Source organism: Vibrio sp. 1CM24A (genome assembly GCF_023161725.1).
GTDB lineage: Bacteria > Pseudomonadota > Gammaproteobacteria > Enterobacterales > Vibrionaceae > Vibrio > Vibrio coralliirubri.
Genome location: NZ_JALNTS010000014.1, coordinates 1 through 57,532 on the forward strand (window position 1 = coordinate 1; position 57,532 = coordinate 57,532).

General features: G+C 42.8%; 57 protein-coding genes and 1 pseudogene (1 of these 58 cut by a window edge). 29 read left to right on the forward strand and 29 right to left on the reverse strand.

Features of this window, described 5'->3' with window-relative positions:
• Positions 1-76: 76 nt before the first annotated feature.
• Positions 77-643 (reverse strand): recombinase family protein, encoded by a 567-nt coding sequence (locus MSG38_RS22480; protein ID WP_248402648.1) that lies wholly within the window; start codon positions 641-643, stop codon positions 77-79.
• Between the two features lie 167 nt (positions 644-810).
• Entirely contained in the window at positions 811-1,041 is a 231-nt protein-coding gene (locus tag MSG38_RS22485) for a helix-turn-helix transcriptional regulator (RefSeq protein ID WP_248402649.1), read from the reverse strand.
• 130 nt (positions 1,042-1,171) lie between these two features.
• Between MSG38_RS22485 and MSG38_RS22490 the strand changes: the two genes are divergently transcribed.
• On the forward strand, positions 1,172-1,696 hold the full coding sequence (locus tag MSG38_RS22490) for a hypothetical protein (protein ID WP_248402650.1): 525 nt from the start codon (positions 1,172-1,174) through the stop codon (positions 1,694-1,696).
• Between the two features lie 446 nt (positions 1,697-2,142).
• Here MSG38_RS22490 and MSG38_RS22495 read toward each other — a convergent pair whose 3' ends face one another.
• Both MSG38_RS22495 and MSG38_RS22500 read right to left on the reverse strand, forming a co-directional pair.
• Entirely contained in the window at positions 2,143-2,955 is an 813-nt protein-coding gene (locus MSG38_RS22495) for a peroxiredoxin family protein (RefSeq protein WP_248402651.1), read from the reverse strand.
• 53 nt (positions 2,956-3,008) lie between these two features.
• On the reverse strand, positions 3,009-3,614 hold the full coding sequence (locus MSG38_RS22500) for a TetR/AcrR family transcriptional regulator (protein ID WP_248402652.1): 606 nt from the start codon (positions 3,612-3,614) through the stop codon (positions 3,009-3,011).
• Between the two features lie 146 nt (positions 3,615-3,760).
• Here MSG38_RS22500 and MSG38_RS22505 point away from each other — a divergent pair, with 146 nt between their 5' ends.
• From MSG38_RS22505 to MSG38_RS22530, 6 genes and pseudogenes are all read left to right on the forward strand, one after another.
• Positions 3,761-4,930 (forward strand): methyl-accepting chemotaxis protein, encoded by a 1,170-nt coding sequence (locus tag MSG38_RS22505; protein WP_248402653.1) that lies wholly within the window; start codon positions 3,761-3,763, stop codon positions 4,928-4,930.
• A 139-nt stretch (positions 4,931-5,069) separates the two neighbouring features.
• Positions 5,070-5,237 (forward strand): hypothetical protein, encoded by a 168-nt coding sequence (locus MSG38_RS22510; RefSeq protein WP_248402654.1) that lies wholly within the window; start codon positions 5,070-5,072, stop codon positions 5,235-5,237.
• A gap of 432 nt (positions 5,238-5,669) precedes the next feature.
• Positions 5,670-7,613: a dihydrolipoyl dehydrogenase gene (gene lpdA, locus MSG38_RS22515; protein WP_248402655.1), complete on the forward strand. Its 1,944-nt coding sequence runs from the start codon at positions 5,670-5,672 to the stop codon at positions 7,611-7,613.
• Between the two features lie 248 nt (positions 7,614-7,861).
• Positions 7,862-9,088 carry a beta-ketoacyl-ACP synthase I gene (fabB, locus tag MSG38_RS22520; protein ID WP_248402656.1) on the forward strand — a complete coding sequence of 409 codons (1,227 nt, stop codon included), beginning with the start codon at positions 7,862-7,864 and terminating at the stop codon, positions 9,086-9,088.
• Between the two features lie 216 nt (positions 9,089-9,304).
• A complete protein-coding gene (locus tag MSG38_RS22525) occupies positions 9,305-10,105 on the forward strand; it encodes an SDR family NAD(P)-dependent oxidoreductase (RefSeq protein WP_248402657.1) in 801 nt (266 codons plus the stop codon).
• A 161-nt stretch (positions 10,106-10,266) separates the two neighbouring features.
• A pseudogene (locus tag MSG38_RS22530) lies at positions 10,267-10,804 on the forward strand (DUF924 family protein).
• Positions 10,805-10,988: 184 nt separating this feature from the next.
• Here the strand turns inward: MSG38_RS22530 and MSG38_RS22535 are convergent.
• On the reverse strand, positions 10,989-11,876 hold the full coding sequence (locus MSG38_RS22535) for a sensor domain-containing diguanylate cyclase (RefSeq protein WP_248402658.1): 888 nt from the start codon (positions 11,874-11,876) through the stop codon (positions 10,989-10,991).
• A gap of 183 nt (positions 11,877-12,059) precedes the next feature.
• Between MSG38_RS22535 and MSG38_RS22540 the strand changes: the two genes are divergently transcribed.
• The 3 genes from MSG38_RS22540 (at position 12,060) to MSG38_RS22550 (ending at position 15,116) form a co-directional block, all read left to right on the forward strand.
• Positions 12,060-12,740 carry a glutathione S-transferase family protein gene (locus MSG38_RS22540; protein ID WP_248402659.1) on the forward strand — a complete coding sequence of 227 codons (681 nt, stop codon included), beginning with the start codon at positions 12,060-12,062 and terminating at the stop codon, positions 12,738-12,740.
• A 74-nt stretch (positions 12,741-12,814) separates the two neighbouring features.
• On the forward strand, positions 12,815-13,666 hold the full coding sequence (gene yghU, locus MSG38_RS22545) for a glutathione-dependent disulfide-bond oxidoreductase (RefSeq protein WP_248402660.1): 852 nt from the start codon (positions 12,815-12,817) through the stop codon (positions 13,664-13,666).
• Positions 13,667-14,048: 382 nt separating this feature from the next.
• A complete protein-coding gene (locus tag MSG38_RS22550) occupies positions 14,049-15,116 on the forward strand; it encodes a patatin-like phospholipase family protein (protein ID WP_348983509.1) in 1,068 nt (355 codons plus the stop codon).
• A 124-nt stretch (positions 15,117-15,240) separates the two neighbouring features.
• Here the strand turns inward: MSG38_RS22550 and MSG38_RS22555 are convergent, their stop codons facing one another.
• From MSG38_RS22555 to MSG38_RS22575, 5 genes are all read right to left on the reverse strand, one after another.
• Entirely contained in the window at positions 15,241-15,792 is a 552-nt protein-coding gene (locus MSG38_RS22555) for a carboxymuconolactone decarboxylase family protein (protein WP_248402661.1), read from the reverse strand.
• 464 nt (positions 15,793-16,256) lie between these two features.
• On the reverse strand, positions 16,257-16,808 hold the full coding sequence (locus tag MSG38_RS22560) for a carboxymuconolactone decarboxylase family protein (protein WP_248402662.1): 552 nt from the start codon (positions 16,806-16,808) through the stop codon (positions 16,257-16,259).
• A gap of 68 nt (positions 16,809-16,876) precedes the next feature.
• A complete protein-coding gene (locus MSG38_RS22565) occupies positions 16,877-17,428 on the reverse strand; it encodes a carboxymuconolactone decarboxylase family protein (protein WP_248402663.1) in 552 nt (183 codons plus the stop codon).
• Positions 17,429-17,728: 300 nt separating this feature from the next.
• On the reverse strand, positions 17,729-18,319 hold the full coding sequence (locus MSG38_RS22570) for a TetR/AcrR family transcriptional regulator (protein ID WP_248402664.1): 591 nt from the start codon (positions 18,317-18,319) through the stop codon (positions 17,729-17,731).
• Between the two features lie 66 nt (positions 18,320-18,385).
• Positions 18,386-19,036 carry a DsbA family oxidoreductase gene (locus tag MSG38_RS22575; RefSeq protein ID WP_248402665.1) on the reverse strand — a complete coding sequence of 217 codons (651 nt, stop codon included), beginning with the start codon at positions 19,034-19,036 and terminating at the stop codon, positions 18,386-18,388.
• Between the two features lie 282 nt (positions 19,037-19,318).
• Here MSG38_RS22575 and MSG38_RS22580 point away from each other — a divergent pair, with 282 nt between their 5' ends.
• From MSG38_RS22580 to nrtS, 5 genes are all read left to right on the forward strand, one after another.
• On the forward strand, positions 19,319-19,834 hold the full coding sequence (locus tag MSG38_RS22580) for a hypothetical protein (protein WP_248402666.1): 516 nt from the start codon (positions 19,319-19,321) through the stop codon (positions 19,832-19,834).
• A gap of 66 nt (positions 19,835-19,900) precedes the next feature.
• Positions 19,901-20,572 carry a haloacid dehalogenase type II gene (locus tag MSG38_RS22585; RefSeq protein WP_248402667.1) on the forward strand — a complete coding sequence of 224 codons (672 nt, stop codon included), beginning with the start codon at positions 19,901-19,903 and terminating at the stop codon, positions 20,570-20,572.
• Positions 20,573-20,966: 394 nt separating this feature from the next.
• Positions 20,967-22,049 (forward strand): HD domain-containing phosphohydrolase, encoded by a 1,083-nt coding sequence (locus MSG38_RS24045; protein ID WP_248402668.1) that lies wholly within the window; start codon positions 20,967-20,969, stop codon positions 22,047-22,049.
• Positions 22,050-22,144: 95 nt separating this feature from the next.
• Positions 22,145-22,741, forward strand: coding sequence for a TetR/AcrR family transcriptional regulator (locus MSG38_RS22595; protein WP_248402669.1), 597 nt, complete (start codon positions 22,145-22,147; stop codon positions 22,739-22,741).
• Between the two features lies 1 nt (position 22,742).
• On the forward strand, positions 22,743-22,973 hold the full coding sequence (gene nrtS / locus MSG38_RS24010) for a nitrate/nitrite transporter NrtS (RefSeq protein WP_282450579.1): 231 nt from the start codon (positions 22,743-22,745) through the stop codon (positions 22,971-22,973).
• A gap of 50 nt (positions 22,974-23,023) precedes the next feature.
• Here nrtS and MSG38_RS22605 read toward each other — a convergent pair whose 3' ends face one another.
• Positions 23,024-23,947, reverse strand: a complete 924-nt coding sequence (locus MSG38_RS22605; protein WP_248402670.1) for a LysR family transcriptional regulator — start codon at positions 23,945-23,947, stop codon at positions 23,024-23,026.
• 91 nt (positions 23,948-24,038) lie between these two features.
• On the opposite strand from MSG38_RS22605, the gene MSG38_RS22610 reads away from it, so the two are divergent.
• Positions 24,039-24,284 carry a DUF2798 domain-containing protein gene (locus MSG38_RS22610; RefSeq protein WP_248402671.1) on the forward strand — a complete coding sequence of 82 codons (246 nt, stop codon included), beginning with the start codon at positions 24,039-24,041 and terminating at the stop codon, positions 24,282-24,284.
• 103 nt (positions 24,285-24,387) lie between these two features.
• Here MSG38_RS22610 and MSG38_RS22615 read toward each other — a convergent pair whose 3' ends face one another.
• The 6 genes from MSG38_RS22615 to MSG38_RS22640 form a co-directional block, all read right to left on the reverse strand.
• Positions 24,388-25,278 carry a DMT family transporter gene (locus MSG38_RS22615; RefSeq protein WP_248402672.1) on the reverse strand — a complete coding sequence of 297 codons (891 nt, stop codon included), beginning with the start codon at positions 25,276-25,278 and terminating at the stop codon, positions 24,388-24,390.
• A 58-nt stretch (positions 25,279-25,336) separates the two neighbouring features.
• Entirely contained in the window at positions 25,337-25,726 is a 390-nt protein-coding gene (locus MSG38_RS22620; RefSeq protein ID WP_248402673.1) for a hypothetical protein, read from the reverse strand.
• A gap of 4 nt (positions 25,727-25,730) precedes the next feature.
• Positions 25,731-26,066, reverse strand: a complete 336-nt coding sequence (locus tag MSG38_RS22625) for a hypothetical protein (RefSeq protein WP_248402674.1) — start codon at positions 26,064-26,066, stop codon at positions 25,731-25,733.
• Between the two features lie 100 nt (positions 26,067-26,166).
• Entirely contained in the window at positions 26,167-27,027 is an 861-nt protein-coding gene (locus MSG38_RS22630) for a cation diffusion facilitator family transporter (protein ID WP_248402675.1), read from the reverse strand.
• Between the two features lie 1,002 nt (positions 27,028-28,029).
• Positions 28,030-28,392: a NirD/YgiW/YdeI family stress tolerance protein gene (locus MSG38_RS22635; protein ID WP_050650881.1), complete on the reverse strand. Its 363-nt coding sequence runs from the start codon at positions 28,390-28,392 to the stop codon at positions 28,030-28,032.
• 487 nt (positions 28,393-28,879) lie between these two features.
• On the reverse strand, positions 28,880-29,047 hold the full coding sequence (locus tag MSG38_RS22640) for a hypothetical protein (protein WP_017062447.1): 168 nt from the start codon (positions 29,045-29,047) through the stop codon (positions 28,880-28,882).
• A gap of 218 nt (positions 29,048-29,265) precedes the next feature.
• Between MSG38_RS22640 and MSG38_RS22645 the strand changes: the two genes are divergently transcribed.
• Positions 29,266-30,315 carry a cysteine synthase A gene (locus tag MSG38_RS22645; protein WP_248402676.1) on the forward strand — a complete coding sequence of 350 codons (1,050 nt, stop codon included), beginning with the start codon at positions 29,266-29,268 and terminating at the stop codon, positions 30,313-30,315.
• 113 nt (positions 30,316-30,428) lie between these two features.
• Here MSG38_RS22645 and MSG38_RS22650 read toward each other — a convergent pair whose 3' ends face one another.
• Positions 30,429-30,995, reverse strand: coding sequence for an XRE family transcriptional regulator (locus tag MSG38_RS22650; RefSeq protein WP_248402677.1), 567 nt, complete (start codon positions 30,993-30,995; stop codon positions 30,429-30,431).
• A gap of 98 nt (positions 30,996-31,093) precedes the next feature.
• Between MSG38_RS22650 and MSG38_RS22655 the strand changes: the two genes are divergently transcribed.
• Entirely contained in the window at positions 31,094-32,287 is a 1,194-nt protein-coding gene (locus MSG38_RS22655) for a benzoate/H(+) symporter BenE family transporter (protein WP_048610815.1), read from the forward strand.
• Positions 32,288-32,400: 113 nt separating this feature from the next.
• Here the strand turns inward: MSG38_RS22655 and MSG38_RS22660 are convergent, their stop codons facing one another.
• Positions 32,401-33,384 carry a hypothetical protein gene (locus MSG38_RS22660; RefSeq protein WP_248402678.1) on the reverse strand — a complete coding sequence of 328 codons (984 nt, stop codon included), beginning with the start codon at positions 33,382-33,384 and terminating at the stop codon, positions 32,401-32,403.
• 408 nt (positions 33,385-33,792) lie between these two features.
• Between MSG38_RS22660 and MSG38_RS22665 the strand changes: the two genes are divergently transcribed.
• Complete coding sequence (locus tag MSG38_RS22665) at positions 33,793-34,179, forward strand: hypothetical protein (protein WP_248402679.1); 387 nt, start codon at positions 33,793-33,795, stop codon at positions 34,177-34,179.
• A gap of 148 nt (positions 34,180-34,327) precedes the next feature.
• Here the strand turns inward: MSG38_RS22665 and MSG38_RS22670 are convergent, their stop codons facing one another.
• Complete coding sequence (locus MSG38_RS22670) at positions 34,328-35,260, reverse strand: LysR family transcriptional regulator (RefSeq protein WP_193841780.1); 933 nt, start codon at positions 35,258-35,260, stop codon at positions 34,328-34,330.
• A gap of 268 nt (positions 35,261-35,528) precedes the next feature.
• Between MSG38_RS22670 and MSG38_RS22675 the strand changes: the two genes are divergently transcribed.
• Both MSG38_RS22675 and MSG38_RS22680 read left to right on the forward strand, forming a co-directional pair.
• Positions 35,529-36,296 (forward strand): glycine betaine ABC transporter substrate-binding protein, encoded by a 768-nt coding sequence (locus MSG38_RS22675; RefSeq protein ID WP_248402702.1) that lies wholly within the window; start codon positions 35,529-35,531, stop codon positions 36,294-36,296.
• Positions 36,297-36,452: 156 nt separating this feature from the next.
• Positions 36,453-37,478, forward strand: coding sequence for a zinc-binding alcohol dehydrogenase family protein (locus tag MSG38_RS22680; protein ID WP_248402680.1), 1,026 nt, complete (start codon positions 36,453-36,455; stop codon positions 37,476-37,478).
• A 113-nt stretch (positions 37,479-37,591) separates the two neighbouring features.
• On the opposite strand, the gene MSG38_RS22685 is transcribed toward MSG38_RS22680, so the two are convergent.
• From MSG38_RS22685 to MSG38_RS22715, 7 genes are all read right to left on the reverse strand, one after another.
• The gene (locus MSG38_RS22685; RefSeq protein WP_248402681.1) at positions 37,592-38,230 is read right to left on the reverse strand and encodes a CIA30 family protein; all 639 of its coding nucleotides are present in this window, start codon (positions 38,228-38,230) and stop codon (positions 37,592-37,594) included.
• A 47-nt stretch (positions 38,231-38,277) separates the two neighbouring features.
• Positions 38,278-38,544 carry a DUF3081 domain-containing protein gene (locus tag MSG38_RS22690; RefSeq protein ID WP_248402682.1) on the reverse strand — a complete coding sequence of 89 codons (267 nt, stop codon included), beginning with the start codon at positions 38,542-38,544 and terminating at the stop codon, positions 38,278-38,280.
• 276 nt (positions 38,545-38,820) lie between these two features.
• Entirely contained in the window at positions 38,821-40,023 is a 1,203-nt protein-coding gene (locus MSG38_RS22695) for a type III PLP-dependent enzyme (protein ID WP_248402683.1), read from the reverse strand.
• Positions 40,016-41,881 carry an IucA/IucC family protein gene (locus MSG38_RS22700; RefSeq protein ID WP_248402684.1) on the reverse strand — a complete coding sequence of 622 codons (1,866 nt, stop codon included), beginning with the start codon at positions 41,879-41,881 and terminating at the stop codon, positions 40,016-40,018. Before MSG38_RS22700 ends, MSG38_RS22695 begins: the two co-directional genes overlap by 8 nt.
• Complete coding sequence (locus tag MSG38_RS22705; protein ID WP_248402685.1) at positions 41,853-43,070, reverse strand: MFS transporter; 1,218 nt, start codon at positions 43,068-43,070, stop codon at positions 41,853-41,855. The genes MSG38_RS22700 and MSG38_RS22705 overlap by 29 nt, the downstream gene beginning before the upstream one ends.
• 6 nt (positions 43,071-43,076) lie before the next feature.
• Entirely contained in the window at positions 43,077-44,888 is a 1,812-nt protein-coding gene (locus MSG38_RS22710) for an IucA/IucC family protein (RefSeq protein WP_248402686.1), read from the reverse strand.
• The gene (locus tag MSG38_RS22715; protein ID WP_248402687.1) at positions 44,885-46,096 is read right to left on the reverse strand and encodes a hypothetical protein; all 1,212 of its coding nucleotides are present in this window, start codon (positions 46,094-46,096) and stop codon (positions 44,885-44,887) included. Before MSG38_RS22715 ends, MSG38_RS22710 begins: the two co-directional genes overlap by 4 nt.
• Before the next feature lie 239 nt (positions 46,097-46,335).
• Here MSG38_RS22715 and MSG38_RS22720 point away from each other — a divergent pair, with 239 nt between their 5' ends.
• The 6 genes from MSG38_RS22720 to fecE all read left to right on the forward strand — a co-directional run bounded on the left by MSG38_RS22720 (position 46,336) and on the right by fecE (position 54,519).
• Positions 46,336-48,372, forward strand: coding sequence for a TonB-dependent siderophore receptor (locus MSG38_RS22720; RefSeq protein ID WP_248402688.1), 2,037 nt, complete (start codon positions 46,336-46,338; stop codon positions 48,370-48,372).
• A gap of 183 nt (positions 48,373-48,555) precedes the next feature.
• Positions 48,556-50,685, forward strand: a complete 2,130-nt coding sequence (locus MSG38_RS22725; protein ID WP_248402689.1) for a TonB-dependent siderophore receptor — start codon at positions 48,556-48,558, stop codon at positions 50,683-50,685.
• Between the two features lie 87 nt (positions 50,686-50,772).
• Positions 50,773-51,750, forward strand: coding sequence for a Fe(3+) dicitrate ABC transporter substrate-binding protein (locus tag MSG38_RS22730; protein WP_248402690.1), 978 nt, complete (start codon positions 50,773-50,775; stop codon positions 51,748-51,750).
• Entirely contained in the window at positions 51,747-52,781 is a 1,035-nt protein-coding gene (locus tag MSG38_RS22735; RefSeq protein WP_248402691.1) for an iron chelate uptake ABC transporter family permease subunit, read from the forward strand. The genes MSG38_RS22730 and MSG38_RS22735 overlap by 4 nt, the downstream gene beginning before the upstream one ends.
• Positions 52,781-53,752, forward strand: a complete 972-nt coding sequence (locus tag MSG38_RS22740) for an iron chelate uptake ABC transporter family permease subunit (protein WP_248402692.1) — start codon at positions 52,781-52,783, stop codon at positions 53,750-53,752. The genes MSG38_RS22735 and MSG38_RS22740 overlap by 1 nt, the downstream gene beginning before the upstream one ends.
• Positions 53,753-53,754: 2 nt before the next feature.
• Positions 53,755-54,519, forward strand: a complete 765-nt coding sequence (fecE, locus tag MSG38_RS22745) for a Fe(3+) dicitrate ABC transporter ATP-binding protein FecE (protein WP_248402693.1) — start codon at positions 53,755-53,757, stop codon at positions 54,517-54,519.
• A gap of 82 nt (positions 54,520-54,601) precedes the next feature.
• Here the strand turns inward: fecE and MSG38_RS22750 are convergent, their stop codons facing one another.
• Positions 54,602-55,222: a heme-binding beta-barrel domain-containing protein gene (locus MSG38_RS22750; RefSeq protein ID WP_248402694.1), complete on the reverse strand. Its 621-nt coding sequence runs from the start codon at positions 55,220-55,222 to the stop codon at positions 54,602-54,604.
• Positions 55,223-55,621: 399 nt separating this feature from the next.
• On the opposite strand from MSG38_RS22750, the gene MSG38_RS22755 reads away from it, so the two are divergent.
• On the forward strand, positions 55,622-56,041 hold the full coding sequence (locus MSG38_RS22755; protein ID WP_029224260.1) for a VOC family protein: 420 nt from the start codon (positions 55,622-55,624) through the stop codon (positions 56,039-56,041).
• Between the two features lie 156 nt (positions 56,042-56,197).
• Here MSG38_RS22755 and MSG38_RS22760 read toward each other — a convergent pair whose 3' ends face one another.
• Positions 56,198-57,097, reverse strand: coding sequence for a DMT family transporter (locus tag MSG38_RS22760; RefSeq protein WP_048610851.1), 900 nt, complete (start codon positions 57,095-57,097; stop codon positions 56,198-56,200).
• A gap of 269 nt (positions 57,098-57,366) precedes the next feature.
• Between MSG38_RS22760 and MSG38_RS22765 the strand changes: the two genes are divergently transcribed.
• Positions 57,367-57,532, forward strand: the start of a protein-coding gene (locus tag MSG38_RS22765) for an alpha-amylase family protein (RefSeq protein ID WP_248402695.1). Its footprint extends 1,235 nt past the window's final position; 166 of the gene's 1,401 nt are visible here — the first part of the coding sequence; it begins with the start codon at positions 57,367-57,369; its stop codon lies beyond the right edge, outside the window.

The window sequence follows — 57,532 nt, forward strand, 5'->3', positions numbered from 1 at the left end:
GCTTTCTTATCCATACTGTCCATCCTTAGCCTTTAAGGCTTAAGTTTAGACAGTTACACAGAATTCAGGACAATCTCTACTTTTCCGAAAGAACTTTTATATAGCGATACAGCGTAGCAACGCCAATTCCAACAGCTTTAGCCGCTTTTTCCTTACTCATTCCATTCTTGACGTAACCGAGCGCCTCTTCACATTTTTTTGCAGTAGCTGGTGATGCTTGCTTACCCTTATATTTTCCAGCGGCTTTAGCCTCAGCAATACCAAGAGCTTGTCGCTCAAGTAGCAATTCACGCTCCATTTGAGCAACAGATGACAAAATTCCCAAAATCATCTTCCCTGATACCGAGGAGGTATCAATTCCGATATTGAGAATCTCAAACTCAACCCCCTTTGCTTGATGCTCTTCAATCAATAACATCAACTCGCCCTGTGAACGACCTAATCGAGACATTTCACGGACTACAATTTTGTCACCGCTGATAGCTTGATTGAGAAGCTTTTGGAAATAAGGTCGCTCAATACTCTTACCCGATGCTTTTTCTCGGATGATGGTTGCATCTGGGTACTTCGTTAGGATTTCATTTTCCTGGGTTGTTGTAGATTGTTCTCTGGTGCTTACACGCACATATCCATATATCGTCATCGCAACCTCTATCATTTAGGATTTATAAGATAATCCTATCATATAAGTCATTTGGTTGCTATATGATAGGAATTCAGGGATCTATTTGATAGGTATACCCAAAAGATAGAAGTGGTATGTTTGGAGAATAAAAAAGACACGGCTCCCAGTGTCTCTTTTATTCGCAGTTAGTTGAGAAGGTCTTCGTGATCGGGGGGGATAAGGTCGGTGATAGTGCAATTTAATACCCTAGATATGAGAAGAAGTTTTTCGACAGTAATGCGCACGCCGTCTTCTTCTATTTTTCTAACGTAACTCCTACTTAAACCTGCCTGTAAACTCAACTGTGATTTTGATAACCCAAGCGCTAAACGGCGTTCTCTGATTCTCTCTGCGATCTCTAATGCTAGTCTATTCATTGTATATTTTTGTTTTTTTTCTATGCTACCGCATTTTACTTTTGTTCTCTATCGTTCTTGACTTAGTATGTTTTGGATAATATATTACCCAAGTGCAACGGGTATTATATTATCCACGTGAGAGGTTAAGATGAAACTAATGTCGTATGAGCTAATCAAAATAGCTCGCAGTGCTCTAAGTCATTTTGAAAAAGAGGAAATTTTCCGCTTGAATGAATTTCAGACGCAAATGGTTCCGCTTTTCGATGAACAATATGATGTAGATCGTTATCAAGAAAGATTTCGTAATCACTGCTATCGGGCAATTAGATTATTGGAACAAGAAAACTTGGTTTGTCGTCTAAGTGCAGCTAATTATCACAATGCACTGTATGTCGCGATCGAGGAGAGTGTTGGCGTAAAAGTACAAGTGACTGAAAAAAATACGTGTGCTTTGGAGGGTGAACTTACATATAAAGAAGGTCTCATCGCTTCAAAATATGAACTAGAAAAAGTAGCTGAAGCGCATCGAAGTGTATTGTCTAAGTTTCCTGCGCATAAGAGCTATTTGAATGCTGAACTAGACAAAGTTACGACACAAATTGAATCACTTGAATATCAACTGATAGTGCTAGATAAGCTCATAATACGAGATGAATTAAACGAAAATAACTAAGGTGCCGATTGATAGTGACTATTGTTTTATCTTTATTCCCTCAAAAAAATATGTTATAACTATTATAGCTGTTATAACTAATATAACGGCTATGGTTTATTATAAGGAGTAGAATGCAAAGTTCTGCTCCTGTCGTTCAATTTTAAATTTTTCGATAAAAATAGTGTTGTCGCGGGGCGCATTTGCTCTGACGCATGGCGCACTTCGAGTGCTTGATTTGGCTCGTGTATTGTCTTAATCGGCAAAGCAACTCTTCGTGCAGTTACTTTGCACGAGTTTACCTACTTAATCAAAACACTTTCCAGGCATACTCGTAGGTAGAGGCTTGGAGGCGTCACCCAAGTAAGTGGAAGTAGAGTCGCATACCATATTTAGCATTAAACAGTAGGAACTAGTGCCATAGTTGTCATCGAGAATAAACGCCCACAACGATGGGCGTTAACGTTCTAATTTTCAAAAGCATTCCTAAGAGCAGCAGTCACACGCTCTTCATTCGCTCGAATACGGACATCATCAGATTGATCGATCCACTGGACGATACCATGTTCGTCAACCAAGATGGACGTTGGAATTGCCATTGGTTTGAACTGCATCTTTTTCGGAAATGGCAGACCAAATACGGTCATTACACCTTCCGAATCGCCACCCAATGCCTTGTGGTGTTCAACACCAAATGCTCTGATCATTGAAAGATCCACATCGGATAGAAGAGTATGAGTCAGTTTATCTCTTTTTTTATGCATCATTGCATGTTGTGGTGAATCGTTTGAAACAGCAACAACCTTTACATCAAATTCGTCAAACATTGGTTTCATATCTTCAAACATTTTTAGTTCAGTACTACAGTAAGGACACCAAGAGCCTCTGTAGAACTTTAGAAACACTCGCTTACCATCTAACTCATTGTTATTAAACCGAGTACCAAAGTAGGTGGTTGTAGAAAAATTTGGTAATTGGTCACCAACTTCAATCTTGATATCACCTAGTGGAGCCTTGCTACCTTTGAGTGTGATATAAACCAAAACCGTCATAATGATTGGCAACATAGCGATAGGTAGGCTGACCAGTACTGAAACAGGAATGGATAAGCTAATGTGGAAAATCGCAGCGATCCCCATGATAGAACCTACGATCAAAGAAGTGACAAAAGCGACTGGCACTTCAGGTGTTTGGTTTTTTCTTACTTTAGAGAAGTAATGCATAGCACCAAGCACAGTTATTAATAAGCCCCCGATAGAGAGCTGTAGGTCGATATTCATTCTGATAACCTCACTAGAAAATTAGTAATATACTACCATTTGTGAACGATTGTTCAATTTGATTTAATCATACTTTTTAGGCAGTGATCTACTACTATTTCCAGTTCTTTTTTGTTTCGACCAGTACAAGCCATTGATGCAGTACCACGTAATGTTGTGGCGATGATTAGCGCATTGGTGGTTGCATTGCGGTCTAACTCAGCAAGTATCGATTCTTTGTCGGTGAGGAAAAACTCTTTTAAGTTGAGTTGAACTGCTTCACCCGCTTCCTTTAATGCTATTCTGGCAGCTTCGGGTATGTTTTTTCCAAGAGCTTCAGGTTGGCACATGACCACCATACATCCCTTAGGGCTACCCGAGCAGCATTGCCTATCAACGATTGACATCATGTAGTTCTTTAGGCGTTTCTCCAATGGTAAGTCATTGTCATTTAACAAAGGCATTCTGTTCTTAACCTGCGAATCTAGGTAGTGTTTGAGGGCTAGCACAAATAGTGACTCTTTGTTACCAAATGCGTTGTATAAGCTTGGTTTTGTAATACCAATGGTCGAGGTTAAATCTTGAACAGATGTTCCAGAGTAGCCATTTTCCCAAAAAACCTTCATCGCAAGTTCCAGTGCTATATGTGTGTCAAATTGTTTTTTTATATTAGCGATCATAACCTTACATATTCTGAATATTTATTCTAGTTTTCAGATTACCTAAAATACCCTGAACAAATGTTCAAATAATCCTTGAATCTCTCATTTATCTCTTTATTATACCGATCGGTATAACAAGTTTTAAGTCGATCATCGAGGAAAAAATGAGCGTAAAACGGAAATTATTAACACTCAACCTATTGACAGTTGCTATTGCATTAGCTATTGCAAAAGTAGTTACCTTATTTCTAATGGGAAATGAAAGTTTTTGGTATTTTTCATTTATTATTTCTGCAATTTCACTTTTGACTATTTGGTTCGTAATGAATAGGACTATCGATAAGTTAATATACTCCCCAATTGGTGATGAGCCTCAAATTATCCATAATCTAGTTGATCGCGTAACTAATGGTGATTTTACATTCAATGCGAAGGGTGATGAGAAAGGAATCAAATCGAAAGTGGCTACAATGGTCGGCTTTCTTAAAGTAATTACAACTGAAGTAAAAGATTCTGCTGAGACTTTAGGTCGATCGGCACAGTCAATGTCTTCTTCTGCTTTGGAGGTTAATAACCGTGCTCGTGAGCAAATGTTTCAGTTAGAACAAACATCTACAGCAATGAATGAAATGACTGTAAGCGCATCTGAAGTTTCAAGAAATGCTGCGCTTGCTACAGACGCAGCAGAAAAGGCACAAGAGTATTGCCGAACAGGTACATTAGTTGTTGGGGAAATGAATGAAGATATTAATGAACTACTTTCAGGAATTGAACAAGTAGTTGAAGTCAGTAAGAATCTTGAGAAAGAAACTCAAAACATTGGTAGTATTTTAGAAGTTATAGATGTTATTTCGGATCAAACAAATCTATTGGCGCTGAATGCTGCTATTGAAGCTGCACATGCAGGGGTTCACGGTAAAGGCTTTGCAGTTGTCGCAGATGAAGTTAGAAATCTAGCAGAAAGAACAATTCAAAGTACCAATGAAATACAAATAAATATAGAAAAGCTTCAGAAGGAAGCAAAACGTTCGATGGTATTAATGGAGAAGAATGTAACTAAGGCTCGGAGTACGGCTGAAAAGGTTTATAGCACAGATGATTCTTTAGAAAAAATACGACTTTCAGTGGATGTAACGTTGGATATGAATACACAGATTGCATCGGCCGCAAAAGAACAAACACACGTAGCAGAACAGATTAACTCAAGTTTAGTGGAGATTAGTCAGCATACTGCTACCACTCATGAAAAATCGAGTAATAATACTAAACTTGCATCTGAACTTTCTCTAGTCGCTGAATCTCTGCACACAGTAGTCAAAGACATCCGCACCTAGTTGAGACTATGTGTGTGATTATGTTTATGATGTTGCATCTTCGTATCTGATCGCCTCAACTAGATGACGTTATATTAAATTATGTCAGAGTTAAAAAGAGATTGCGCTAATTATCGGGATAGGGAAGAAGCTAATAACATTGCTTAGAACAAGCTTGTTCATGGTTCCTGCTGATGCTTCAAGTATCGCTGTCGTTGATGTGCTTTGGGCATGGTGGTTCTTGACTATCGTTGTGCGTCCTGTTGCGATTACGCTCGCAGTGCTAGGTCGCCGCTATCCATATTTTAGTGGCACTCCTACTCTGTAGAGTAAGCTATTGAAGAAAAGCTTTAAAAGGCGAAGAGATTAATCTTTATTAGTGCTATTCCCGTTGGTGTACTAGCGGTAGTTACGATTGCTGGTGGATTTGTTCAATAATTTTACCAGAATCTTTATGTAACCTATTGGTTGAATAGCTACTAATCGTTATTTGTCTATCGTTGTACATCTTACCTTTCGTAGAAATAGAGAAGAAAAGCCAACCTTGCTTTCAAGGTTGGCTTTTCTATATCTGCTACCAAACATTCGATAGTCTAAGCGAGCATTCAATTTTGCATCTATCAAATTCATTTCTGTCAGTTTTGTCCTAAGTCCTCACTAAATATAATGATTTTAATATTAATTGATTGAACTTAGTGCCTTAAGCGATGGTTGCGGCTCGGGGCTAAATCATGTCGATTTTAAACTTTAAGGCAAAACTATGACTATCGAAATTAAGCTAGGTGCAGCACTAGACGAGGGGCAGGAAGTCTCAATTATTGAGCTTGCATGTAACGCTGGGGATGCAGTAAATGCAGGTGATGTTCTAATTGCTTATGAAACAGATAAGGCAACGGTCGAACTGACTGCTGAGAGAGCAGGTACTGTCGTTGAGGTTATGGTTAATGTTGGTGAACTTGTATCAGCGAACACCATCCTTGCCTTGTTAGACGATAAACAAACGCAGAGTTTAGACAGCACTTTAGTAAATATCTCACTAGGTACCGCTCTTCAAGAGGGGCTAGTAGTGACGATTGGAGAAGTTACGACTCAACTTGGCGGTCTCGTCAAGCAGGGAGACACTCTTTTTGCGTATGAGACAGATAAGACAACAGTAGAATTTACATCACCAACAACAGGTACGGTCCAAAATATTTATAGCAATGTAGGCGACTCAATCTCATCTGAGACGATTGTACTTACAATTTCAGAAACTCTGAGTGAAAAGAATGGTATTGAATCCCCTCAATCACAAGAGAGAATGTCAGAAGAGTTGGAAGCTGATATCACCATTATCGGTGGTGGCCCAGGCGGATATGTCGCAGCAATTAAAGCCGTTCAACTAGGGCAAAAAGTCGTGGTTGTTGAAAAAGAAAGCCTTGGTGGTACATGCCTTAACTGGGGCTGTATTCCTACTAAAGCACTGGTTCGTTCAGCAGAGGTTCTTGATACCCTTAAGCATGCAGAAGATTTTGGTATTGTTGCTGATAATGTCGGTTTCAACTTTGACCAAGTGATGGGACGCAAGAATAAAGTGGTTAAACAGCTTGTTGATGGTGTTGGCTTCTTACTTTCAAAAAATAGCGTTACGACTGTAAAAGGAAGTGCAACTATTTCCTCTAGTGAGGTTGTGACAGTATCTTCAGAAAGTATAGAAACGACCATTCGTTCAAAGAATATTATTATTGCAACAGGCTCTGAGTCAGCAAATTTACCTATTCCTGGCTCTGATTTAGAGTGTGTCATTGATAGTAAGCAAGCCCTTGCACTTTCTGAATTACCAGAGAAAATTGTCATTGTTGGTGGTGGTGTTATTGGTATGGAGTTTGCGTTTATCTTTGCTAGTTTTGGTGTTGATGTCTCTGTCGTTGAGTACGCAGAATCGACACTGATCAACTGTGATATTGATGTCATTGACGAAGTTGAAAAAGCTGCCGAAGAGAAAGGTATTAAGCTCTACACAGGAGCAAAAGTCGAAGAGATCATCAACACTGAAGGTACAGGTAGTTTGGTTGCCTTTACTCAAGAGGGGAGTAAAAAGTACCTAGCGACAGATAAGGTCTTAATGGCAGTTGGTCGTGTACCAAACCTGACTGGTATTGACGCTGATGCATTAGGATTAGAGTTAAATGCGAATGGTAGAGGCATTGCTGTTAATGAGCGTATGGAGACTAATGTTCCGAATGTTTACGCTATCGGTGATGTTACAAATATCATTCAGCTGGCTCATGTTGCATCTCATCAAGGCATCGTAGCGGTGAACAATATCGCTGGAATTGACGCTGAAATGGATTATAAAGCCGTACCGTCTGCGATTTTCACTCATCCAGAAATTGGTATGGTTGGAATGACTGAGCAACAAGTGATCAAAAAAGGTCTTGAATATGTTGTCGGTAAATTCCCATTTGTAGCGAATGGTAAGGCATTAGCGTTAGGAGAGAGCAAAGGCTTTATTAAAATCATTGCAGATAAAGCAACGGATAAGATTCTTGGTGCAAGCATTGTAGGCCCTAATGCAACAGACATGATTGCAGAGCTGACATTGGCAATGCGTAATGAATTGACGACAGAGCAAATCATCGAAACCATTCATGCCCACCCTACGACCGCTGAAGTTGTTCATGAAGCGAGCTTGGCATTTCATGGTGGTTCAATCCATTTCTAAAATTCTAGACTTTAAAAGCTACTAGAATAAATAGACTTAAGCCGACATATTTGTCGGCTTTTCTATAACTATCAATAAGATAATTAAGATGACTTGAATATCTGGAACAGTAAGTTTTTCTGTCTCTAATATGAATTTGAACGCTCGTTAAAATAATCTTGAGCGATCGTTCATGTGAGCGTATAGTGAACCCATCAGAAAGCGAACAACGGTTGCTTAGCGTTGTTCAAATTGCGAAAGGTAACACTATGAAACGAGCAGTAATCACAGGTATTGGGATCATCTCTAGTATTGGTAATAACGCTGAAGAGGTGACCGATTCATTACGAAACGCAAGAAGCGGTATCAGCTATTCAAAAGAATTTGAAGAAATGGGCCTAAGAAGTAAGGTGTGGGGAGCACTGAAGATCGATCCGAAAGAACATATCGACCGCAAAACTCTTCGCTTTATGGGAGATGCGTCTGCCTATGCGTATTTATCGATGCAGCAAGCAATCGAAGACGCAAAATTAACACCTGAACAAATCAGTAACCCAAGAACAGGGCTAGTTGTCGGCTCAGGCGGGGCTTCAGGACAAAGCCAAGTCAAAGCGGCTGATACGCTACGTGAGAAAGGGGTACGCAGGATTGGTCCATATCTGATTACTCAAACAATGGCCTCGACCGCCTCTGCGACCTTAGCGACACCATTTAAGATTAAAGGGTTGAGCTACTCATTGTCATCGGCTTGTGCGACTGGTAGCCATGCGATAGGTCATGCATGGGAACAAATTCAACTCGGTAATCAAGATATCATCTTCGCTGGAGCAGGTGATGAGTTGAACTGGACTCAAGCGATGGGCTTTGATGCGATGGGGGCGTTATCAACTAAGTACAATGATAACCCAAGTGAAGCATCACGACCTTATGATAGCGAACGAGACGGTTTTGTTATTTCTGGTGGCGGTGGCATTGTCGTGGTTGAAGAGCTTGAACATGCTTTAGCTCGTGGAGCGCATATCTACGCAGAGATTGTTGGCTATGGTGCGACATCAGATGGCGATGATATGGTTGCGCCATCAGGTGAAGGTGCTACACGTTGTATGACCATGGCATTAGAAAAAGCCGAACGAAATGGCGTAACCAAGGTGGATTATTTAAATACTCATGGCACTTCGACACCTGTTGGTGATACCAAAGAGCTAGCGGCTGTTTCAGAGGTGTTTGGAGACCATCTGCCAATGATCAGTTCAACCAAGTCGATGACAGGTCATGGGCTAGGCGCAGCGGGTATTCATGAAGCCATTTACAGCTTATTAATGATGGAAAATGGCTTTGTTGCCCCAAGTATTAATGTGAAAAACTTAGATGAAAAGTTAGTTGATCTACCAATCGTGACTGAAACAAAAGATCATGATCTTAAGGCGGTCATGAGCAACAGTTTTGGCTTTGGTGGAACGAATGCGACCTTAGTTTTTAAACAATTCCAGCGCTAAGCTAACTATAAAACCCCAGTAAGAGCCGACAGATTCATTTGTCGGTTTTTTTGTCTCAAAGTTATTTTTGAACAAGTGTTCAAAATTTACTTGAACGATCGTTATTGTTGTTTTATAGTCTCTACATCGGTGAGGGAGACATAACCCTCGACATGAGGTTTCTTTTAGAAAAAGACCTTAAAAAATTTCAAAGCAATAACTGCTGGAGTACGAACAATGTCTTTTAATTTCAAACAAAAATACGGTGAATGGGCTTTAGTAACTGGTGCAACATCAGGTATTGGTGAGCAGATGGCAGAGCAACTGGCGGCTGACGGTATGAACGTTGTTTTAGTCGCAAGACGAGAAGCTGAGTTAAAAGAATATGCGAATACTCTTGCAGAAAAATATGGTGTTAAATCGGATATCATCGTTGCCGATTTAGCAACACAAGCTGGTGTTGATCAAGTAAAAGCGGTGAAGCAAGATATTGCGCTGATTGCTTTGTCGGCTGGTTTAGAAACCAATGGCGCTTTTGAGAAGTTAGACCTAGATGCTGAACGCCGTCTAATTCAAGTTAATGTGACTTCGACAATGGAATTAAGTCATCACTTTAGCAATACAATGGTAGAGCGTGGTAAAGGTGCAATCTTGTTGGTTGCAAGTATGTTTGGACAGATGGCTTCTCCATACTTCTCAACATACGCTGGCTCAAAAGCATTTGTAATTAACTTTGGTCAATCATTATACAGTGAATTAAAACCAAAAGGTGTTGATGTTAGCATCTTGTCACCAGGTCTAACTAAAACTCCGATGGCGAATGCAACAGGCGTGAACTGGTCTAAAGTACCAATGGCAGCTAAAACGCCAGAGAAAGTAGCAGAGCTAGCATTGAGTGGTTTAGGCAAACGCTTGGTGATGGTTCCTGGTGTTCGCAATAACATCATGGCTTTCATGGCGACATTAACACCACGTAAATTACTTTCAACAGCTATGAAACTAATACTCGATCGTGCAGTTGATCCAAAACGTCTTTAGTTAGCAAAAAAATTGGTTTTAAAATGGCTCTTATGGAGCCATTTTTTATACTTGTAGAACGGAATTTCATGTTTACTTCGATGCTAGAACCATATGAAGTAAGGAAATCCATCTACAATGGATAGCGAAACAGTAAATACAGAAATGGAGTAACGCTTGTTATGTATAAGGAAGTGATTGATTTTTGGTTTAATGAATTAGAACCAAAGCAGTGGTGGCAGAAAGACGAAGCGTTCGACCAAATGATCAAAGCTCGCTTCGGTAAGGTTCATCAACAAGCACTGGCAGGAGAGCTTTACTCATGGCGAACCAATGCAGAAGGGTGCTTAGCGGAAGTCATTGTGCTCGACCAGTTCTCTCGCAATATCTACCGTGATACTCCTGAATCATTTAGTAGTGATGCCATGGCATTGGTCTTAGCACAGTCAGCGATTGCTCAAGGGATGGATAAAGATCTATCAGATATTCAACGAGTCTTCTTATGTATGCTTTATATGTATAGTGAATCAGCGTTGATTCATACTGAAGCAGTGAAGTTATTTGAAGCGATAGGGATACAGAACAACCTTGAGTTTGAGTACAAGCAAAAAAGCTATTATTGAGCGTTTTGGGCGATATCCTCATCGTAATGAGACTTTAGGCCGCCAATCGACTGATGAAGAGCTAGAGTTTTTGCAACAACCAGGCTCAGGTTTTTAATCCCCATACCTGACTTTTTGGCTAGTGGGTTTTCTGGCTCATGTTTACCCTTAAATGCGCTATTCAACTGCTTTACGGAGATAGGTGAATGTTCATGCTATTACCTAGCAAGTCTTTGTTCAAACGTGAGTTTTAAGATCTATACGTTACAAGTAATCCACCATAAAAGTATGGTGGATTTCATTTAATTCAAATGCGCAGCATAAGACTTCACTTGATTTCGCCCATGATTCTTAGAGGTATAGAGCGCCACATCCGCACGATGGTATAGCTCTTTGATATCACGTTCATCCTGCTTAGCTTGGCTTAAACCAATCGAAATAGTGATTGGCAAATCCTCTCCTGAGAAGTTAAACGCATCACTCTCAATGGCTTTGCGAATATGCTCAGCAACATTTACAGCTTGCTCAAAATCAGCTTGTGTTAAAAGAACGGCAAACTCTTCACCTCCAACTAAATGACCATATTGATCATTGATGCTTTTAAAATGGTCGATATCTAGCAAGAGTAGGGTAGATGGTGTTTGGCGAGCCTGATTTAATCGTTGAACCGCTTTGTTTGTAAATGAACGTTTATTGAGAATATTCGTTAGGTAATCGACCTCAGACATTTTCTTTAGGTCGAGCTTGGCTCGTTCACTCTCAGTGACGTTTCTTACAATCCAAACAACTGCGGGTTCACCGTTAATATCTTCAGGTAGACGTTGGATTCTACCCTCATACCACTCATGGTTGTTTAACGTGACATGAGTTGGAACATTTGGCATTAACCCAGGCCCAAGTTCATACATGAAATTTTGTGTTTCGCCTGTTTCAATCGCTTTCTGTATGACACCGTGATAATGCTTTGCACGGGGTAGGTCATCTGAAAATAGGTCGTAAAAGCTCTTTCCAATAAGCTGTTCATTTACGTACTCAATGTTGATATCCGTACCACCATATACTTTCAGAAAAACACTGTCGGCAGAAATAACGAAGATATGATCAGGCAGCACGCCTAACATTGTCTCTAAGTTAAAGTTACCTATTGTATCTTTCTCCATTACATCGTCTCGTATTTCAATTTCGTTCATAATACCCAATCTTTAACGATCGTTCAGGTTTGGTTTGTTTGTTCATAGCTTTATCCAGTAACTTAACAATCTCCAAAATTGAAAATACAAAAGATAAAAAAACAATCGAAAAAAGTTGAACAGTCGTTCTGATAATGGTTTAATTGCTGAAGTTGAATGATTGTTCAAGTTGAGGAGAACATTATGCTTAAGTTTTATTTCCACCAAACGCCAAACCCAATGAAAATTGCACTGTTCCTAGAAGAGACAGGTCTTGATTTCCAATTGGTGCCAGTAGATACATTAAAAGGTGAGCAGCATACTCCAGAGTACCGTTTGATTAACCCTAACGGTAAAACCCCTGCAATCGAAGATGACGGTCAACGTGTATTTGATTCAAATGCTATCTTGCTTTACCTATCAGAGAAGACTGGCAAGCTAGGTGGTCAACCTGAAGATCGTGCAGAGCTTCTATCTTGGTTGATGTTTATTGCAACAGGTCTAGGTCCATACTCTGGTCAGTCTGTTCATTTCCGCCATGCTGCACCTGAAGGTCTAGATTACGCTGTTAACCGTTACCTACGTGAAGCTCAGCGTCACTACGAAGTATTAGATAAGCATATGGAAGGTCGTGAATTTATCGTTGGTAACGAGTTCACACTTGTAGATGTTGCTGCTTGGGGTTGGATCGACAAAGCAACGGTTGTACTTGGTGAAGAGGGTCTTAAACCATATCCGAACCTAAGCCGTTGGTTTGATGCTGTGAATAGCCGTCCTGCTGCTCTACGTGCTCGTGAGATTGACAAGGGCGTAGAATTTAAGAGCGAATTTGATGAAGAAGCTCGCCGTGCATTCTTCCCATCGAACTACCCAGAAGCAAAATAATTCTAAAAGCGTAATCGCATATAAATAGTGTAAAGCAAGCTCATTGGAGCTTGCTTTTATTGAAGGTATATAAAATGACTAACGAATATCAACCACCAAAAGTGTGGACTCATGACAGCGAAAATGGTGGTGAGTGGGCTAAAATCAACCGTCCAGTATCAGGTGCTACCCATGAGAAAGCGCTTCCAGTAGGTAAACACCCACTGCAACTTTATTCAATCGCAACACCAAATGGTCAAAAAGCGACAATCATGTTGGAAGAGTTGCTAGCGGCGGGTAAAGACGCTGAGTACGATGCACACCTAATTAAGATAGGTGAAGGTGATCAGTTCTCATCAGGTTTTGTTGATGTTAACCCTAACTCAAAGATTCCAGCATTGGTGGATAACTCGGCTGAAAAACCAACGAATGTGTTTGAATCGGCTTCTATTTTGCTTTACTTAGCTGAAAAATTTGATGCGTTCTTACCGTCAGATGCACAAGCAAAAGTGAAAGTGATGAATTGGTTATTCTGGCTTCACGGCTCTGCACCATACTTAGGTGGTGGCTTTGGTCATTTCTATGCATATGCTCCAGAAAAGTTTGAATACCCAATTAATCGTTTTACGATGGAAACTAAGCGCCAGTTAGACGTGTTGGATAAACAATTAGCGAATAATCGTTACTTAGGTGGTGACGAGTACTCGATTGCAGATATTGCAACTTGGCCATGGTACGGTAACCTAGTTTTAGGTGCATTATACAGTGCTAAAGAGTTCTTGGATGTGGAGAGCTACCCAAATGTCCTACGCTGGGCAAATGAGATTGCAGAGCGTCCTGCTGTGAAGCGAGGTAGAACGGTTAACCGCACTTGGGGTGAGGATTGGGAGAATGTTCCTGAGCGTCATGGTGCTGAAGATATTGATGCTGTTCTCAAATTGAAATAAATTCTGACATCACAATAAAAACCGCTAGGTCACTACCTGGCGGTTTTTTTTAACCTGTTGAAACATCGGCATTACTCTATAGTATTAGAGAGTGAATGAATGGATAGAGTCGGTCGATTGTGAAGTCAACAGTATTCGTAACACTTGGTATTACTGCCATACTACAAGGATGTGCTACCTACGGCACTCCGCAGAATAAACAACACACCAAGATAGCGATTTATCCCAATCGTATTCCTATCAAAACTCTGTGAAACGTTACAATTCAGGCGAAGTGATGGTACTTGTCGCTTTTTCTGGAGGTGGAACAAGAGCCGCTGCATTTGCTTATGGTGTTATGGAGGGAATGTGAGACCAGCCCTTAGAGTCACAATCGCATGATATTAGCTTTCTTGACGAAGTTGATAATATCTCTTCGGTATCGGGCGGAAGCTTTACTGCCGCTTATTATGGGCTTTATGGAGATAAGTTGTTTACTGACTTTGAGCAAGAGTTTCTCTATAACGATGTGACGACATCACTATTGCAGCGTTTCTTGACTCCGACACTCTGGTTCTCAAGGTCTGGTATTACAGATGAAGCCATCACATACTACCAAGAAGAGCTTTTCAAAGGTGCAACGTTTGCTGACTTCAACCAAACAGATAAGCCATTAGTCGTTATCAATGCGACTGATTTAGGCACGGGTGTTCGTTTTTCTTATGTACAAGAGTACTTTGATTTACTGTGCTCTGATATCTCTCAATACCCAGTAGCTGACGCTGTGGCGGCTTCAGCAGCAGTTCCTGTATTCTTTAACCCAGTTGTATTGGAAAACTATGGTGATTGTGGTGACAGCAATATTACTAACCTTGTTGAGCAGTCAGAATTAAATAGCGTTGCAAAATCGACACATTCATCGCTAAGTCACTATTTAGATAAAGAGCAGACGAAATACATTCATTTGGTTGACGGGGGCATTACTGACAATCTTGGTCTATTTTCCTTGTATGACATGATGTCAATGCATGGTGGGCAGGAAGGGTTCTTTACCGATTTAGGAGCGGATCTTAAGCCCTATGTCGTTGTGATTTCCGTGGATGCTTCAGCTAAACCCGAGAATACGATGGGGCAGAGTGTTGAAAAACCAGATGTTACCGATACGATTGCATTCATGACGGACATTCAACTGCATCGTTACAATGACCTAACTAAGAGTTTGATTAAAGAGACGTTAAAGCGCAACGGGCAAGCGGCAACTGAGCATGGACAACCAGTATCAACATACTTTGTCGATATTAATCTTAATGATGTTACAGATGAAAAGCGTAGGGTTTTGTTAAACAATATCCCAACAGCACTGAATCTAGAAAAAGAGCAAGTCGATCTACTTGTGCAAGAGGGAAGGGAACAACTTCTTAAAAATGAAGATTTTAGACGGTTCCTAAAAGATTTTAGCAACAAAAACTAAACACTGTCGCTGATATAAAAAACCGCAGACAAGGCTGCGGCTAACTAAAAAAACAAGGCAGTGTTTTAGTGTTTAAAAAGGGAAACAATAGAAAGGTTTCCCAAAAAATTTATGGGTAACTTACTTATTTCTTTTCCCAAGCAAATTGCTGGAACATCGCATCTACAGGTGTTTTAGCAACGTGGTTTGTGTAGTTGCTGATTACTTTCTGAGATAGACCAAGGATGATCTCAAGAACGTTTTGCTGAGTGTAACCTGCTGCAAAGAATGCTTCCATTTGCTCTTCAGTCACGTTGCCACGCTGACGAACGATTTGAAGGGTAAAATCTTTAAGTGCTTGAAGCTTTTCAGTTGGCATTGCTTCTTCGTTACGCAGTGCTTCAGTCAGTGCAGGGTCAACTTTCATTGAGTGTGCAATACCAGTGTGTGCAGGAACACAGTAGTGACATTCGTGCTCAACGTTGATTGCTTGCCATACCACAGTTTTTTCTTCCGCAGTGAATGACGTTTCTAGGAACAGTTGGTGAAGCTGAGTGTACGCTTTTAGTAGCTCAGGAGACTCACCCATTGTGCCGTAAAGGTTAGGAATCACACCCATCTGCTTTTTAGCGCCAGCGAAGATAGCTTTAGCTTTTGGTGAAACAGTTTCTTCAGTGTGGATTTTAAATGCAGTCATGATTACGTTCTCTTGTATTGATTCGTTGATGGGGTTTGTGTGTCCCCGTTAAGTTGGAATAACTATAACCCAACATGAACGAGTGTTCAAGTAATAAATTGAACAAATGTTCAAGCTAATGCGGGTTTAACTTTAACTAATTGAAAAGGTTGTAGAAATAAAGGCTTGGTTTTTTTGATGTTTGATGGCTGGTGGAGTAGAGGCATTATCTTCAAACTTGGCCTGGGAGCAGAAATAAGCGATCAATCTCATGCAAAAGAGGTTAGGCGATTCATTTTTAAGACCTCCTATACTGCTAAGGCATAGTATTGAAGGTAGTAAGTGTGTGCTTGTGCAGATGTAATCAGAGAAAAGAGGGTTTCTAAGATATTTTGTTCAACGGTATTATTCTGCTTTCCAATAAAAATACCCGCTATGTGTCGGAACTCATAGCGGGTATTGAATTGTAATACTGACTTAGAAAGTTATTTCTTTTGCCAAACAAATTGTTGGAATATTGGATCAACAGGTGTGTGCGCTACATGATTGGTGTAATTACTGATCACTTTCTGTGACAGACCAAGAATGATTTCAAGAACATTTTGCTGACTATAACCTGCATCAAAAAATGCAGTTAGCAGCTCAGTTGTCACATTGCCACGCTCACGAACCATTGAAAGAGTAAAATCCTTCAATACTTGAAGCTTTTCTGTAGGCATATCTGCATCATTACGTAGGGCTTCATTTAATGCAGGGTCTACCTTCATAAAGCTAGCTAGTGCTGTGTGAGCAGGTACACAGTAGGTACAGTTATGTTCTACATTAATCGTTTGCCAAACAACGGTTTTTTCTTCATTAGTAAGTGAAGACTCCAAAAACAGTTGATGTAACTCTAGATAAGCTTTTAGAGCTGGTGGGGCTTCAGCAAGTACACCATACAAACCTGGAACAGACTTGTACTGAGCAACCGTCTTCTCGATGATTGCTTTGCTTCCCGCTGGTACACTCTCTAGTGTATGAATCGTAAACTTCGTCATATTACTATTGTTCTTGTCAAAATTGCCCACCATAAATTGAACCTATAATGGGCTAAATGAATTACTTATTATTTCTTTTCCCAAGCAAATTGCTGGAACATTGCATCTACAGGTGTTTTCGCAACGTGGTTTGTGTAGTTGCTGATCACTTTCTGAGATAGACCAAGGATGATCTCAAGAACGTTTTGTTGCGTGTAACCTGCTGCAAAGAACGCTTCCATTTGCTCTTCAGTTACGTTGCCACGTTGACGAACGATTTGAAGAGTAAAGTCTTTAAGTGCTTGAAGCTTTTCAGTTGGCATCGCTTCTTCATTGCGCAGTGCTTCAGTCAGTGCTGGGTCAACTTTCATTGAGTGTGCAATGCCAGTGTGTGCAGGAACACAGTAGTGACATTCGTGCTCAACGTTGATTACTTGCCATACCACAGTTTTCTCTTCAGCAGTAAATGACGTTTCTAGGAACAGTTGGTGAAGCTGAGTGTACGCTTTTAGTAGCTCAGGAGATTCACCCATTGTACCGTAAAGGTTAGGAATCACGCCCATCTGATTTTTAGCGCCAGCGAAGATAGCTTTAGCTTTTGGTGAAACAGTTTCTTCAGTGTGGATTTTAAATGCAGTCATGATCACGTTCTCTTATATTGATTCGTTGATGGGGTTTGTGTGTCCCCGTTAAGTTGGAATAACTATAACCCCACATGAACGAGTGTTCAAGTGGTAAATTGAACAAATGTTCAGTTTGATGCTGTTTTTACACTAACCATTTGAAAGTAAAGAGAAAATATATTTTAGTTAATGAGTACTGAGTTAATGATATGAATAGAGATTTGATAGATAGGTCGATTTTAGGAAAGTTGGCAAACGAGCAGGCAAAAGAAAGCCCAACACTGGGTTGGGCTTTAAATCTATAGTTTGATTAGCTATTTACTTAAACGGACCGCTAACAAAGATGTCGTCAATAAACTTTTCTACAGCATCAAGTTCTTCCGTTGCGCGAGCAAAAGTGCGAAGTCCAATAATCTGAACCTGTACATAACGTGCTAGTTCAACTGGGTCTTTATCAGCACTGATTTCACCATCAGCAATTGCCGAAGTTAAAATAACAGTAAATGCCTTTTCAATGTCATTGAGCAGGCGTTTTGCTGTCGCTAATAGTTCTGGATTGTCTTCTTCTGTTAATTCAGAAACAGACTTAACTATCATACACATACCACTAGGTGCTGTGTCTCGTTTCTCTAAGATTATCTTTCGTATGAAGCTTTTCAAGCCGTCAACTTTAGTTGGAGCTTCAGCTAGGCTACTTTCTAGTAATTGGTCGCTTTCCTGTCTATAACGTTCGATTGCTAGAATAAACAAGTTGTCTTTACTACCAAATGTTGCATAGATACTACCAGGTCGCATATCAATTGCGTCCTGTAATGCTCGCATAGAAGTACCGTGATATCCCTTTGCCCAGTAGAGGTTCTTCGCTCTAATGATCACATCTTCACGATCAAATTGTGCTCTTTTACTCATAGTGTTACCTAGGTGGTTGGGGCCTAATGCGCAGATTATAACGAACTTATTAACACTCGTTCAAGTTCAGTCTTGTTTGTTAAGTAATTCAGTTAAAATCTGTTTGTAATTTTCTACAGGATGAGCACCTGTTACTGCCGATTCACGATTGAATACCATAGTCGGTACACCGCTAACACCGTGTTGTTGCCAAACAGCTTCCTGCATGCGAACGTCTTCTTTTAGTTCTGGCTTATCTAACCATGAGATACCTTCATCTGCATTTAAACCAACAGCGATAAGTTCGTTGCGCAAAACATTGCGGTCAGATACGTCTTTTTGTTCGCTAAAGAAGGCATTAAATAAGCGAAGTTTAAGCTCTGTTTGTTTACCAAACTGCTTGGCAAAATCTAGCAGCACGTGTGCTTCAAGGGTGTTAACCATACGCATGTCTTCGAAATAGTTGAACTCAAAGCCGTGTTCTGCGCCTTTTTGAGCAATGCTGGCACGTGCTCGGTCACTATCTTCTCGACTAGAGCCATATTTTCTCTTTACATGGTCACGAAGGTTTTCACCTTCTGCTGGCATATCTGGGTTTAATTCAAATGGAAGCCACTCGATCTCAATCTTGTCCGCAACATCAAGTTCTTTGATGGCTGCCTGAAGGTTGTTATAACCAATGATGCACCAAGGACAAACCACATCAGAGATAATTTCTAGTTTTAACTTATTTGTCATATCACGTTACCTATATTATTTTTCACAATAGCTTGAACGACTGTTCATGTTTTGTATATAGTGGCACCGTTTAGAAGAAAAGGGAAGTGTAAATGTGATCTAAATCTCATTTAATTTCGATTTGATTAATCTTTCAATTATGCATGAATGAATTTCATTCTTGGCTCTTTTTGAAATTGAACGATTGGTCTACTATCAATCCATCGAAGCGAATTGATGAATCTTTCAAGATTTGCAAACGACTAACAAGCAATAAGCCAGATAGTAAAAGAGGGCATTAAAATGAGTACGCAACAACTAATCCTAGAGTTATCTTTAATCGGTTCTATGATCCTTATTACGGGCTTCTTTTTAGTTCGTTCATACAATGCGAGTGACTCTATTTCACTTAAAGCACAGAAAATTCTGACAGGTTTAATTGGTGCATTCTTATTGATGGCAGGTACGGTGAAATTCTTTGACCCGTTCACCACAATGTTTACTAAGCAGATTGCACTGAGTGAACTTCCTTTCCCTTTCCTTTCTCGCTGGGCTGGTCAACTGGGTGAAATGGGTGCAGGTGCGCTGCTACTTGTTGTGATGATTGGTGAAAAATCACTGCCACAAGAACTGCTGACAAAGGCAATGTATGCATCAACGGCGCTGACTACGATTATCATGTTTGTTGCAGTCTATGTTCACTTACTTCCAAACGTACCAGCAGAAGTGTTACCACTTCAGTCAAAACCACCCGTAATGACATTGGTTATTTTGGCGCTAGCATGGCTTAACGCTTACCTATACAAAAAGAACTATTAATAGATTTAAACGCCAACGGAATGTTGGCGTTTTTCGTTTTTATTTATTGGGGTAAAGAGGTACAACATGAAAACAACACTGGCATTTGATGTTTACGGCACTCTAATTGACACGCAGGGTGTCTTGCAAACGCTTGAAAAATGGTTGGATACTGGAGATGCCTTGTCAGTTTCCAAGCTTTGGCGAGAAAAACAATTGGAATACTCGTTTCGCCGTGGCTTGATGCGTGATTATGTTGATTTTTCAGTATGTACTAAAGATGCTTTGGAATATGCACTGCTTGTACAAAAGGTTGAGCTAAACGATGAGCAAAAAGTACAACTCATGAACGTTTATAAGACTTTGCCTGCATTTGATGACGTGGTCCTAGCGTTAGAGGCATTAAAAGAGAAAGATGTGGCTCTTTATGCTTTCTCGAATGGCAGTTTAGAAGCCGTATCTGGTTTATTAAAGCATGCAGGGATCTATCACTATTTTGACGGTGTAGTGAGTTGTGCGGATGTTCAGAGCTTTAAGCCCGACCCTGAAGTTTACGAGCATTTTTTAAGAGAAGCGGATACCACGATGGATAGAGCATGGTTAATTTCAAGCAATCCTTTTGATGTGACAGGCTCTATTTCCGCAGGGTTTAGATCTGCATGGGTTAAGAGACACTCAACCGTGGTGTTTGACCCATGGAATATCCAGCCAAGCGAGATCGTTTCATCACTTACAGATGTTGTTCAAGTTATTGGTTAACGGAGTATGCAGCTACCAATTGTTGAATCGCATGAGTACAGGATAAAACCAGGTAAAAAAGCGTAATGGATTAAGTGGTACATGGAACAATAACTTCCATTAAAAGAACATCAAGGAGCGTGAGTTACCATTGTTAACGTTCATCAAGATGTACAAGGGGGGGGAGTTAGGTGAGCGAGGTTGATCATGAAGTTTTGCTTAAACGGATCTATCAACAAACTTAAAAATGAGTGGTAGATTCATCCAATTTGTCCCTAGGTTTTACCCTAATTTACAGAACTCTATCAAGGCAATGCGCCTAGTTAAGTCAATGTGAACAAGTGTTCAGATTGTCTTGAACGATCGTTATTGTTGTGGTTAAATTATGTAGAATTCTATTAGGAAGGTATATTTGGTGCGAGTGAACCTGAGTGAATCAAATGGTCAGATTCGAATTCTGCTTGGTGCAATTATAGCCGTTGTAGGCTCTCATTATTTTGGATTAATGGTGTTGCTCGGTTTTGGTGTTATGTTTACAGGGATGTATTTTCGATTTCCCGTAACCGATGTTCATGAAACAACCCAACACTCCTTGACTGAGAACCGTTATTTAGGCCTATTACCAAAATTAAACCCTCAGCCGTTGTTCATCTTTAATGCTGAAGGTGAAATTGTTTTTACTAATGACACAGCTCAGACTACTTTCCCAGCCATTAGATGTTTTTCAGAGTTGGTAGATTCCGATGCTAAAGCGTTTATCCAAGAAAATAAGATAGAGCATCATCAATATCGGTCGGATGACGGCAAGCTCTATTCTCTTTTTTGTCGAAACGTTAGCAGCCTGAGTGAAATTTTGGTGTATGCAACCGATGTAACCGAAGTGCTATCGCTGCACGATGAAATCATTGAGACACAAAAAGAGATCGTCTACACCATGGGAGAAATCGGTGAAACCCGCTCGAAAGAAACAGGTGATCACGTTAAACGTGTTGCAGAATATTCAGAAGCACTGGCACTGCTAATTGGTCTTGATAAGAATGAAGCTCAAATGATCAAGTTCGCTTCACCATTGCATGATATTGGTAAAGTGGGCATTCCTGATAACATTTTGAATAAACCAGACCGACTTACCTTTGATGAATTTGAGATCATGAAAGGACATGCCAAACTTGGTTACGAGTTGTTAAACCATTCAGAACGTCCCATTTTAAAGGCGGCTGCTATTATAGCTGGTGAGCACCATGAAAAGTGGGATGGCTCAGGTTATCCCCATGGGTTAATTGGTGAAGACATTCATATCTACGGTCGAATTACGGCTATTGCTGATGTTTTTGATGCTCTTGGTACTGAACGAGTTTATAAACCAGCATGGCCTATTGAGAAGATTATTACGTTATTCAAAGAAGAGAGGGGCAAGCACTTTGATCCTGTACTGGTTGATCTCTTACTGAATAATCTTGAAACCTTTTTGGCAATCAGAGCAAAGTACTCCCGATAGTTTTCACTGTTTATTGAATTAATTTACCATTTTGGCTGGTAATCATGAATTGTTGCACTTACAATGTGAACGATTGTTCAAGTAAGGGCTTTATCATGGCTAATTATCCTAAATTCGATCGAGAAGAAGTTTTACAAAAAGCGATGAATCTCTATTGGGAAAAAGGATTTAATGCAACATCAATGCGTAATCTGCAAGACGTTGTGAATTTAAAAGCAGGAAGCATATACGCAACGTTTGGTAGTAAAGAGGAGCTGTATAAAGAAGCCCTAAACTATTATGCAGATACGTTTGTCGAAATGATGAATGACATTGCTTTAAGTAGCGAAAGTGCGCATCAGGCATTAATAGCCATCACAAAAAAATCGGTATTGGAAAGTGCGGAAACGGCACCGAGTGGTATTTGTATGCTCACTAAAACAATCAGTGAGTTAACCGATGAAAACAGTGATTTATTAGAAGAGGCTCAACGGTTGTTAGAGAAATTTGAACAGGCGATGGCACTCATATTTAGACAGGCACTAGAACGAAATGAACTTGTGTCTCAACTGTCTGCAAATGAATTGGCAAAACACTTACAGATTCAGATTATTGGTATGCGCTCTTATCTTAAGGGAAGTGGGGATAAGCAGGGAATGGAAAGGAACATTGATAAGATGTTCAGCCAGTATCCATTTAACTTTGAGGTGTAATATGAAGTCACAATCACAGACTGCTCTTTCTTTGATAACTGTCCACCTAATTGGAAAGTCGTTAAAAATTGCCTTGTTGGTTGGGACTATTTTGATGCTCATCAACCATGGTGAAGCGCTATTGAATAATCAAATGGATATACAAAGGGGAATCAAGATTGCTCTGTCTTATTGTGTGCCATTTTGCGTTTCTCTTTACTCAGCAGTATCGTCTGCCAGAGAATACCAATAGTTGAATGAGCCAAGCGACTGCTTGGCTCTTTTCTATGCGAGAGAGTCCTATCAATCGGTTTTCTTTGTGCCAATCGCAGAAAGGAAACCAGAGGGTTGTTGGAATCGTTCAAAGATCATATCTCGAAATGCTACGACTCTCGCTGAGATAAGCTTTCGATCTGCCCATATCATATAAGCTGTGCCTGTTGGCCCCTCTACTTCTGGCAGTACTGGAAGCAATTTTCCTTGTGCTGCAAATTGCTCAAAAGGGGCTTGAGGCATCAAACAAATGCCAACACCCGATAAGGCTGCCTCAATCGTCAACCTTAGACTGTTTACTGAATAACTTGGTTTAAACGGAATACGAATTGGTGTTCCATTCTCTTTAAACTCCCAGTAAGGCATTTCGTTACCTGCTAGTAGCTTATGATTGATTAACTCTTCAACTTTACTAGGCATACCATGCCTGTCGATGTAGTTCGGTGACGCAGCTAAAACTAGTGGTGATTGAAATAGGCGGCGCTGAATTAAGTGAGAAGCATGGGGTGGGCTAGTCACCAAAGCTAGGTCAATTTGCTCGTCAAAAAAGCGTTCTGTGCCAGAGCTAAATTGAATCGAGATGGATACCTCGGGGTGCATTTCCATAAAATCAATCGCCATCTGCTGTAGGAAGTAATCTGCGAATGGCTCTGGACAAGAAATACGTATTTCACCAGTTAATACAGGCTGACTATTTGAAAGCTGTATCCATTGATCATCAAGCTGAGAAAAGATGGAGGCAAAACGTTGGTAGTATTCATTGCCTGCCGTTGTCAGTTGGAATTGTTTAGCGTTGCGATGTACCAGCTTTTCACTCAATTGCTCTTCAAGGTAAGCAACAGCACGAGATAATGTTGGTGCAGATACATTAGTCTTCAAACTTGCCGCAGCAAAGCCTCCGCACTCAACAGATTGACAGAATAGATATAAATTTGAGATGTCTTTTGCTTTCATATATGCACGCTTTAAATTCAGAATTGTCTGTTTTTGATTCGCAAAGGCTAGCCTAGAATACAGCCATCAGTTAGTCAATCGGAGTCAAACAATGAAAAAGTTTCCACGTAAATTTCAATACCCACTAATGGTTTCAATGGTTCTTCCAACAATGCTACTTAGCATGCCTGCGATTATGGTTTATAAAAATCTACCAAATGGAATGTCATTTTTTGACGCTTGGGTTGCAGCACTTGGTCAAATGCTTCCGTCAGCACTTATGCTATTAGCTGTAGTTGCACCAACGGTTCGCCTTTTTGTTACTAAGGTTCTCCTTGAGCCAGCACCAAAGGCATAACAAGTAAGTTAGCCAAATCAATTCAAACCTTTAGATGTTTGACTCCATATAAGCCGCACATTGATGCGGTTTTTTGTTGTTTCTATTGTTTTAGACAGAGTCGCTATTGCTTTTTGAGAGAGAACATCACAAGCCCAATCATTGTTAAGATCATTCCCAAAAATGCCTGTAGAGTGATGCTTTCTTGAAAAAGAAGCCATGACTCAACGGCTATGAATGAAGGCACTAAATAGAAATAACTGGATACTTTAGTTGCCTCACCATGTTTGATCATATACATCAACAGCATCGTTGCAGATAGCGACAGTCCAACTACAAGCCAACCTAAACCTAATACAAAGGATAGGCTCCATTGAACACTCTGATCTTCGTATACAAGTGACAAAGCACCCATGACAAGAGTCAATGACAAATATTGGAATAGAATTTGAGTAATCAATGAGCCATCGCTAGTGAAACTCTTCTGATACAGCGTACCAAGAGTAATCCCGAGCAAAGCAGTGATTGAAAGTAAGAAGGCATCAAGGGAAACATTAGTAGTATCTGCACTAAATGGAGAAAGAACAAGGAATACGCCTGCAAACCCTACGATAATTCCTCCCCACTGAAGTCGAGATAAGTTTGTTCCTTTCCTAGAGATAATGAGTGCAGTCAAGATTGGCTGAAGCCCTGTCACTAAAGAAACAAAAGTCGCAGGCATACTCAGACTGATGGCTTTAAATGCACCACCCAAGAACATCGCTTGCAGCATAAAACCTGCCATCATTTGCTTCTTGACTGTTGACCAACTTGGCCATTTAGATTTCAGTATTAACGCTATGATGGAGAAGGTGATACAGGAAAAGAAGCCTCGTAAAAATAGCAACCAAAAAGGGTCACTGTACGCCACCGTAAATTTTGCGCCAATGAATCCTGTGCTCCATAAAAATACAAATTGGAGTGGTATGAGTGCTATAAACCATGATTTAGCGGTTGCTGATTTTGATATTGTCATTAGTAGTTCCAGGTTATAAAGCAGGGTGCTTATATCCTTGATATTGGAGGAAAAATAGTTAGGAGTTGTATTTCAATAGCAGCGACCTGCTAGAAGCTAAGTCCTGACGCACATGGGTAATGTTTTGTCCGATGATAAAAGCGATATCTTCAGGACTTTTGTTCAAAACCGTTTGAAGACCAAGCGCAACCCTTGAATCTATGGGAAGTGCAGCTATCTGACTCACTATTGACGCTTTTGGTCTGTCATGGGGAAGGTTCGAATGGAATGCAAAAGGTTTTTCAGTATGAAAACGATAGATTTTTCTTAGTTTTTCAATGCAACTTAAGTGAGGCAAGTTTTCTATATTGGTGTTGTGTAGTGCTTTAGCTAAGAACTTTTCAGCGTTTTTCTCCGAGCCTGTTAGCCAAGTAGCAAACATAAATAAGTGGGATAGTTCAGTGTTCATATGGCTAAATCATTGTAATAGCTAATGTGCCACCGATAGAAATGAGCACACCGCAAACTATCCAATTTGTTAGGTTTGATGGTTCTTTGACAATTTTAGTCATGAAGTAAAAGGCAATAGTCGCTGCAACGCTTTTGATAAGAAGTGGGAGACTAAATGGAACCAATGTCCAAATGTAGACACCAGAGAAAAACACGGGGATGAAAAGGATATGCATCAGTCTTAATCCAATCTTACGTTTTGAACCCGTAAGCTTGAAAACCGTAATCAAAAAAGTAATGACCATGATAACCCCAAAAATAAAATGAATAGGGGTGTTGTTCATAAGGCTAATGTGCATAGTCCCTCCAAGGGGGTTGAGTATAAATTAGTTAACAGTTTGGTATAACGATTACGGTATCGATCCTAACTCAAATTGAACGATTGTTCAATCATGCTGTTTACTTATACTCAATTGCAATATAAGCAATATCTGAGTGAATGGTTTGTAAATGGTTACGTAGTTGTTTGGTATAAGAGAGAAGCTCTTGTATGTTAGAAAAATCATGACTGTCGATATAGATGATCAGCTTATTTTGAGTTCCATTCTTGAATACTAATAAATCATCTAGCGGGACGTTTATGTCATAAGAGGTGATTGTCTCACGGTATCGGTGTGTGACATTGTCACTTGCATGGGTATTTGCTGCGTTGATGAGTGCATTGCGGTAGATCTCGAATGAAACCCCTAGCAGTATATAAATGATATATACCGTTGCGACCTTATCAGCATATTGGAGCGCAGGAATGTTATGTTCTATACCAAGTGAGGTTATCAAGATCCCCACAACCATTACGAGCGATGTGATGGCATCACCTCGTCCTTCCATCCCGCTATTACGAAGTGTCTCTGATGAAAGCTCTTCGCCTTTCTTTAACGTAAATTGGCTTACAATCAACTTAACAGCAAAAGTAATGATAGCTGTGGCGACAACTAATGAAGAGACGGACTCAGAGGGTATGGTCAGCTCTTGAATAAATTCTATGATGATTAGTCCAGTGAAAATGAAGATGATCATCGCCACCGTTGCATTGAAAATGTATTCCGCGCCACCATGACCAAATGGATGATCATCATCAGGTGCTCTGTTTGATACTTTTAAACCAATGGCGGCAAAGATATCAGTGACAAGGTCAGAGAAAGAATGCACACCATCTGCTACTAACACAGGGGATAGGAATAGGGTACCAATAACGACCTTGGCAAAGGCTAGTAGTGTATTGACCACCGCATTTAAGATAACAACAGAAAACTCTTTCACTTAAACCTCATGTCTAACTAATTTTGCATTCAATTTTGTAAGTTCAAAATTCAAGAATAATTATATCATTAATTGAACGGTCGTTCTGTATTGTGATTGTTGAATGTTAGGAGAGCACTATGAAAGACAGAATGAGTTCGAGCACAGAAAAGATGGATTTACAGTTAAAAGCTGAAAACAGTTCTGACGAAAAACTGCCATTAAAAATCGTACAACAACATGAAACTACATAAGATTTAAAGAACCCCAAAACTTGCGAAGGGTATCTCAGGTTTGATTTCAATTGCATTGTGTTTTAGGTGTTGTCTAGTCGTATCAACCCAAACATGATCTGACAGGTATGACTTTTAATAGAGTCGTCTTGATTACATGTAACAGTCAACGAACTAGAAGGTAAGTCATAGTGATACCAATGACTGCATCATTAATTATTAAGTTTTTAATCATTAATGTGAATCCTATCACATATGTAGGGTGTCATGGCAAAAAAGCTTTGGTTGTTAATTATCTGGAATAGCTATGCATGTCGTACGAATGCCAACCCAACAAATGAAGAATTCGTGATTGCACAGCAGTCAGTAGCACTTCTGTAATAGATTTAAAGAAAATCAGATAATGAAAAGCGAGCCCAAGTGGCTCGTTTTTTGTTTTTTATGTTGGTTAAATCATCCCGAACGATACTTTCTTCATCTAGTAGACCTTCGAGTCAACGAGGCTAGAATTGACTTAATTATGCCCCCAAGTGAGTCACTTCTACATTTGTTTCCAAGCTCAAAAAAGGGCTCGGTAGAACCAAAATTCAGTCTGTAACCTAAGAATCTGGTTTTGTTAGAGAAAGTGAACGTTTTCTGAATTAGCGTTAGACGAGCATAGCAATTTAACTATGAGCGAGAACACAAAGTAAATACAGTGTTCTATTTATTACAGGTCTAAACGTTAAAGGAGCCACATGAGCTCCTTTGAGGGACAGTTGTCCTTTAGAAACCACTGTATTCAATCGATTTAGCTACCAATTGTAATTCTATCAACTTCAATTGTTGCCTCTTCCCAATTATCTTTTTCTACGTTGCCAATAATCGTTATCTGATCATTCGGAGCAATCGTCAAACCAGCCCAAGCTTCATCATCCACATCGATCACAATTGCGTTTTTACCATCAGTAAACTTGTACTCGTCGTCTCCCAGAGAGTGCACAATGTTACCCGTCACCTGAACCTGGGTATCATCTCTTGCTTCTAGAACTTGAGCAACCGTAACAGGAGCACTAGCCGTCGGGCCATTAAATCCGCCCGTTGTTGGTAAAGTGTTTGCTGTTGCGAAGCCTGAAGTCAGAACTAGTGTAGTAGCAATAAGTATGTTTTTCATAAGAACCTCTAAATAGTCATAGTTTGTTTTGATGGGTGTACTATGCAGGGGGGAGTATTAATCGCGGATGAAAGTAGCGTTCATAATCTATTCATATTGAAAATACGTGGGACCATGATACATGTAATGTTTTTAAGTATTTGATATTAAAAATCATTTTAATAAAAATATTAATCGAAGAATTTTACTTATTACGAAAATTATTCATCTTCTAGGGTGTTTGATCTTTGTTATCCAACCCTAGTTCAGCAATGAACTATGAGCGGAATCGCTTTCCAAGCTACAAGCACCAACTGAATAATCTGTAATAGAGTCTAAGAAAACCAGATAACGAAAAGCGAGCCCAAGTTGCAAGTGGCTCGCTTTTTGTGTCTAGTAAAGATGCGTCTGAACGTTTTAACAGGGGGATAGCCTATAAGGTGTTCGTCAAACAGTTTTAGAACAGAGCTTCGATAGCGACTCATCGGGTGCTCTAGAAAAGCTAAGGTTATTTAGTCCCTGAGCGGTAGTTTGGATCTGTCCAGCATCGAGGTAACTCTTCCCCTGACATAAACATCAGTTCGGATTTTTTAAACATCTCAGGGTCTTGCTGTTCTTCACCTGCTTGAAACCGACCTTCGATACTGTCTTGAAATAAGTTGGTTAATTTAGTCATTTCAGTTACGTCTACGAGGTCACCGCTCTTTTTCTCTTTTAGAAACATTTTTTTGCCCTCAATCTAATCGATCACCCTTAATTATAATTGTTATTTGGAAAATGAGAGTGTTTTCAATTCCGGCACTTCTTGACTAAGCAGACCCCAGAGCTACGCTTATGGTCATCGACAAACCAATCGAAGAACAAACCTATCCTCAACAAATAAATGGAGTCGCGATGTCATCTGCCCATATTGCAAACAATCTCAGTGAACTGATTGGCGATACCGATCTTGTTAGAATCAACAGTCTTTCAGAGATATCAGGTTGTGAGATTCTTATTAAGTGCGAACACCAGAACCCGGGTGGTTCGATTAAAGATAGAGCGGCACTTCAGTTGGTTATGGATGCAATAGAAGCCGGTAAGCTTAAGCCGGGAATGACAATCGTCGAAGGTACTGCAGGAAATACGGGAATCGGCCTTGCTCTAGTCGCTAAATCCCTCGGTTACAAAATGTTGGTGGTGATGCCAAAAGGGCAGGCACAAGAGAAAGAGCGTATGATCTCGCTTTATAACGCTGAACTGTTATTGGTCGACCCTTGTCCTTTTGCAAACCCTGAACACTTTTACCACACGGCCAAGCGGATCGGTGTCGAAAATGAAGATTATTGGTGGGCAGATCAGTTCGAAAATCTCAGTAATTATCGAGCGCACTATTTAAATACTGGACCGGAAATATGGCAGCAAACCCAAGGGAATATTGATGCTCTAGTTTCTGTGGTGGGGACGGGCGGAACCATTGCCGGAAACTCACATTATCTATCTGAGCAGAAACCTAATCTCGAAACTTGGTTAGTTGACCCAAATGGGTCCGGCATTTATTCGTTTCTACGTCATGGACACTATCAATCAACGGGAAGTTCGTTCACGGAAGGCATAGGGATCATGCGGACGGTTGAAAATTTCAGGCAGGCAAAAATCAATCGTGCAATCACGCTTCCCGATCAGGATTTGGTGACGATATCCCGACTTGTTGCGGAGCATGACGGTATTCTTCTAGGAAGCAGTTCGTCATTGAACGTAGCCGGTGCGCTATACGCTGCAGCTAGAATGGGGAAAGGGAAAACCATCGTTACATTTAGCTGTGACCTTGCTGAACGCTCGTATTCGAAGCTGCACAACGAAGCGTTTCTGAAAGAAAAAGAGATACAGCTTAATAAAGAAAACCTTTCTCAACTATGGGCGCGTTATCAAGCCGAAGATGGCAGCATGGTTGTCAACGTATAGTCGCTTTAAGTTAGTAACAGCCAGTGCTCTGCCAGCTCTTTCGTTAGCGCTGAATATCCGTTAGCGCTAAGCATCCGGTTAGAGCTAAACATACATTAGCGCCAAATCCGGCACTATTGCTTGTTATTAGGGTAGTGAATCACATTATGAAATACGGCGTTTCCTTCACCGATATTTTTGTAGCCATGGCTCTGGTTAGCATTGAAGCGAACGGCTTGCCCTGCGCGTAACGTATGCCACTCATCATCAAACATTACGGCCATCTCTCCGGAAATACATAAGATGTGCTCAGTGACGCCAGCGTTATGTGGGGCGGATTCATGCTGATAATCGGGTGCTAGGGTGAGTTCGAATATTTCAAACCCTAGTGCTTCCTCAAAAGGAAACAACAAACTGACGAAAAAGCCAATGTTGTATTCCTCGTGTCTTAGTTCGTTTGTGTCTCTGAATAAACTCGTCAGTTCACTGTTTGGACTAGCTGCGATAAAGCTCGAAAGTGACACCTCGAATCCAGAAGCTATCTGCCAAAGCTTAGCGACTGTCGGGCTGGATTCTCCACGTTCAATTTGTCCTAGCATTGCTTTGCTCACGCCAGTTTCTTTCGCTGTTTTGTCTAAGCTCCAGCCTTTTTCTTGGCGAAGGCGTTTCAAGTTAACACCAACTTTAATTTCTGTTTGCATATTTTCTCTACAAGTTTTTTACAAATAAGTTGTGCGTTATAGCGCACAGTGCTAGGTTTGGTCTATGGACGTTATAACGCACGCAGGAATAAATTAACATGACTAAGCTAAAATTTTCTCACGTCAGTACCGGCTTTATCGCTGTTTTCATTGGTTATGCGAGCGCCGCGGCGATTATTTTCCAAGCGGCAATGAGTGCTGGAGCAACCGAAGAACAAGTGGCGTCATGGTTTTGGGCGTTGGGGATTGGCATGGGCGTAACCACAATACTGCTCTCGTTTTACTATAAGAAGCCTGTGGTTACAGCGTGGTCGACGCCTGGAGCAGCGTTGTTAATCACATCTCTTGAAGGGCTGACAATGAATCAGGCTGTAGCCGTGTTTTTGTTCAGTTCGATGTTGATCACGTTAGTTGGATTAGCGGGGATATTTGAGAAAGTCCTAAAACAGATCCCAACATCGATTGCCTCTGCGATGCTCGCGGGGATTTTATTGCAATTCGGTTTGGGTTTGTTCACGTCGCTAATGGAAGAAGCTCAAGTCGTAGCGGTCATGCTCGCTGTATTTATTCTGGCGAAAGCGCGGTTAGGAAATTTACTGATCCCAAGCATTTTCATTATCGCACTGGTTATGTGTGTGGGTTTTGGCAAACTCGATGTCAGTCAGGTGACTATGGGATTAACGACCCCAGTGTTCATCACGCCCGATTTTGAGTTCTTTTCATTGTTCAGTGTCGGTATCCCACTGTTTATAGTGACGATGGCTTCACAGAACTTACCGGGATTTGCGGTTCTAAAAGCGAATGGATACCAAGTCGATTCATCGAAGATCATTACCACCACCGGGGTGACAGGTTTGATCTTCGCGCCGTTTGGTGGCTTTGCGTATAACCTTGCAGCGATTACGGGCGCTATTTGCATGGGCCCGAATGCGGATAGTAATCCAAAGACACGTTACATGGCGGGGATCTGTATGGGCGGGTTTTACTTGTTAGCTGGCGTGATGGGGATGTCATTTGTGTCGCTGTTTAGCGCCGTGCCCTCCGAGATTGTCATTGCGGTTGCTGGCTTAGCGGTGATGCCGACCTTGATGAATTGTTTAGCTGTTTCGATGGCAGACAACCACTATCGAGAGCCTGCACTGCTTACTTTCTTATTCACTGCTTCTGGCACCAATTTACTGGGGATCGGCAGTGCATTTTGGGGTTTGTGCATCGGGTTGTTTTGTTGCTGGTTACACAATTACAAAGCTAAGTCGCGTGGAGCAAGCAAGACTTCGCAAACTTCGTCGTAATGAAACGACCCAAGATTAGGATCAGGTTCGCTGTGAATTAGAAACACCAGCAAGTTGTTTGAGTAGCAAGCCCAGTCATACTCGTGACTGGGCTTGCTTACAAAGGAATAAAGCTACTTAACTTCGTATCTCAGTAGCACTTCATTATCGAGAACGACATTTGTCGACCAGATAAAGCTTGCGCCAGCCCCACTGAATTTTTCGATAAAGTTCATGTACGCTTTTTTATTGTTTACGCCAATATCGTCTTCTGAGTATACCGATGCTTGAGGCCAAGATGTTGCATCGAACTCTTGGTTCATCCAGTTGTTTGGTGTTTCCCAATGAGCGGCGTAGGCATCTTGACCTTGGTCAGTTCCTTCCGTGGTGCAGCTTTCAGAAAGACGCTTCCCGTCCACTTCACTCAAACAAGCCAGGTCATAAATCGGTGAGGTATAAAAGGTTTGTGCTTGCCACTCTGGTCCTGTCACGGTTCCGTCACTAAAGCTCGCGATAAAGCCACCATCACCAGCGTGGTATGCCTTTCCGCGGTTATCTTCGCTGCCAAGACCTAGGTTTTCTTCCCAATCAATCACTTTCACGGCAATCGTGTAAGGCTTCTTCACCTTAAATTTGACGATGTTTGAGTTAAACGGTGTGAAAGGAACGGTATCTACCGCGATTAACTGGCCGTTGATATAAAGTTCGAAATAGTTATCGGCAAAAATATAACCTGTTATTTCCTCACCGTCTTGATCCACTATCGCTACAGGTACAGAGCTTTGATCGACTTCGGCTAGGCTGCTTGGTGTGGTATTTGAGCACTCTTCATAAAGATCAAAGGCTTTTGGCCCTGTCGCAAAGTTGTTCTTGGCTGGAACCGTCCAAACCTTTCCTTCTGAGTCCGTAATTTCCCCAACGCCCGCCACTCGGCTACGTCCGTTTGCACACTCAAAGAGGTTCGATTCAACGGTGGTCGCCACACCCTGAGTAATACTCGCTGAGCCTTGGTAATCACTGATGTTGCTGACCGAAGGCGTATCTGATGATGGTGAGCAGCCTGTAGCGAGCAAAGCAACCGATGAAAGGGCAAGGGCTTGATATTTTGTGATGATCATTGATTGGGTATCCGAGACGGGGTTATTTAAATAAGCGTGGTTCAAAATAAGCCAAGTGCAAGTAAGTTAATTGAAAACAAAGCTATTTCAAACAAATCCGAGCTAAGTAGCTAAGTAAGCCGTGAACTCATAGCGAATAGCTAGAGCGACGAAGCTAAGCAAGGACCAAAGTCTTTGTGAGGTGCCACGCTTGTTATCTGATAAGGCATATATTACCCGTACAAATGTAAACAAGCGTAAAGCTGAGTAAGCATGGGTAAAACAGCGCTTTTATAGGATGATCACATCAGCTTGCACGGAGCTTGCAAAAATACTCAGCCTGAAGTGGTTTCAGGTTGTGATTGAGATAGTATTTTGCTACAAAACGCGCATAATCTCGCTATACAACATTTAAAGAAGAAATTACCTATGACTACCTTTCAATACTACTTTCACCAACTGCCTTGCTTCGACTGTAAAAAAACGACAGTAAGTACTGATCTTGGTTGGTTAACGCCTGCGATGAAAGACGATGCTATCGCACAAGTGACAGCGACACTTGCACAAGGCGAGGTTACTCCAGATCTTTCAGCAGACGTTGTTTGCACGAAAGAAGAAGCTCGCGAGTACTTACTGCTTAACTTCTTTGGTTATTCAGAAGAAGAATTAGAAAGCGGGATTGAAGCGGATGATGAAAAAGAAGTGGCAGACGAAATCGCAGAGCTAGTAGAAGAAGGTATAGACACTATCACCTTCGAACATGAGATTGCTCTTCAGTGCTGCGCAGACTGCGATGTTGAAGACGAGTCAAACTAAGCTTTTGTATTAAGAGTATTAAACTAAGTACTCTTATTAAGGTTCATCATGAAGCTATGATGTTCTAATGATGAAAGGCGTTAGCGGATTGAAGTTCGCTAACGCCTTTTTTGTCTCTCTGTTTCTTATCTTTAAGCGGCATTCAATCTTAAGATGTTGTGCTTTGTATAATGCCTTGTTTGCTCAGTTGCGAAAGGATCTCTGCGGTCTTCTCTCTGAATAAATCTCTCAGTAGACGCACAGTAGGGGTGATGGATTGACGACTTGGACACACTAACCACAGCTCGGTAGGGGTCGGCTTAAACTCAGGCATAACTTTAACCACTTCGCCTGAAAGCAGATGAGGTGACATGTCTAAACAAGATTTTATTGCCACTCCTTTACCCGCGATACACCAACGTCTTACAAGGTCTGCGTCGTTCGAAGCGCGATTTCCTTTTAGTTTCACTTTATGATCTTGAGTACCATCGTTAAACACCCACTCGTCTTGCAACATGTCATGGAGTTGGTAAAGCAACCCATTGTGCTGCGCTAAGTCACTCGGGTGTTTTGGTGTGCCCATTTCAGCCAAGTAGTCAGGAGCCGCACACAATATCCTCGGCACATCGCATATCTTGAAACCATACATGTTGGCATCGGTCGGGGAACCGTAACGCAGCGCCATATCGACAGAATCTCGGTAGAAGTCGATATTGCTATCGCTGATACTAGTGCGAAGCGTCGCCTTTGGGTATTCAAGCAAGAACTCATCTAACCAAGGTGTGATTAGATTGCGTCCTAGATCCGATGAAAGCGCAATGCGAATTTCACCGTCAAGAATACCGAGCTCTTCGCGCATGTTGAGCTTCGCTTGCTCCAACATCTTTAAGGCTTGTTCGCATTCCGGTAAATAACGCTCGCCTGCTGAAGAGAGTCTCAGATGGCGCGTGGTTCTTACAAATAACTCCGCACCGAGTGCCGCTTCAACACGTTTTACCGCTGCACTTGCTGTGGCTGTACGCATATCAAGGTTGGTGGCTGCTGCGGTGATACTGCGAAACTCCGCCACTTTCAAAATGACCTGTAAGTCTTCAAGAAGCATATTATCTACCTGTATTGAATTATGTTCTAAATATGGCGTTGGGATATTTCCCCATCACAATCTGCAGATGGGTTATCTCTGCTTATCGCTTCTAAGTTAGCTTCAAATACTTAATTGTCAAAAATAATTTGATAATAATTCAAATGTGAGGCTGTTTTTCATTAGTAATTTTCTCACTATCATTTTCCCATATCGACAACGTAGCGCAGTACACATCGTATGGACGAAGCTGACGATCTAGGGGGATAAGATGACTAAGAAAATCACAATGGGTGTAACGGATTTGTCGTTCCACCGTACGACCGCATCATTGGTTTCCAATGTATTGAAAGCCATGGGTTTTGAGGTAGAGCGCATTTTCTCTCCACATCAGGAGAACTTTGAAAAGCTGAAAGCAGGCCAAGTGGATATGCTTTCTTCTGCGTGGCTGCCATCAAGTCACGGTATCTATAAAGCGGGCGTTGAAGAAGTTGAGCCACTTATCGAGCTTGGGCTTCATTATGAACCTTATGCTTTGTGGGGCGTACCAGACTATGTGCCTGAAGCGGCGGTTTCTGATGTCTCTGATTTACTAAAAGCTGAAGTGATCGAGAAAATGAACTCGACCATCCAAGGCATCAACCCCGGCGCTGGTATCACACGCTTCTCTATCCAGATGATGAAAGACTATGGCCTGAGCGATGCCGGCTACCAGTTCTTTCCTGGCAGTGAAGACGATTGTTTCAGTGCCTTTGAAAGTGCGGTCGCAAACAAAGAGTGGGTGGTAGTGCCACTGTGGAAACCTCAGTTTTTGCACTATCGTTACGATATTCGTGAACTCAAAGAACCAAAAGGCCTACTCGGAATTGTGGACAGAGCAGTGCTTCTTTTAAGAGACGACAAGAAGAATCTGTTCAGCGAGCAACAGATTCAGAAGTTGGATTCCTTACGATTCTCAAATGACATCATCGCAGAGCTGGATTACAAAGTTTGCCGTGAAGGTAAACCACAAGATCAAGTGACACATGATTGGTTGATTGAGAATGGCCTGATTTAGCCTCCAAGCCGTTGGTAATGCAGTGAGATGTCTGCATTACCCAGATAACGGCAATACCATTATCAAAAATTATTTGAAAATCATTCAAATATTAGGCGGTTTATCTAGTGTGAGAATTGACTAAGATTGACTCGTCTAATTCAAGGAGAAAGCACCATGTCAGTACCATCAAAAATGAAAGCTATCGGATTTACTCAATCACTTGCGATTACAGAGCAAGACAGTTTATTTGAGTTTGAAACGAGTCTGCCAGAACTAAATAATAATGACTTGCTGATAAAAGTGAGCGCGACTTCTATCAATCCTGCTGACGCAAAAATTCGTATTCGTAATGCTAAAGATAAAACTCTTGAGCAGCCAAAAGTGCTGGGCTATGACGCAGTCGGTGAAATTGTTGGTAAAGGTGCTGACGTTGAAGGCTTCGAAGTCGGTGACCGTGTGTACTATGCGGGTGACGTAACACGCATGGGGGCTAACGCAGAATACCAAGCTGTGGACTATCGTATTACCGCTAAAGCGCCGAAGAGCCTTTCTGATGAAGCTGCAGCCGTTATGCCACTAGCAACACTTACCGCTTGGGAAGCGTTGTTTGACCGCCTGCGAGTTCGTCCTGAAGAGAAAAAGTCTATCCTGATCATTGGTGGAGCGGGCGGCGTTGGTTCAATTACGATTCAACTGGCTAAACAACTGACCAACCTCAATGTTATCGCGACAGCTTCAAGACCTGAAACGGAAAAGTGGGTAAGAGATATGGGGGCGGATCATGTGGTGAACCACCGTAACCTTGTCGAGTCAGTGCGAGAGCAAGGCATTCAACATGTCGACTACATCTTCAATGTTGCTGATACAAAAGGGCACTGGGATGCGATGGTTGAGTTGATCGCACCGCAAGGTATGATCAGTTCGATTGTTGAATTTGACGGTGGCATTGACTTATCAGCACTGCAAGGCAAATCAGCAGGCTTTGTTTGGGAGCTGATGTTCACACGTTCACTGTTCAATACAGAGGATATCCAGAAGCAGCAAGACATCCTATTCCAAGCCGCGAATCTGATTGATGCGGGCCGTATTAAAACGACGCTAACCACGACCTTAAATGGCTTTAGTGTGGATACAATTAAAGATGCACACCAACGTATTGAAAGCAGTGCCTCGATTGGTAAAACAGCCATCAAATACTAATTGCTGATGCTTTAATCCGCCGTTGTTTTGAATCGTTGACGGTTTAAATAGAAGAAGCCCCTGATATCTTATCGCTAGTCAAAAGGTATCAGGGGCTTTTGTTTGTTTTCAGTTTAGTCAGCTTCTGGTGATGGGATACGTTGCGATGTTTTGAAGTGAAGCTGTATTAGGTCTAGCTCAAAAGGTGAGGGCTGTTTGTCCGCAATTAAAAAGCCGATTTGTTTGATGTCTTGCGCCTTAAGTTCCGGCGCATCGCTCAGTAGCCGACCTCTGAACACCGCTTGAAAATCATCGAAGTGGAACACTTTGCTAAACTGCTCTCCCTTAATTGTATCGAAATCGTGTTTGTATTGAACTCGATGACCGTCCTTCGATGTTGTGAGCCTCAGTTGGTAGGTGCGACCATCACCAACAAAAACTAGCTCTGCGCTATCTATTTCATGGGCTGGTGATTCAATGGAGCGCTTTACAGAACTGAAACCACCATTATTTTCTAACGATAGCCCGCCCCTAAATCGACTCATATTATCAAGATAGATGAGCTCGCCTGTTGAGATGCCACCCATTACATCGTCGTTGGTCACTGTCCAGTTTTGATGCTCACTCACTTGTGTAAAGTCGATCATGTTTGTTGTCCCTATTGCGCCAGCCTTAAGACTTAACGAATGTAGGCTGAGTAGAAGGAGTAAAGGTGTGATTAACCTAAGGGGTAACCGCGTTTTACACTGGGTTCCGTTCATCATTTTCTCCACTGCTTCCCCATAGGCTTTGCGTTGTTTACTCAATAGCGATGGATAGTTTATGGAGAGGGTTCAGTTTCAAGCATAGCTAAACGTCGCTTGATGAAGTCTTCATAGTTCGAGGTTTTGTCGTATTCGATCTTCAATGAGCCGTGGAACATCAGGGTCACGGTAACGTCTCGGTAGCTCAACCAACAGGTGTAACCATCGTAATCATGCCACGCTACCATCTCGCCCAATTGATATTTGCTGTCCAATTGCTTGCCCGAGGAGCGAATGCAATCGAACACTCTGAGAAACTCTAAAATGGTGATTCTGTTGTCCATGTACCACTCCCGCTGCGCAGTCGATGAAAAATGCTAAGTGCTTGTATTCGAATTAACTACGGTTTGGTTCTGCATTGCGATCACTGTGGGGAGTCGAGTACTCAATCGCTGTAGCTGTTTGGTCAAAGGGCTAAGATAAACATAAGAAAGGCGTTAGTAGACCTGAGTTTACTAACGCCTTTTTATTTAGTGTTTTTTATATTAAGTGTCTTTAGCTGGCTCTATAGATTTTTGACTCAAACCGTCAGTTAGAAATCATAGATCACAGCGGGATGCCTAGAAATAATGAAACACCGGAGGTTCATGCATTAAGAAGTTTTGATGCGAGATATTCCAAGCATAAGCGCCTGCTAGGGTGAACACCACATAGTCACCGATATCGACCTGCTCGATATGTTGATTTCGTGCCATAACATCTTTTGGCGTGCAAAGTTGTCCAACTAGTGTGGCGGTAGCATGGCTTATCGGATGTGAAATGGTGGGTTGTTTGCTACTTTTCAAGATAACAAACGGGTGGTCATGGTTTTGTGCTGCCGGTGTACGGAAATGATGTGTTCCACCACGAGCAATCACGAAGTTCTCACCAAGGTTTTGCTTAATATCCAGTACCTCCATCACGTAATAGCCGCACGGTGCCGAGATATAGCGGCCACATTCAAAACGTAGCTTCCAGTCTTGCATATGTTCTTTAGCAATCAAGAACTCCAACTTGTCGCAGAACTCCATCCAAGGAAAGTGTTGCTGCGGGTTTTGGTAATTGATTCCCATCCCTCCACCAAGGTTGATGATCAGCTCATCGAGTGAGAACGTCTTTTGCCACTCTTTGACGACTTGGAAATAACGTTGCATCAAGGCGAGGTGGCGATCGACTTCAAGTTGATGCGACATCAGGTGGAAGTGGAAGCCTTTTAGCTTGATCAAGGGAAAGTCGCGCAGATACATCAAGGCGTTATTGAGTTCACCCTCATCGAGTCCAAATGGAGTGGGTTTTCCACCCATGGCTAACTTGCTAAGTGTGATGTCACCAATGTCTATGTTCATACGCAAGAAGATCGAAGCAGGTCGATTCAACCTCTGAGTTAAAGCACCAATGCGTTGTAACTCAGTGAGGCTTTCGACATGAATCGCATCGACATCGAGTTCAATTGCTTGCTCCAGTTCACTTGGCATTTTCCCCGGCCCACCAAAGATCAGTGGTTTATTGAGTTGTTGCTGGTGGAGGTGTGTAAGCTCTCCGCCTGATGCCGCTTCGAAACCATCAACATAAGGAGCTAAAGTACGTAGTATCGGCGCTGAAGGGTTCGCTTTGGCGGCGTAAAATAGATCTACGTTTTTTGGTAATACATGGCGCATCTGCTTGATGTGCTGCTCCAATGCATCGAGGTCATAAAGATAAGCACATAATGGTTGCGTTTGTTGCTTGGCCAATTGCTGTATTTCTTGGTGGATGCTCGCAGGAAGTTGAGGTGAATTAAGCATGGTGAACTCCTTTTGAATGAGTAGGCCAAGGCGCGACTACTTGGGTGTACCCAGACTCTTTATCAGCATTTTTCATCAAACGGGTTGTGAAGTTATTTTTGCTAGGGAAATGACCATCGTTGAGCAACGACATAAGTTCGGGTTGCTGACCATTGATCGACTGCCAGCGGACGATAGCGTCTTTTAAAGTTCCCCATAACGTATTTTCAAGTGCTGAGTTCCCCTCAGCGATAAAGAAAATCGCCTCACTGATATTGTTAATGAAGGTGCAATAGCCGATACGGTTCCAACCTTGCTCACGGCTGTAGTAAACCGATTGACGAGCACGTTCTGAAAGTTGCTGAAGTGTTTCTGACGGCCAAAACTCGCGTAGTAGCTTGGTACCTTCTAAGTCTCGAATCCATACACAGCACGGCATGCCTTTTTCAAACCCAATCAACGTATTTTGTAAGTGCGGTTCAAACGCAACCCCATGTTTGAAGTAGTAGTTAAAGACGCCCGGAACCAAACAATGCAGATAGCGCTCAAACCACAGCGTGGCGACACTTTGATATTGGGATTGTGTTGTTTGCGCTTTTTGTTTGAGTTGAGTGGCGATGCAACTGTTCCCGTCTGTGTCGTAAGCAAAGAGCGCACCCGCTAACGTTGGCTGCAAAATATCGGTTTCGCTTAAAGTGAAATTCTCTCGATATAAAATACCAAATGACTCTCGAGCCTTTATAACATCCGCATGCTCTTGTTCAGCCACAGATTCTAGATTCAATGTGGTGGCGTAAGGTTCTGTCATTACCTTGAATACAGGATTACGTAACTGTTCGCTTTCTTTGATTGGGTGCAAAATCGAGGTTAATTGAACGGCACTATCGAGCTCATACCATGCGTTCTTACGTACACAGTTGGTTAAACGTACATTGATAGAGAACTTAGCAAACCAATCCATATCTGGGTGGTACAGAGTGCGCACGGATGAGGTGGGTAAGAGTTTTTCACCACCTAATCCAAGCGGGATGATTTTGCCTTGTTCAATGGCCGTATTGACCACTGGGTTTTGCAAAAGTGTGTAACTTTCCCAAGGGTGGCAAGGGTAAAGCATGGTAGTTGCTGAATTGTCCTCGTCAGGTGCAAGTTGTTCAAGCATGGTCGTTGGTGAGGTTCGGTCATCGGAACTCAAGACGTCGAGCAACGCAGTATCCACCTTAAACCAATAGAGGGGAACTTTAGCGCCAACCTCAGGGGAACAAGCGAGCAGATCATCGATACTGACACCTGACCGACTCTTTGGCGTTGGGTGAAAAGTATGTCCCCAAAGTAACGATTGCTCTGATGCGATAAACGCATTGTGATGCTGAGGAGAGCTGTCTGAGTTTAGGAACTGCTCGGTGATCAACAAACTGTTTTCCATTTGCTCGATCAATTCGTGATTGAATGGAATCGTCAGCACTTGTTTTAGATAACTGAGTAGAAGCGTCAGGGTTTGCGTTGCGTCCAGTTTACACCAAGCTGTGCAGGGCATTTTGACCCAAGGTGTATCGTAGAGCTTCACTTTTCCCAGTTTGCTGGTGTATTCAACAGGTAAAACCATCAAGCCATTTTTCTGAGGCTGACTTTGGTGAGGTAGGTGAATGGCCACGCGCTGGTGAGCGTTGTAGTTTCTTTTCAAAGTTTGAGGCAGAGAGGCTGAACTGTAGCGCCAATCAACCTGCTCATTGGGTATCGCGTATTCACGTAAGTAACAGTTCACCACGCCCATGATGGTATTGAGTTGGGCTTTTTCTCGGTTTAGCAGTACTTTTTTACTATTTTGAAGAACTTGGTCTTCAGTGGAATATTCACTTGGAGATAATTGAGTCTTTAACATGTTGATGTCCAAATTTTGAATGGATGATCAGCGCGATAGCAGCAATGCCACTGACCAACATAGAAAGTATGAAAGGAACCTCAAGCCAGCCCTGGCTTGATATGAAAGACGCGCTCAACCCAGCCGCAACGCCACCCCATTTAGACATAGCGTCAAAGCGGGAAAATACTTTGCCGCTTTGTCGTCGATCAATTTGATTTGCTAACGCTTGATGTAAGCCGTGATAACAGCAAACCATGCCAAGTCCGAAAACGATACGAGCAATAATCAACACTTCTTGATAAGGAGTGAGATGCATTGCGGCACTGAGTGAAAGCAAACCAAAGCCCAGCCATAAAGTACGCTGCGCTTGATTGCGTTCAAGCTGGTGGCGATCAATCCATTCTGAGAACAGATGAACTTTCCCTGCAAAGAGCAGATAAACACCATGTGGGAGGGCATACAAAAACCCAACCCACGCTTGATTCGTCACGCCATATTGCTGCACATAAGGCGAGAAATAGGGGAACGTGACGACCATGGCGAAAGCAAAACTGAACTGCGCGCCAAACACCCAATAAAGAGTATTTAACGAATTGGCTTGGCTGCATTGAGCTTTATTCGATGCTTGATCTTTTATAATTCCCTTAGATCTCGTTAAGTCATCAATGGGTAATGTTAAGGTGATCACTAGCGCGAATAGCGGCAAAGCAGACAGCCACAGATACGCGTTCAACGGGTTTGTTTCCGATAAACTCCAGCCAAGCCCTATCGGAGCAATAATTAACGCCAGACGGGCAGAAAGCTGAGTTTTATTAAGTGACTTACCGAGTGTTTTCGCATCGTTAATTTGGCTGGATAAGTAGCTGTTTGAGGCGGCCATGGTGCCACCAAAGGTTCCTTGAACGATAAGACCAAACACAAACATTGAGAGATTATCGGCTAAGCCGCACAGCGCGAAGCCTGCTGCAAGCCCGAGTTGAGCACGTAATAGAGAGCGACGTCTGCCATATTTATCGGCAAACTGCCCCCAAAAACGCGCCGCAACGGCCGTGCAAAAGGTGGGTAAAATGAACAGTACCCCCGCCCAGTCCGAAGTAATGTTTGCATCCAGTGTTGGCAATACCATTGGCAAAAACAACGGCATTCCCAAGGCTGCAAACGCGGCGATAAAGTGGCTTAAAAGCACGCAATAGATGAGTTTGGTCATGATGGGCTAACTCACGCTCTGCTTGATGTTTTCAAGGTAAGCGTGTTGTGCTTCTTCGCTGGTTAGCAATAAAAAGTTCGGTGCTGACAAGCCATAGAACTTATTGATATCGCTTGCGCCAGATGACTCTTTAGACAACAAGCTACCCGAGCTCAATAGATACTTAGCGTATAGGTTGGGTGACTCAAACAACATCTCGTTTGCGAGTTTGGTGTTGTGTCCTTGTTTGTCCAACTGGCTAAGCTTTTGGGAAAGGCTATTGGCAACCATTTCATACAGATAAGCTGATGTGGCGATTCCTTTCGTCGCCATTGCTTCCACAATCGCGGCAATGTCTAACTGCAAAGTAATGGTGGTAAACATCTGACCAAGAGCAAGCTCGCTGTCTACTGTGATGCGTTGGTCTAAAAGATGCTCGCATTTTACGGGTGATTGTTGCTCAAACGTTTGGAAACGCTCTGGCCAAATACGCGCTGCATCGTTGTCTTTCATGGCTAAGGTCATCTTGCCTTGCCCATCGAATGCGATGATGGCGTTTTGTTGGTTAGACTCCAAAGCGATACCGTAACGAATCCACAATGTAAGGTGCACTTTGCATAACAGATCAACGTAATCTTTAAACCAAGTCAGCGTACCTTGTTGATAATACTGTTCGGCGAGGTGTTCCAAGAACAAACGTCCATCAGGCATTGGACTGGCAAGGGCAGCCACAGGCACCAGTGCTTTGTCTTGGAAGTAGCTCTGCGGGTATTCACGTACAATGTAAGCAAAGGTTTTATCGTCTCCAACATGGCCGCCATGTTTCTCATTACAATGGTAAAGCGTGCCGTGTAAGTCTTGATCTGTTTGCTCTAAGTGTGTCAATAAACGTTCAAACCAATGCCCATCATAGAGTGTGGAGGGTTTGATTAGGCGAATGTTTTTAGTACCTAAAGATCGCATGATCAGCGGTACCTTGATGTGGATCTGTGGTGCTTGATTCACGACCACAGTGCGCACTGATAAAGTTGGAGTCACCTCAAGGCATGCAACCGGAGCTTCAATAACACCGTCAGGAAGTTCATCAAGACTCCTTAGTGTTAATGGATGTGCGGGGAATAACTCATGGCTAAGAGCAAAGTCGGCGGGCAGACCCACTTGCTCCATCGTTGGCCAACATTCTGGTTGTGGACTGGTCAATGTAACGAGTGACTTTTCGATTGCGAGCCAACGAAGTTCAAAGCTTTGTGCAAATTCTGGCGCGAATTGCTCTAGGTCGTGATCGCTTAAACCGAACTTAGCACGTGCTGTCGGATAGTAGGGGTGGTCAAGATAGGATGCGATTTGATCGGCACGTAATAGCTTTTGCTCCCAACGTTCTAGTTGAGAAATCGGCAGCATGAGTGCTTCCGAGTGCTGGTTGAAGGCGTTATCACACAATCCTTTGTGTTTTTCTGCACATTCGAGTTCTTGCAAATAACCATCTAATAAGGAATGCGAACTTTCGTGAGCACTTGCTTTCAGTAGTTCGATCCAATCTTGATAGTGCTGCTGGGTTTCAACGACACCATTTCTCTCGATGAGCCAACCATCACCTTTCGATCCATCCGGTTGGCCGTATACCCAACGCTGCATGTAATAGCTCGGAGCAACGGGTAAATAGAGTGTAAAGTCTGAACCCGCAAAAATAGCCCAAATTTGATTACGAGGATAAGAAGATAGTTTGAGCACACTCGGGAGTTTAGACTCAAATCGGCTTTGAGAAACTAATCCAAACAAATCTTCACGCAAGCACGTATCGACTAAGCGTTGAGTGAGGTATAACGCGCTTTCATTCATGCTGTTACCTCGTTTGTTGCTGTTAGGTTGAAGCGAGAGATTGCCTGTTGTAGCGCGAGTTCTAGTGTTTGACCAGAAGGAGAAACGACCGAAATTCTCGCTAAGTAATCCTTGTTGGAGAAACTTTGTTGGAACGTCTCACCAACCTTTTTAAGCACTTGCTGCTGAGTGACAATATCGCCCTCCTGGTGAATGAAAGAGGTTGATGATCCTTCAATCAAACCGCTTTGTTGCGCCACTACATAGTGCACATGGGCACTGCCATCAATACGAAATGTAGGATCAAGTTTGTGACCCAAGTGAAGATTTAAGATGGTATGGAACCAATTCCCGCCACAGAGGTTATCAAGCAAAAATTCTCGTCCATCACCAATACTTCGATAGTTGATCTCGACCAGTACCGGCCCCGAATCTGTGATGATGAATTCGCTATGACAGACACCAAACCCCACCCCAAATGTTTGAAGCTGACGTATACATTCTTCTCGGTAGTGAACGCTGTTAATACCATTCCAACTCGCAGCGGTTTCGATGAAGTAAGGTGGCGCAGAGAGTTCTACATCAAACCCACCAAGTGCGACTAAATTTTCCCCGTCGCCAATGGTTTCGACAGTGATAAGCGGACCTAGTAAAAACGCCTCAACTAAAATGGGAGTCGTAGGGTGCTTTTGCCAAAACGTATCGCAATAGTTATCCAGCTCAGCCGCAGAATCGCAGCGCTGCACGTCTAAACTAGCCACGCCCTCCTTGGGCTTCGCAACGACAGGAAAATCGAAATCGAATACAGGAGCGCTCTCTCGACTTAACAAAACACTTTGAGTATTAGGTAACGATTTTTCGTTGAGAACCTGACGAGTTAAGTATTTGTTTTTCGCCTTGAGCGTCACATTCCAATCTTTAGCAGGTAGGCCAAAGAACTGTGCACAGATTGCGGTGGAGGTTTGTAGGTGGTCGCTGTTGCTGAAAACAGCATGAGGTTCTAGAGCTTGCTCTGTGATGATTTCGATGAGCTCAAGAGGGTTGAACACATCGCACTCTAGAATTTCATCTGGATTAAAGCGGTCATCTTCATTCGCCAGTTTTAAGTGGTTGAGCTTTTGATCAGTGACTAAAACGACGTGGAGACCCATCGCTTTTGCTGTCGGTATGAAGCCATGAGTGACTGCGTCATTCACGACATGACTCACGATAATAATCGTAGATTTCATGGGCTTTTCCTAATTTTCTAACGTTGTTGTTACCTACTCACACATGACTTCCAAGCGGTCTCTTTCAAGGTTTAAGGAAAGAGTGTTTTGTTATCACTTTGTTTTTATTGACTATTATGTCACTACGCTTGTTGCATAAGGGAAACAAATATAGATCATAAAATTTATATTGCAAACACAAATGATATTTGTTTTCATTCGCACTGTTGTAATTTTATAAACTAAAACGGAATTAGAGAATGAACATTAGATTGGCCTTGTCCCCGCTCGCTTTGGCAATTGGAGGTGCATTAACCGCAATGACCACTATGTCAAATGTAATGGCAGCAGAAGACGTCGCGGTAGATGAAACTCTGCAAGTTATTGGTCACCAGTACGAAGGTTACGCGGAGCATATGCCGCAGTCGGGTACCAAAACGGATGTTGAATGGTTGGATGTACCGCAGGCAGTATCAGTGGTCACAAAGACGGAAATGCAAGACCGCGGTGCTGTACGTTTGGTGGATGCTCTTGATGGTGTTGCCGGAGTTAACAATACCCTGGGTGAGGGGAGCCGAGACCAATTTGTGATTCGTGGTTTTGATGCTCTTAACGACATGTACCGTGACGGCATGCGTGATGACGGAACGCTTCAATCGTACCGAAGCCTAGCGAATATCGAACGTGTCGAAGTGGTAAAAGGCCCTGCGGGCGCACTTTATGGCCGAGGTTCAGCAGGCGGTATCATCAACTTGGTCACCAAGCGTGCTAACGGAGATAACTTCACTCACGTTAATGGCAGTGTTGGCAGCAACAATCTGTTTGTTGGTCAGGTTGACAGTTCGATGGCGTTTAGTGACAAAGTCAGCGGTCGTATCAACGTGGAAAGTCGACAATCGGATTCCTATGTAGACCACGTCGACTCGAATGACTTCTTTATCGCACCCACCATTCGTGTATTACCAGCGGATGGTCACACGATTGATCTCGATGTCGAATATGCTCACCAGGAGTTGGTGCCATATCGTGGTGTTCCATCAAAGAATGGTAAGCCTGTCGACGTCTCTGAAAGCACGTTTTACGGTGGCACCAACGACTATCAAGAGTCGGACAGCATTCGTGTTGGCGTTAATTATGAATGGCTTTTGAATAGCGAATGGGCATGGACAAACCGCGCAGCATACAACCATATCGAACTTGAGCAAAAGGGTACACGCCAAGGAACGGTAACTGGGAATGAAGTATCTCAGACGGTAAATAACTTCGGTTACGATCCTCGCACCACGACCACTCTTCAATCGGAGTTGGTTTGGGAAACGGATTCGAACCAAATGATGATCGGTGCGGATTTTAATCAGATCAATATCGACTTAACGCTCGCAAGCGATAAAACCTTACCTTCGAAAGATATCTATAACCCTATCGCAGGTCCAACACCTGATCCGGGCTTCAAACCTTTCCGTGATAACACGACAACGACGAAAGGTGTCTACATTCAAGACGTTTACACCTTTGGTGATCTGTCAGTGATCGGCAATGTGCGTTACGACTCGATGGAGCTTGAACAGCAAAAAGCGGGCTCAGCAAAAGAGAATCTAGACGATGACAAAGTGAGCTACCGTGGTGGTTTGGTCTACCGTCTCAACAATGATATGTCAGTGTACGCAAGCTTAGCTCGTTCATGGCAATTGCCTTACTCAGGTATCTACATCAACCCTAAATTAGCAGAATTCTTCCATACCGATCTAAAAGAAGTGGGTGCAAAAGCTTACTTACTCGATAACGCCTTGATGTTGAATGCCGCAATCTTCCAAATTGATCAAGAACAACCAGAAACCAATATAGACGGAGACGTTGTTAACAAGATCGAAGCTCGTCACCAAGGTATTGAACTAGAAGCTCGCGGTCAGTTTACAGAGCAGTGGGACATTTCGGTGGGCTACAGCTATTTAGACGCGGAGAACAAAGAGACAGGCAAAAAGCCAAACGATGTGTCTGATCATCTGTTCTCTCTTTGGAGCACTTATCAGTTAGATGACAACTGGCGTTTAGGTGGTGGCGTGAAATACGTAGGCGACCGTTACGCGGGTAATGATGAAGCGGTAGCTCTGGGTGACTACACCACGGTTGACTTGATGGCAGCGTACACCACGGGTCGTCACAAAGTTCAAGCGAATGCTTACAACGTGCTTAATGAGAAATACATTCTGGGCGCAACCAACGGCACATCGGGTACTAACCAGATTGGTTACGGAGCGCCAGCCGAATTTATGCTCAGCTACGGCTATCAGTTTTAAAAGCTAATTCAGCTCTAGAGTTCGTTCATTTCTAAGAGCTAGTTCGACTCTAAAAACGATTGATTTGTTCACTACGAGTGAGTGAACAGTTGGCTTCATTTTGAGGCCGTTTAGCCCAAAGGATCAAAGCCCCGAATCGTAAACACGGCCTTTGATCCTAACTTGCCTATTTAGGAGATTTTCATGCCTTACCAGAATTTGGATGGTAAACCCTGTACTCAATCACATCAAAAGTTGCGTCTAAGTGCCCTTGCAATGGCCATCGCTTCAGTGACTTCCATGGGCGCATTTGCCGCGTCTGATCCTCAAACGACGACCATGGAAACGGTTGTCGTGACGGGCAGCTTGATCGGTAATTCAGAGCTTGAGGATGTGAAAGAGTATCCGGGAGCTCGTACTGTCCTGACTAATGATCAAATTAAAAAGACCGCAGCACTCTCGATTGATTCGGCATTCCAAAGCGTGCCGGGGATAAAAGTTCAAGATGAAACGGGCACCGGTGTTTTGCCTAACATCTCAGTGCGTGGTTTGAAAGCGAGTCGCAGTGGCCACGCTCAATTCCTCATGGATGGTGTTCCTCTGACACTGGCGCCGTATGGTCACACAGGACAATCAATTTTCCCTGCAACGCTGTCGATGCTTGATCGTATTGATATTGTGCGAGGCGGTGCGGCGGTTCAGTACGGACCAAACAACGTCGGTGGTGTGATCAACTTGGTGACCAAACCTATTCCACATGAGTGGCAAACGGAAATCAGTAATCGCTTTACTGTATTCGAGGATGGCGATACGCCGCTCAACGACCTTTACCTGCGAACGGGTGGTTGGTTAACCGATACGCTGGCACTTCAAGTCGAGGGGAACTTCTTAAAAGGTGAAAGCTTCCGTGAACACTCCGACACCGATGTCAAAAACTTCCAAGCGAAATTGCAATGGCTACTGAGCGATACTCAAGAGTTACAAGCTTTCGTTCAACGTTATGATGCCGACACCCAAATGCCCGGTGCTTTATCGCCAGATGATTATGACAAAGATCGTACTCAGTCGAAGCGTCCATACGATGAATATCAAGGCACTTCAACGCGTTGGAGCCTCAAGTACCTGCATGATTTGAATCTTGCAGATAGCGCCGAATTAGAAATACTGACGTTTGGCCACCGTTCTGAGCGTTTCTTCCAATGGGGCTTTAATAGCGCAGGCGGTCACTGGGCGGACCCGGCATTACCATCAACCGACATTCGTACATCACCACGTGAATTTTCTGTTTATGGTGTTGAACCTAAACTCGCGATGTACTTTGACGGAAATACCGTAACGCAAAACGTGATTGTGGGTGCGCGCTATGTTAACGAAGACATTGATTACAAGCTGACCCAAACACCAATTGCTGGTGGTGCTACAACAACCCCACGTGACTGGCACTTAGATACTGACGCTTTTGCTGGTTACATCAGCAATGAAATCGGCCTGTTCAATGACGTACTGAAAGTCACGCCGGGTATTCGTTACGAATCGATTGATATGACGTTTGATGATCTGGGCACAGCACAGAGCACAGACAACAAAGTGACGGAGTGGCTGCCGGGCTTAACCGTGGCATACCATCTGACTGAACAATGGGTTGGGTACACTAATGCACAAAAATCTTTGCGTGCACCACAAATCGCTTACATCCGTGGTAAAGGTGAAGAGGGCAGTGAGCTAGCGTGGAACTACGAGTTGGGTGCTCGCTACAACCAAGATTCAACCAGCTTTAACATCGCACTTTACCGCATTGATTTTGAAGATCAGCTGCAATGGCAAAGTGCTACCCAAACTTTCGATAACATTGGTAAAACCCTTCACCAAGGTGTTGAGCTCTCTGGTCGTTATATTCCTCAAGCGATGCAAGCTTTGAGCCTTGGCGCTGGTTATAACTACTTAGATGCAACGTTAGAGGAAGAGGGTGCAAACAAGGGCAATCAACTTCCTTATACGTCTAAACACCAATTTAGCTGGGATGCGACTTACGCCTTTAGCAAGGTAGATATTACTTTATCTGGTTACTACTTTAGCGAATCTTATTCTGACAATGCGAATACAAGTGCCGAAGATGCAACGGGCGCGACAGGTAAAGTGCCTGCCTACATGGTCTGGAACTTTAACCTAGGCTCGGATTTGTACAAGGATGAAAACAGTAAGCTGCGCATGAACCTTGCGGTGAATAACTTGTTTGATGAGGACTACTACTTCCGCGGCATTGATACCAGCCCCGTTGGTCGTTATCCAGCCCCAGGACGTTCTTACACTTTGGACCTGAATTATCAGTTCTAATACGTAATTTATTGAAAGTAATAACGAATAAAAGTCGCCAATACTCTTGGCGGCTTTCACGGTTCTAGCGTTTAAGGAAAATTAAATATGGAAAACAGCTCTCGCCTTTTGTTTTCGAATCAATTTCAGTTGTCGAATGGACTGCTGTCATTTAATAGGCCGTTTTTATTCAGCAGGATAGCGGTAACCTTAGTTTTGCTGGTTTTAAGCTTATTCTCATTCTCCAGTTCAGCACAAACGAGGGTCATACAAGATGAGCAAGGTCAGTTTGAAATAGCGACTACCCCGCAACGTATTGTGGTCTTGGAGTTCTCATTTGTAGATGCGTTAGCTGCGGTGGGTGTTTCTCCAGTTGGCGTTGCCGATGACAATGATGCTTCACGAGTGATTCCGGCGGTACGTGAATTGGTTCAATCATGGGAATCGGTTGGCATGCGTTCTCAGCCTAGCCTAGAAGCCATTGCTGTATTAAAGCCTGACCTGATCATTGCAGATGCAGAACGTCATCGTACTGTCTATCAAGATCTACAACGCATCGCACCAACGCTGCTTCTGAAAAGCCGCGGCGAGACGTATCAAGAGAATTTGGAGTCTGCACTCAAGATTGGCATCGCTCTCGACAAGCAATCGTCAATGGAACAACGCATCCAACAACATCAACACGCCATGGCTGAATTCAAAAGTCATTTCTCGCTCAAACAAACCGTCCAATTCGCTGTCGTGTCGGATAAAGGTATGTGGTTACATAGCCCAGCGTCTTACGCTGGGGGCGTGCTCACCACATTAGGCATTGCGAGCCCTATTGTGAAACCAACAGAGAAGGCATATTTGCCAACTAGCTTTGAGTTGTTGTTGAAAACCAACCCGGATTGGTTACTCCTTGGCGCTTATTCTCATCCAAATATTGTTGATGATTGGCAGATAAATCCGCTATTCAATGTACTAACCTCTGCAAAAAAACAGCAAGTTGTAGAAGTGTCACCAGCACTTTGGTCATTGAATCGAGGCATGTTAGCGGCAGAACAAATGGCGAAAAATCTTGAGCAGATCTTGGATCCATCATGAGTACAATGTTGTTCTCTAAAAGTAAGCGATTCTGGCCAATACTGTCGTGGCGAGTCACGTTATTTACGGCATTCGTGTCGTGTTTGGCACTGTTTGGTTACGCGGCCTCTATGACCGGGTGGTCTAATTTCTCATTAACATTGAGTGACTTGATTGACTACTGGTTTGCGTTTGATGAAAGCAACATGACTCATCAAATATTGGCGACATTAAGAGCACCAAGAGCTTATGCGGGGCTATTGATTGGTGCGAGTTTGGCCGTCGCTGGGTTATTGATGCAGGGATTAACGCGTAATCCACTCGCGTCTCCGTCGATTCTTGGTATTAATGCTGGCGCAACCTGTTTTATGGCGTTAGCTGCGATAGGTATACCCGTGATAAGTGAGCTAAACCCAATCCTTAACGCGGTTCTTGGTGCATTGCTGAGCGGCGGTGCTGTGATGCTTCTAGGCGGCTTTTTCTCTGCACGTTCTCATCCGTTACGTTTGGTTCTCGCGGGTATCGCCATTACGGCGTTATTGCTCGGGCTGACACGAGCGGCGCTGATTCTTGCTGACGATATGGCTTATAGCGTCTTGCATTGGCTTACTGGCTCACTGTCTAGTGTGGATGATGGGCAATGGCAACAGCTTTGGCCGCCTGTAGTGATTGGTTTGGTGTTAGCAATGAGCCTTGCTCGCAACCTCAACTTGTTGGCACTTGGCGAAGAAGTTGCTGTGGGTCTGGGCAGTAACATCCGGTTTACTCGCTTCGTGAGTGGACTGACGATCGTGTTGCTTGCCGGAGCAAGCGTCGCTATCGCAGGGCCTATTGGCTTTGTTGGATTGTTAGTGCCTCATTTGGTTAGACCTATGATTGGGCACAATTACCATTTACTGATTCCCATTTCAGCATTGGCAGGCGCAGCATTAGTGTCTTGGTCAGATGCGCTGTCTCGAGCGATTGCTTTCCCGACTGAAACACCCGTTGGCGTTATTACTGCTTTGCTCGGGACACCTTGTTTTATTTTGATTGCGACGAGGAGATCTTAATGCATCATCAAACTAAGATAGTTTTGTTATCTGGGATTCTCATATTAGTGGCATCCGCAGGTTTGTTTGTCGGTGCAGCTTCGCTTTCTGTTTCTCAAGTCATCGAACATTTGGTCGCGTTTTCCAGTGACGACTTTGTTATCCATCAGTATCGGCTACCACGTATGTTGCTTGCGATAAGCGTGGGCGCAGGGTTAGGGCTTTCAGGGGTATTAGTGCAAGGCGTGATACGTAATCCGTTAGCATCGCCTGATCTTATGGGTATTAGCGCTGGGGCAGGACTTGCTGCGACAGCGAGTTTAGTCTGGTTTCCTAATACAACGGTCAGTGTGCTTCCTGTGGTGGCGATGTTGGGTGGGGTATTAGCTGCTGGACTGATTGCTGCATTGGCCTGGTGGTCAAGGCCAACACCCGCCAAATTGGCGCTGATTGGTATTGCGGTGAGTGCGTTTCTGGCCAGTTGTATCGACTTCTTGTTGGTCACCAACCCGATAGAGATCAACACGGCCATGGTGTGGCTAACAGGCAGTCTTTGGGGCAGAAATTGGCAGCAAGTCCCGTTTATTTGGAGTGCACTGCTCTTGTTGTTACCCATGGCATTGTGGTTGGCGTGGCGATTAGATGTGATGGGGCTTGGTGAGGAAAGTGCAACCACATTGGGCACTAAGCCAAAACAGATTCAAGCTCTCGCTTTATTGGCCGCTGTATTGCTTGCCAGTGTTAGCGTTTCTGTTGCTGGAACGATCAGTTTTGTGGGTTTATTGGCACCTCACTTAGCACGCTTGTTGTTTGGGCATAATCATAAATTGTTAATCCCAGCATCTGCACTGGTAGGGGCAATTCTGGTTACAGGCGCTGATGGGTTGGCCAGAGGTCTACTACCACCTATTGAATTGCCAGCAGGCGTTCTCACGTCTGTGATTGGCGCGCCATATTTCATCTTTCTTCTCTATCGTTATCGAGGTTGGTAACCATGCTTAAAACGCAGAATCTTTCCGTCGCGTACGGTAAACAAACGATCATACCGAACCTGTCTGTTTCTATCCCTAAGGGAAAAATCACCGCATTGATAGGACCTAACGGGTGCGGTAAATCCACCTTATTAAAGACGTTAGTCAGAATTAACAAGCCAGTGGCTGGAGAGGTGTTGTTTGAAGACAAACCGCTATCAAGCTTCGGCGATAAAGCACTCGCTCGCTCGTTGTCACTTCTTCCGCAAATCTTGGTCAGCCCAGAAGGGATCACGGTCAGAAAATTAGTCGAATATGGCCGTTCGCCCTATGTCTCTCATTGGGGAAGGTTAGGGCAGGACGACCAAAGGATTGTCGAGCAAGCAATGCGAGATACAGGTGTGCTTGAGTTTGCTGATAAGCCTGTCGAGTCACTGTCTGGTGGCCAACGTCAAAGAGTATGGATTGCGATGGTAATTGCACAAGATACCGACGTAGTGATGTTGGATGAACCGACCACATACCTTGATATGTCTCACCAGGTGGAATTAATGAACCTGATGCAACAGATGAATGCCAAAGGAAAAACGGTGGTTGTTGTGTTGCATGACCTGAATCAAGCCAGTCGTTATTGCGACCATTTAGTGGTTTTGGAAAAAGGGTGCTTAATCGCAGAGGGATCGCCTGATGAGGTGATGACCGAAACGATGCTCAGTAACGTATTTGATCTCAAAGCTAGCGTGTTTCGAGATCCTATTTCAAACACACCAATGTGTGTCGCGATTTAGGAGAATATACTGATTGTCATTTTCTAGAGATTGACTCAATCAACAACGCCTTTCACAGAGCTGCGAAAGGCGTTTTTTAGTTTTACTTCACTTTAACTAGAGTGCTTGAATCTGTATGAGCAAATGCGCTGTCGTAGATCTCTAAGCCTGTTGTTTGAGAGTACGTCAGCGTGTCGTCTGAAATACTAATGTTCATTGTGAAGCCCGTGGTGGTTGCGTTGTCCGTCATGTATTCGGATTCAGCGATGCCACGTTTAGACGCAACTAACGTCATTGTATCGCCAGCAGGGCCTTCTGCGGTGACACATGTGGTACGTGGTACGCAGTAAGAGTTGTAGACGACCTGATTTTTTTGGTCGTAGATGAAGTAGCCACGTTGATCGTGGAATTTAGAGTCGTCGGCTTTTCTGAATACTTCTTGTTTGTAGTACAGAGCAACCAGATATTGATCGCTGGCATTGGTTGCATCTGCCGCAACCTCAAACGTCATCATTTCATAAAATGGTGTGACCGCGGGGCCACCTTTGCCCACTTCTGTGCCTTCTTGACCTGGAGAAATATCAACGCCGCCAGTTTCGACTGATTTCCATGTGCCGACTAGCTTTGCTAGTGGACCGAAATCCATACCATTGATTGTATTGTGGTCGGCTACTGCTGGAACCGAGATTGCTGCTGCAATACCAAGTACTAATAATTTTTTCACTGTAACTTCCTTTTTTTGTAATTATCTGACCTCAACAAAAATAAGGCTATTGTGAAACAAGTTTATTAACCCAGATCAGTATTCCTGGTTGCTATGAAAGCGATTTGTAACTTGATGTATCAGTCAATAAGGGAGTATTAATGTGTGTACATATTGAGCAAAAAGGATTGATTGGCTCGTCTAATCTCTGTCATACATCATGGGTTTGCTGACCCTTATGACTGAGTTCAGTCACATTGGATTAGGTCGTCTAAACTTAAAGCTTGTATCGCATCAAATACGACAATTTGGGCTCTAAAGATGTTCTCGAAATAAATGCAAATTAGTGCTTTACCTCAACTTAACTTGAGGTATTAGGATATGCAACGTTGCTTACGAGAATACTTTAAGGAGAGAAGAATGATCCAACTTGAACATGTGAATTTAGTGGTAAAAGATATCCCAGAAATGCTGGTTTTCTATAAAGCGGCGTTCCCTCATTGGTATGTCCGTGATGAGGGAAAAGGGGAGTGGTCAGGTAAGCCACGTAACTGGCTGCATTTTGGCGACGAGTACCAATACATCGCAATAAGTGATCACGGTGAAGGTGAAAATAGAGATTTGGCTGGGCATTCTGTTGGTCTCGCACACTTCGCTTATGTGACCAATAATATCGAAAGCGTAACCAAGCGGCTTGTTGATGCGGGCTTCCCAATTGCCAAACCCGGCGCCGAAGAACCTTATCGAAAAAACGTCTATTTTGTGGATCCGGCAGGTTTTGAAATCGAGTTTGTTGAGTATTTGAGTGATGATCCCAAGTTACGAAATGCCACAAGTTAGTTACGTAGTACGCCGCTTTATTAAAGTTGGTTAGCGGCATGAAAACACGTTAGAGAACATTTATAGAAAAGGGTATTGTGGAATAATCCGCAATGCCCTTTTTCGATCTATTTAACCGCTATTGGCTAACTGATGTTGAGCTCTTTTAGCTGGTGTTTACTTAGCTTTAAATGGCACCAATAGTTGTTTGCCAAACACATTAATCAGCGCGCCAGTCACGATTAGACCACCACCTAGGTAAGTCCAAACTGATGGAATCTCATTGAAGATCCACACACCTAATAGTGCTGAGAATACGATCTGAACGTATGAGTAAGCCGAAGCTTTACCAGCCGCTTGAGTTTGCATTGCTTTGGTCAAACCATATTGACCTATTTGTGTGAAAATCCCGACCAGAACCAACATCATGGTCAGGAATAGGCTAGGCCACACAAAGTCGTTCCAGATAAGGGCGGTGGAGATGGGTAGCGCAACCAGTGGGAAGTAGAAGATGATGACTGAGCTGTCTTCCGTTTGGCTAAGCTTTCTCACAATCACATAAGCAATTGAGCTACCAAATGCGCCACATAACGCCACCATAATGCTGAATAGCGGTAACTCGCTGCTCGCGCCACTGTTCATGCTTGGTTGTACCATCACTAATAGCCCAGCTAGGCAGAACGCAATGCAGATCATGGTCGATTTTTGGACGCGTTCTTTCAGGAACAACACACCAAGTAGAGCGGTAAAGACAGGATGCACGTATTGTAGAATGGTCGCTTCTGCTAATGGCAAAGTGGTCACAGCGTAGTAAACACACATCAAGGCTGCTGTGCCAACTGCGCCTCGAACAAACAACAAAGGTTTGTTATTTCCCCAGATCGAAATGCCTTTTCGCTTAACGTCGATATAACTGATGATCAAAGACACCAAAGCCCTTGCTGCAACAATTTCGAATACAGGTATGCCGTAGTTGCTGATGTACTTCACACACGCAGACATCAGTGCGAATCCAAAAGCAGAAAGGATCATGAATCTAACCCCAACAGGGATCATTGAAAAAGAGAAAGAAGGCATAAAAATATCAATCGGTTGAGGGAACAGGAATCATAACGTAGTTTAGAAGAGCCGACCAAAGTCTTTGTCCTGTTCTGGTCAACTTGATTCAATTAATTCTCATTTCAGATTACTTCGTTTTTTTATCTCACATAAGATCGGTTATAGCTCAATTTTATAAAATCAACATCAACAGAAGGTGACGCTAATTCAACTCTGATTTATCGGTCGTTTTAATTGTCGTCCTTAGTCATATCATTCTCGTGAATTTATAATAAGAGATATGTTCTATGAAACCAATCAATACCCTACTCATATCCACGCTCGCGCTTTGCTCTTTCAGTTCAGCTACTTATGCAGACACCATCTTGCACGCTTTCAACTGGGAGTATTCAGATGTGACAGCCAACGCCAATCAAATTGCTCAAGCCGGTTATAAGAAAGTACTAGTTGCTC

Excerpts from the sequence above, each read along its gene's own strand:
- nrtS (WP_282450579.1), top strand. The coding sequence starts at position 22,743 with ATGAAGTCACAATCACAGACTGCTCTTTCTTTGATAACTGTCCACCTA.
- MSG38_RS22580 (WP_248402666.1), top strand. The coding sequence starts at position 19,319 with ATGAGTACGCAACAACTAATCCTAGAGTTATCTTTAATCGGTTCTATG.
- MSG38_RS22740 (WP_248402692.1), top strand. The coding sequence starts at position 52,781 with ATGCATCATCAAACTAAGATAGTTTTGTTATCTGGGATTCTCATATTA.
- MSG38_RS22645 (WP_248402676.1), top strand. The coding sequence starts at position 29,266 with ATGTCATCTGCCCATATTGCAAACAATCTCAGTGAACTGATTGGCGAT.
- MSG38_RS22755 (WP_029224260.1), top strand. The coding sequence starts at position 55,622 with ATGATCCAACTTGAACATGTGAATTTAGTGGTAAAAGATATCCCAGAA.
- MSG38_RS22605 (WP_248402670.1), bottom strand. The coding sequence starts at position 23,947 with ATGAAAGCAAAAGACATCTCAAATTTATATCTATTCTGTCAATCTGTT.
- lpdA (WP_248402655.1), top strand. The coding sequence starts at position 5,670 with ATGACTATCGAAATTAAGCTAGGTGCAGCACTAGACGAGGGGCAGGAA.
- MSG38_RS22480 (WP_248402648.1), bottom strand. The coding sequence starts at position 643 with ATGACGATATATGGATATGTGCGTGTAAGCACCAGAGAACAATCTACA.
- MSG38_RS22700 (WP_248402684.1), bottom strand. The coding sequence starts at position 41,881 with ATGTTAAAGACTCAATTATCTCCAAGTGAATATTCCACTGAAGACCAA.
- MSG38_RS22525 (WP_248402657.1), top strand. The coding sequence starts at position 9,305 with ATGTCTTTTAATTTCAAACAAAAATACGGTGAATGGGCTTTAGTAACT.
- fabB (WP_248402656.1), top strand. The coding sequence starts at position 7,862 with ATGAAACGAGCAGTAATCACAGGTATTGGGATCATCTCTAGTATTGGT.
- MSG38_RS22495 (WP_248402651.1), bottom strand. The coding sequence starts at position 2,955 with ATGAATATCGACCTACAGCTCTCTATCGGGGGCTTATTAATAACTGTG.
- fecE (WP_248402693.1), top strand. The coding sequence starts at position 53,755 with ATGCTTAAAACGCAGAATCTTTCCGTCGCGTACGGTAAACAAACGATC.
- MSG38_RS22655 (WP_048610815.1), top strand. The coding sequence starts at position 31,094 with ATGACTAAGCTAAAATTTTCTCACGTCAGTACCGGCTTTATCGCTGTT.
- yghU (WP_248402660.1), top strand. The coding sequence starts at position 12,815 with ATGACTAACGAATATCAACCACCAAAAGTGTGGACTCATGACAGCGAA.
- MSG38_RS22485 (WP_248402649.1), bottom strand. The coding sequence starts at position 1,041 with ATGAATAGACTAGCATTAGAGATCGCAGAGAGAATCAGAGAACGCCGT.
- MSG38_RS22555 (WP_248402661.1), bottom strand. The coding sequence starts at position 15,792 with ATGACTGCATTTAAAATCCACACTGAAGAAACTGTTTCACCAAAAGCT.
- MSG38_RS22720 (WP_248402688.1), top strand. The coding sequence starts at position 46,336 with ATGAACATTAGATTGGCCTTGTCCCCGCTCGCTTTGGCAATTGGAGGT.
- MSG38_RS22620 (WP_248402673.1), bottom strand. The coding sequence starts at position 25,726 with ATGAACACTGAACTATCCCACTTATTTATGTTTGCTACTTGGCTAACA.
- MSG38_RS22725 (WP_248402689.1), top strand. The coding sequence starts at position 48,556 with ATGCCTTACCAGAATTTGGATGGTAAACCCTGTACTCAATCACATCAA.
- MSG38_RS22730 (WP_248402690.1), top strand. The coding sequence starts at position 50,773 with ATGGAAAACAGCTCTCGCCTTTTGTTTTCGAATCAATTTCAGTTGTCG.
- MSG38_RS22680 (WP_248402680.1), top strand. The coding sequence starts at position 36,453 with ATGTCAGTACCATCAAAAATGAAAGCTATCGGATTTACTCAATCACTT.
- MSG38_RS22505 (WP_248402653.1), top strand. The coding sequence starts at position 3,761 with ATGAGCGTAAAACGGAAATTATTAACACTCAACCTATTGACAGTTGCT.
- MSG38_RS22575 (WP_248402665.1), bottom strand. The coding sequence starts at position 19,036 with ATGACAAATAAGTTAAAACTAGAAATTATCTCTGATGTGGTTTGTCCT.
- MSG38_RS22665 (WP_248402679.1), top strand. The coding sequence starts at position 33,793 with ATGACTACCTTTCAATACTACTTTCACCAACTGCCTTGCTTCGACTGT.
- MSG38_RS22615 (WP_248402672.1), bottom strand. The coding sequence starts at position 25,278 with ATGACAATATCAAAATCAGCAACCGCTAAATCATGGTTTATAGCACTC.
- MSG38_RS22490 (WP_248402650.1), top strand. The coding sequence starts at position 1,172 with ATGAAACTAATGTCGTATGAGCTAATCAAAATAGCTCGCAGTGCTCTA.
- MSG38_RS22640 (WP_017062447.1), bottom strand. The coding sequence starts at position 29,047 with ATGACTAAATTAACCAACTTATTTCAAGACAGTATCGAAGGTCGGTTT.
- MSG38_RS22535 (WP_248402658.1), bottom strand. The coding sequence starts at position 11,876 with ATGAACGAAATTGAAATACGAGACGATGTAATGGAGAAAGATACAATA.
- MSG38_RS22635 (WP_050650881.1), bottom strand. The coding sequence starts at position 28,392 with ATGAAAAACATACTTATTGCTACTACACTAGTTCTGACTTCAGGCTTC.
- MSG38_RS22660 (WP_248402678.1), bottom strand. The coding sequence starts at position 33,384 with ATGATCATCACAAAATATCAAGCCCTTGCCCTTTCATCGGTTGCTTTG.
- MSG38_RS22585 (WP_248402667.1), top strand. The coding sequence starts at position 19,901 with ATGAAAACAACACTGGCATTTGATGTTTACGGCACTCTAATTGACACG.
- MSG38_RS22670 (WP_193841780.1), bottom strand. The coding sequence starts at position 35,260 with ATGCTTCTTGAAGACTTACAGGTCATTTTGAAAGTGGCGGAGTTTCGC.
- MSG38_RS22710 (WP_248402686.1), bottom strand. The coding sequence starts at position 44,888 with ATGAATGAAAGCGCGTTATACCTCACTCAACGCTTAGTCGATACGTGC.
- MSG38_RS22715 (WP_248402687.1), bottom strand. The coding sequence starts at position 46,096 with ATGAAATCTACGATTATTATCGTGAGTCATGTCGTGAATGACGCAGTC.
- MSG38_RS22565 (WP_248402663.1), bottom strand. The coding sequence starts at position 17,428 with ATGACTGCATTTAAAATCCACACTGAAGAAACTGTTTCACCAAAAGCT.
- MSG38_RS22760 (WP_048610851.1), bottom strand. The coding sequence starts at position 57,097 with ATGCCTTCTTTCTCTTTTTCAATGATCCCTGTTGGGGTTAGATTCATG.
- MSG38_RS22695 (WP_248402683.1), bottom strand. The coding sequence starts at position 40,023 with ATGCTTAATTCACCTCAACTTCCTGCGAGCATCCACCAAGAAATACAG.
- MSG38_RS22735 (WP_248402691.1), top strand. The coding sequence starts at position 51,747 with ATGAGTACAATGTTGTTCTCTAAAAGTAAGCGATTCTGGCCAATACTG.
- MSG38_RS22610 (WP_248402671.1), top strand. The coding sequence starts at position 24,039 with ATGAAAAAGTTTCCACGTAAATTTCAATACCCACTAATGGTTTCAATG.
- MSG38_RS22595 (WP_248402669.1), top strand. The coding sequence starts at position 22,145 with ATGGCTAATTATCCTAAATTCGATCGAGAAGAAGTTTTACAAAAAGCG.
- MSG38_RS22540 (WP_248402659.1), top strand. The coding sequence starts at position 12,060 with ATGCTTAAGTTTTATTTCCACCAAACGCCAAACCCAATGAAAATTGCA.
- MSG38_RS22625 (WP_248402674.1), bottom strand. The coding sequence starts at position 26,066 with ATGCACATTAGCCTTATGAACAACACCCCTATTCATTTTATTTTTGGG.
- MSG38_RS22650 (WP_248402677.1), bottom strand. The coding sequence starts at position 30,995 with ATGCAAACAGAAATTAAAGTTGGTGTTAACTTGAAACGCCTTCGCCAA.
- MSG38_RS22690 (WP_248402682.1), bottom strand. The coding sequence starts at position 38,544 with ATGGACAACAGAATCACCATTTTAGAGTTTCTCAGAGTGTTCGATTGC.
- MSG38_RS22500 (WP_248402652.1), bottom strand. The coding sequence starts at position 3,614 with ATGATCGCTAATATAAAAAAACAATTTGACACACATATAGCACTGGAA.
- MSG38_RS22705 (WP_248402685.1), bottom strand. The coding sequence starts at position 43,070 with ATGACCAAACTCATCTATTGCGTGCTTTTAAGCCACTTTATCGCCGCG.
- MSG38_RS22560 (WP_248402662.1), bottom strand. The coding sequence starts at position 16,808 with ATGACGAAGTTTACGATTCATACACTAGAGAGTGTACCAGCGGGAAGC.
- MSG38_RS22675 (WP_248402702.1), top strand. The coding sequence starts at position 35,529 with ATGGGTGTAACGGATTTGTCGTTCCACCGTACGACCGCATCATTGGTT.
- MSG38_RS22570 (WP_248402664.1), bottom strand. The coding sequence starts at position 18,319 with ATGAGTAAAAGAGCACAATTTGATCGTGAAGATGTGATCATTAGAGCG.